This is a genomic window from Streptosporangium sp. NPDC002544 (genome assembly GCF_040295965.1).
Lineage (GTDB): Bacteria > Actinomycetota > Actinomycetes > Streptosporangiales > Streptosporangiaceae > Streptosporangium.
Genome location: NZ_JBEOWJ010000006.1, coordinates 114,536 through 171,775, shown reverse-complemented (window position 1 = coordinate 171,775; position 57,240 = coordinate 114,536). Strand labels below are relative to the sequence as shown.

At 70.0% G+C, this 57,240-nt stretch carries 50 protein-coding genes and 1 CRISPR repeat array (2 of these 51 only partly in view); of the genes, 37 read left to right on the top strand and 13 right to left on the bottom strand.

The features are described from left to right. A CRISPR array of direct repeats spans positions 1-335; the repeat unit is 28 nt (it extends 1,218 nt beyond the left edge of the window). Between the two features lie 170 nt (positions 336-505). Beyond that, positions 506-1,888: an NsdA family TPR-like regulatory protein gene (locus tag ABT061_RS11175; RefSeq protein WP_350915204.1), complete on the top strand. Its 1,383-nt coding sequence runs from the start codon at positions 506-508 to the stop codon at positions 1,886-1,888. Between the two features lie 2 nt (positions 1,889-1,890). On the opposite strand, the gene ABT061_RS11170 is transcribed toward ABT061_RS11175, so the two are convergent. After that, complete coding sequence (locus tag ABT061_RS11170; protein ID WP_350915202.1) at positions 1,891-2,703, bottom strand: SDR family NAD(P)-dependent oxidoreductase; 813 nt, start codon at positions 2,701-2,703, stop codon at positions 1,891-1,893. A gap of 346 nt (positions 2,704-3,049) precedes the next feature. Here ABT061_RS11170 and ABT061_RS11165 point away from each other — a divergent pair, with 346 nt between their 5' ends. From ABT061_RS11165 to ABT061_RS11090, 16 genes are all read left to right on the top strand, one after another. Further along, the gene (locus tag ABT061_RS11165; protein WP_350915200.1) at positions 3,050-3,517 is read left to right on the top strand and encodes an ATP-binding protein; all 468 of its coding nucleotides are present in this window, start codon (positions 3,050-3,052) and stop codon (positions 3,515-3,517) included. A 44-nt stretch (positions 3,518-3,561) separates the two neighbouring features. After that, a complete protein-coding gene (locus tag ABT061_RS11160) occupies positions 3,562-4,266 on the top strand; it encodes an HAD family hydrolase (protein WP_350915198.1) in 705 nt (234 codons plus the stop codon). Continuing rightward, a complete protein-coding gene (locus tag ABT061_RS11155) occupies positions 4,263-6,011 on the top strand; it encodes a CDP-glycerol glycerophosphotransferase family protein (RefSeq protein WP_350915196.1) in 1,749 nt (582 codons plus the stop codon). Before ABT061_RS11160 ends, ABT061_RS11155 begins: the two co-directional genes overlap by 4 nt. A 66-nt stretch (positions 6,012-6,077) precedes the next feature. Beyond that, complete coding sequence (locus tag ABT061_RS11150; RefSeq protein WP_350915194.1) at positions 6,078-7,016, top strand: thymidylate synthase; 939 nt, start codon at positions 6,078-6,080, stop codon at positions 7,014-7,016. 5 nt (positions 7,017-7,021) lie between these two features. After that, the gene (locus tag ABT061_RS11145) at positions 7,022-8,746 is read left to right on the top strand and encodes a carbamoyltransferase family protein (RefSeq protein ID WP_350915192.1); all 1,725 of its coding nucleotides are present in this window, start codon (positions 7,022-7,024) and stop codon (positions 8,744-8,746) included. After that, the gene (locus tag ABT061_RS11140) at positions 8,731-9,813 is read left to right on the top strand and encodes a glycosyltransferase family protein (protein ID WP_350915190.1); all 1,083 of its coding nucleotides are present in this window, start codon (positions 8,731-8,733) and stop codon (positions 9,811-9,813) included. Before ABT061_RS11145 ends, ABT061_RS11140 begins: the two co-directional genes overlap by 16 nt. Before the next feature lie 96 nt (positions 9,814-9,909). Beyond that, complete coding sequence (locus tag ABT061_RS11135; protein ID WP_350915188.1) at positions 9,910-10,428, top strand: P-loop NTPase family protein; 519 nt, start codon at positions 9,910-9,912, stop codon at positions 10,426-10,428. A gap of 34 nt (positions 10,429-10,462) precedes the next feature. Next, positions 10,463-11,305, top strand: a complete 843-nt coding sequence (locus ABT061_RS11130) for a class I SAM-dependent methyltransferase (protein ID WP_350915186.1) — start codon at positions 10,463-10,465, stop codon at positions 11,303-11,305. After that, positions 11,302-12,072 carry a phosphotransferase gene (locus ABT061_RS11125; RefSeq protein WP_350915184.1) on the top strand — a complete coding sequence of 257 codons (771 nt, stop codon included), beginning with the start codon at positions 11,302-11,304 and terminating at the stop codon, positions 12,070-12,072. The genes ABT061_RS11130 and ABT061_RS11125 overlap by 4 nt, the downstream gene beginning before the upstream one ends. After that, on the top strand, positions 12,069-12,707 hold the full coding sequence (locus ABT061_RS11120; protein WP_350915182.1) for a histidine phosphatase family protein: 639 nt from the start codon (positions 12,069-12,071) through the stop codon (positions 12,705-12,707). Before ABT061_RS11125 ends, ABT061_RS11120 begins: the two co-directional genes overlap by 4 nt. Then, entirely contained in the window at positions 12,704-13,543 is an 840-nt protein-coding gene (locus ABT061_RS11115) for a phosphotransferase (RefSeq protein WP_350915180.1), read from the top strand. The genes ABT061_RS11120 and ABT061_RS11115 overlap by 4 nt, the downstream gene beginning before the upstream one ends. Positions 13,544-13,574: 31 nt before the next feature. Continuing rightward, complete coding sequence (locus ABT061_RS11110) at positions 13,575-14,603, top strand: NAD-dependent epimerase/dehydratase family protein (RefSeq protein WP_350915178.1); 1,029 nt, start codon at positions 13,575-13,577, stop codon at positions 14,601-14,603. 33 nt (positions 14,604-14,636) lie between these two features. Next, positions 14,637-15,758: an adenosylhomocysteinase gene (locus ABT061_RS11105; RefSeq protein WP_350915176.1), complete on the top strand. Its 1,122-nt coding sequence runs from the start codon at positions 14,637-14,639 to the stop codon at positions 15,756-15,758. A gap of 5 nt (positions 15,759-15,763) precedes the next feature. Continuing rightward, positions 15,764-16,327 (top strand): NUDIX hydrolase, encoded by a 564-nt coding sequence (locus tag ABT061_RS11100; RefSeq protein WP_350915174.1) that lies wholly within the window; start codon positions 15,764-15,766, stop codon positions 16,325-16,327. A 26-nt stretch (positions 16,328-16,353) separates the two neighbouring features. After that, entirely contained in the window at positions 16,354-17,163 is an 810-nt protein-coding gene (locus ABT061_RS11095) for a 3-deoxy-manno-octulosonate cytidylyltransferase (RefSeq protein ID WP_350915171.1), read from the top strand. A gap of 202 nt (positions 17,164-17,365) precedes the next feature. Further along, entirely contained in the window at positions 17,366-20,518 is a 3,153-nt protein-coding gene (locus ABT061_RS11090; RefSeq protein ID WP_350915168.1) for an ATP-binding protein, read from the top strand. Here ABT061_RS11090 and ABT061_RS11085 read toward each other — a convergent pair. Together ABT061_RS11085 and ABT061_RS11080 are read right to left on the bottom strand one after the other, a co-directional pair. Further along, positions 20,500-21,309 (bottom strand): ABC transporter permease, encoded by an 810-nt coding sequence (locus ABT061_RS11085; RefSeq protein WP_350915166.1) that lies wholly within the window; start codon positions 21,307-21,309, stop codon positions 20,500-20,502. The two genes, ABT061_RS11090 and ABT061_RS11085, sit on opposite strands and share 19 nt — an antisense overlap. Beyond that, the gene (locus ABT061_RS11080; RefSeq protein ID WP_350915164.1) at positions 21,306-22,256 is read right to left on the bottom strand and encodes an ATP-binding cassette domain-containing protein; all 951 of its coding nucleotides are present in this window, start codon (positions 22,254-22,256) and stop codon (positions 21,306-21,308) included. The genes ABT061_RS11085 and ABT061_RS11080 overlap by 4 nt, the downstream gene beginning before the upstream one ends. A 234-nt stretch (positions 22,257-22,490) precedes the next feature. Between ABT061_RS11080 and ABT061_RS11075 the strand changes: the two genes are divergently transcribed. Then, positions 22,491-23,708: an acyltransferase family protein gene (locus ABT061_RS11075; protein ID WP_350915162.1), complete on the top strand. Its 1,218-nt coding sequence runs from the start codon at positions 22,491-22,493 to the stop codon at positions 23,706-23,708. A 21-nt stretch (positions 23,709-23,729) separates the two neighbouring features. Here ABT061_RS11075 and ABT061_RS11070 read toward each other — a convergent pair whose 3' ends face one another. The 3 genes from ABT061_RS11070 to ABT061_RS11060 all read right to left on the bottom strand — a co-directional run bounded on the left by ABT061_RS11070 (position 23,730) and on the right by ABT061_RS11060 (position 26,320). Then, positions 23,730-24,329, bottom strand: coding sequence for a DUF1349 domain-containing protein (locus tag ABT061_RS11070; RefSeq protein WP_350915160.1), 600 nt, complete (start codon positions 24,327-24,329; stop codon positions 23,730-23,732). Positions 24,330-24,519: 190 nt separating this feature from the next. After that, on the bottom strand, positions 24,520-25,755 hold the full coding sequence (locus ABT061_RS11065; protein WP_350915158.1) for an RNA polymerase sigma factor: 1,236 nt from the start codon (positions 25,753-25,755) through the stop codon (positions 24,520-24,522). A 211-nt stretch (positions 25,756-25,966) separates the two neighbouring features. Beyond that, positions 25,967-26,320, bottom strand: a complete 354-nt coding sequence (locus ABT061_RS11060) for a YciI family protein (protein ID WP_350915156.1) — start codon at positions 26,318-26,320, stop codon at positions 25,967-25,969. Between the two features lie 186 nt (positions 26,321-26,506). Here ABT061_RS11060 and ABT061_RS11055 point away from each other — a divergent pair, with 186 nt between their 5' ends. From ABT061_RS11055 to ABT061_RS11035, 5 genes are all read left to right on the top strand, one after another. Next, positions 26,507-26,629, top strand: a complete 123-nt coding sequence (locus ABT061_RS11055) for a hypothetical protein (protein WP_350915154.1) — start codon at positions 26,507-26,509, stop codon at positions 26,627-26,629. Between the two features lie 74 nt (positions 26,630-26,703). Beyond that, positions 26,704-27,219 carry a cupin domain-containing protein gene (locus ABT061_RS11050; protein ID WP_350915152.1) on the top strand — a complete coding sequence of 172 codons (516 nt, stop codon included), beginning with the start codon at positions 26,704-26,706 and terminating at the stop codon, positions 27,217-27,219. Between the two features lie 5 nt (positions 27,220-27,224). After that, a complete protein-coding gene (locus tag ABT061_RS11045; protein WP_350915150.1) occupies positions 27,225-27,899 on the top strand; it encodes an ArsR/SmtB family transcription factor in 675 nt (224 codons plus the stop codon). A 147-nt stretch (positions 27,900-28,046) separates the two neighbouring features. Next, positions 28,047-30,620, top strand: a complete 2,574-nt coding sequence (locus ABT061_RS11040; protein ID WP_350915148.1) for a DUF7824 domain-containing protein — start codon at positions 28,047-28,049, stop codon at positions 30,618-30,620. Positions 30,621-30,623: 3 nt separating this feature from the next. Further along, positions 30,624-31,502 carry an Imm10 family immunity protein gene (locus ABT061_RS11035; protein ID WP_350915146.1) on the top strand — a complete coding sequence of 293 codons (879 nt, stop codon included), beginning with the start codon at positions 30,624-30,626 and terminating at the stop codon, positions 31,500-31,502. Here the strand turns inward: ABT061_RS11035 and ABT061_RS11030 are convergent. Both ABT061_RS11030 and ABT061_RS11025 read right to left on the bottom strand, forming a co-directional pair. Further along, positions 31,431-31,934 (bottom strand): hemerythrin domain-containing protein, encoded by a 504-nt coding sequence (locus ABT061_RS11030; RefSeq protein WP_350915144.1) that lies wholly within the window; start codon positions 31,932-31,934, stop codon positions 31,431-31,433. The genes ABT061_RS11035 and ABT061_RS11030 overlap by 72 nt on opposite strands. Continuing rightward, on the bottom strand, positions 31,867-32,601 hold the full coding sequence (locus ABT061_RS11025; protein WP_350915142.1) for an AraC family transcriptional regulator: 735 nt from the start codon (positions 32,599-32,601) through the stop codon (positions 31,867-31,869). The genes ABT061_RS11030 and ABT061_RS11025 overlap by 68 nt, the downstream gene beginning before the upstream one ends. A 67-nt stretch (positions 32,602-32,668) precedes the next feature. On the opposite strand from ABT061_RS11025, the gene ABT061_RS11020 reads away from it, so the two are divergent. The 4 genes from ABT061_RS11020 to ABT061_RS11005 all read left to right on the top strand — a co-directional run bounded on the left by ABT061_RS11020 (position 32,669) and on the right by ABT061_RS11005 (position 37,364). Next, positions 32,669-34,033: a DHA2 family efflux MFS transporter permease subunit gene (locus ABT061_RS11020; protein ID WP_350915563.1), complete on the top strand. Its 1,365-nt coding sequence runs from the start codon at positions 32,669-32,671 to the stop codon at positions 34,031-34,033. Between the two features lie 333 nt (positions 34,034-34,366). Next, positions 34,367-34,825: a hypothetical protein gene (locus ABT061_RS11015; protein WP_350915140.1), complete on the top strand. Its 459-nt coding sequence runs from the start codon at positions 34,367-34,369 to the stop codon at positions 34,823-34,825. Positions 34,826-35,083: 258 nt separating this feature from the next. Continuing rightward, entirely contained in the window at positions 35,084-36,601 is a 1,518-nt protein-coding gene (locus ABT061_RS11010) for a serine/threonine-protein kinase (protein WP_350915138.1), read from the top strand. A gap of 34 nt (positions 36,602-36,635) precedes the next feature. Beyond that, entirely contained in the window at positions 36,636-37,364 is a 729-nt protein-coding gene (locus ABT061_RS11005) for a maleylpyruvate isomerase family mycothiol-dependent enzyme (protein WP_350915136.1), read from the top strand. Positions 37,365-37,414: 50 nt separating this feature from the next. On the opposite strand, the gene ABT061_RS11000 is transcribed toward ABT061_RS11005, so the two are convergent. From ABT061_RS11000 to chvE, 4 genes are all read right to left on the bottom strand, one after another. After that, complete coding sequence (locus ABT061_RS11000) at positions 37,415-38,452, bottom strand: TerC/Alx family metal homeostasis membrane protein (protein ID WP_350915133.1); 1,038 nt, start codon at positions 38,450-38,452, stop codon at positions 37,415-37,417. A 121-nt stretch (positions 38,453-38,573) separates the two neighbouring features. Further along, on the bottom strand, positions 38,574-39,821 hold the full coding sequence (gene mmsB / locus ABT061_RS10995) for a multiple monosaccharide ABC transporter permease (RefSeq protein ID WP_350915131.1): 1,248 nt from the start codon (positions 39,819-39,821) through the stop codon (positions 38,574-38,576). Positions 39,822-39,828: 7 nt separating this feature from the next. Continuing rightward, entirely contained in the window at positions 39,829-41,358 is a 1,530-nt protein-coding gene (gene mmsA, locus ABT061_RS10990) for a multiple monosaccharide ABC transporter ATP-binding protein (RefSeq protein ID WP_350915561.1), read from the bottom strand. Between the two features lie 74 nt (positions 41,359-41,432). Next, the gene (gene chvE / locus ABT061_RS10985) at positions 41,433-42,569 is read right to left on the bottom strand and encodes a multiple monosaccharide ABC transporter substrate-binding protein (protein ID WP_350915129.1); all 1,137 of its coding nucleotides are present in this window, start codon (positions 42,567-42,569) and stop codon (positions 41,433-41,435) included. 537 nt (positions 42,570-43,106) lie between these two features. Between chvE and ABT061_RS10980 the strand changes: the two genes are divergently transcribed. From ABT061_RS10980 to ABT061_RS10945, 8 genes are all read left to right on the top strand, one after another. Further along, complete coding sequence (locus ABT061_RS10980) at positions 43,107-44,096, top strand: LacI family DNA-binding transcriptional regulator (protein WP_350915559.1); 990 nt, start codon at positions 43,107-43,109, stop codon at positions 44,094-44,096. 242 nt (positions 44,097-44,338) lie between these two features. Further along, positions 44,339-45,856, top strand: a complete 1,518-nt coding sequence (locus ABT061_RS10975; RefSeq protein WP_350915127.1) for a sugar ABC transporter ATP-binding protein — start codon at positions 44,339-44,341, stop codon at positions 45,854-45,856. Next, positions 45,853-46,902 carry an ABC transporter permease gene (locus ABT061_RS10970; protein ID WP_350915125.1) on the top strand — a complete coding sequence of 350 codons (1,050 nt, stop codon included), beginning with the start codon at positions 45,853-45,855 and terminating at the stop codon, positions 46,900-46,902. Before ABT061_RS10975 ends, ABT061_RS10970 begins: the two co-directional genes overlap by 4 nt. Then, entirely contained in the window at positions 46,899-47,885 is a 987-nt protein-coding gene (yjfF, locus tag ABT061_RS10965; RefSeq protein WP_350915123.1) for a galactofuranose ABC transporter, permease protein YjfF, read from the top strand. Before ABT061_RS10970 ends, yjfF begins: the two co-directional genes overlap by 4 nt. 51 nt (positions 47,886-47,936) lie before the next feature. Further along, positions 47,937-49,613: a ribulokinase gene (gene araB, locus ABT061_RS10960; protein ID WP_350915122.1), complete on the top strand. Its 1,677-nt coding sequence runs from the start codon at positions 47,937-47,939 to the stop codon at positions 49,611-49,613. A gap of 34 nt (positions 49,614-49,647) precedes the next feature. Next, positions 49,648-50,316, top strand: a complete 669-nt coding sequence (locus tag ABT061_RS10955) for an L-ribulose-5-phosphate 4-epimerase (RefSeq protein ID WP_350915121.1) — start codon at positions 49,648-49,650, stop codon at positions 50,314-50,316. After that, positions 50,313-51,809, top strand: coding sequence for an L-arabinose isomerase (araA, locus tag ABT061_RS10950; protein WP_350915119.1), 1,497 nt, complete (start codon positions 50,313-50,315; stop codon positions 51,807-51,809). The genes ABT061_RS10955 and araA overlap by 4 nt, the downstream gene beginning before the upstream one ends. A gap of 574 nt (positions 51,810-52,383) precedes the next feature. After that, positions 52,384-53,079, top strand: a complete 696-nt coding sequence (locus tag ABT061_RS10945) for a hypothetical protein (protein ID WP_350915117.1) — start codon at positions 52,384-52,386, stop codon at positions 53,077-53,079. On the opposite strand, the gene ABT061_RS10940 is transcribed toward ABT061_RS10945, so the two are convergent. Beyond that, positions 53,076-54,197, bottom strand: a complete 1,122-nt coding sequence (locus ABT061_RS10940; RefSeq protein ID WP_350915114.1) for a transposase domain-containing protein — start codon at positions 54,195-54,197, stop codon at positions 53,076-53,078. The genes ABT061_RS10945 and ABT061_RS10940 overlap by 4 nt on opposite strands. A gap of 797 nt (positions 54,198-54,994) precedes the next feature. On the opposite strand from ABT061_RS10940, the gene ABT061_RS10935 reads away from it, so the two are divergent. Further along, positions 54,995-56,671, top strand: a complete 1,677-nt coding sequence (locus tag ABT061_RS10935; protein WP_350915112.1) for an ABC transporter substrate-binding protein — start codon at positions 54,995-54,997, stop codon at positions 56,669-56,671. 3 nt (positions 56,672-56,674) lie between these two features. Continuing rightward, a protein-coding gene (locus tag ABT061_RS10930) for an ABC transporter permease (protein ID WP_350915110.1) crosses the window boundary here: on the top strand, positions 56,675-57,240 show its 5' portion. The gene runs 445 nt beyond the window's last position; only the first 566 of its 1,011 coding nucleotides appear in the window; the start codon lies at positions 56,675-56,677; its stop codon lies off the right edge, out of view.

The window sequence follows — 57,240 nt, the reverse complement described above, 5'->3', positions numbered from 1 at the left end:
ATATCGGCCCCGCGCTCGCGGGGATGGTCCCGGGCAGTCCACGACAAACACCTCGACACGGCGGTCGGCCCCGCGCCCGCGGGGATGGTCCCGGGCATACGGCGCATACTTCGGTGGGGAGTTCGTCGGTCCCGCGCCCGTGGGGATGGTCCGTCCTTGAGGAGTCGCCGCCAATGAGGATGCGAGTCGGCCTAGAGCCCGCGGGGGTGGTCCTGAAACGAGCCCCAGCGCATTCGCCGGGGCCCAGTCGGTCCCGCGCCCGCGGGGATGGTCCCGAGCCCTGGCCGGGCGGCGACATCGGCTAGCTGTCGGTCCCGCGCCCGCGGGGATGGTCCAGATTGACAGCCTGGCGCTATGTGTGTGAATCGGTAGACCTGCCCCTGGGGTGTACACGGCCTGACCGCTACTTGGACAAAGGTTGGCCGGTTGTACGAAGGGTTGTATTCGATAGCAAGGTCGGTCCGGATGCTGGGACAGGCACCCTTTCGGGAGGCATCATCAATGCATGGGCGGTGACAGAGCACTCCTGGGCGGCAACACGACGCTGGCTGCGATGCTCTCCGAGGCGGGGTGCTCCCACGGTGCGCTCGCGCGTCGGGTGAACGAGCTGGCGGGACACCAGGGAGTGGTGACGCGCTACGACAAGGCATCTGTCACTCGCTGGTTACAGGGGATGCATCCACGGGGCCATGTCCCGGAGTTCATAGCCGCTGCGCTGGCCGAACGCCTCGGACGCGCTCTCAGTCCGGTCGACATCGGTTTTCTGGCGGAGCCTCAGCGTCCCGTCGTGGCCCGTTCGCTCGCCTATGGTGAAGATGTGGGTGAAACTCTGCACACGCTTGCCGAACTCGGCTCCACCGATATCTCCCGCCGCGCGCTGCTGGGCAGTGTGCCCTTCATCGCCACGGCCTTGATGGACCCTCAGCGCCGCTGGCTGCTCTGGCTTCTCGAAGATGACCAGGCCACACATCTGGCCGCCGTCGCGAACAGTGGCCCCGCTGAGCGTGTCTACGCGATGATCGCGATGTTCGACGAGATGGACAACCGCTTCGGCGGCGGACAGGTGCGCTCCAGTGTCGTGCACTACCTCACCTCCGAGGTCGTCCCCATGCTCCAGCGGTCCGGGGCACCCGAGCGCCAGCGCGGCCGGCTGTTCACAGCGGCGGCGAAGCTGGCCGCGATGGCGGGCTGGAGCTCCTATGACTCGGCCGAGTACGGCCTGGCCGAGCGCTACATGATCCAGGCACTACGGCTCTGTGCCGAAGGCGGGGACCGGGTGCTGGGCGGACAGATCCTGGCCGGCCTGTCCCATCTGGCCACCAGCCTCGGCCGTCCCGACGAGGGAGTCGCCCTCGCGCGTAGCGGACTGGCCACAGCCAAGAATGCGGGAAGCCCACTCGGGCTGATGCGGCTGCACGCCATGGTGGCTCGCGGGCACGCCGCCCTCAAGCACTCGGCGCAGGCCGCTGCCTCGTTGAAGGCCGCCGACGCCGCCCTGGACGCCAGCGACGGTCCTTCGGAGGAGTCGCCCTGGGTCCGCTACCTCGACCACCACTACCTGGAGGCCGAGGCCGCGCACTGCTTCCGTGACCTGGGCGATGCCCGCCGCGCCGAACACCTCGCCGACGACTCGGTACGCGCCAATGCCGACCGGCGTCGACGCCAGGCCATCAGCCAGTCCGTCCTGGCCACCGCGCATCTACAGCAGCGGCGCCTGGACGAGGCCATCGATGCGGCCAGCACCGCCTTGAACCTACTGGGCACGGTCCACTCCGAACGGTCGGTGCAGGCCCTGCGCGACTTCCGCACCAGGCTGGAGCCGCACCACGCGGAGCCGCTGGTACGCCGGTTCGAACGGCAGGCCCGGCCCGTGCTCGGTGCGGCCTGAGGTCAGTAACCGTCCGGGGTCGGCGCGTTCTGCGCCCGGTCCACCGGGATGTTCGCCCCTGATATGCCGCTCGCCGCGTCGGAGAGCAGGAAGGCGATCACCGCCGCGACCTCGGCCGGATCCACCAGTTGCCCGGAGGGAAACTCGCGGGTGAACGCGGCGAACCGTTCGGGATGCTGGGTGCGCATCCGATCCCACCGCTTGCCCGGGATGAGCATGGAGCCTGGAGAGACGGCGTTGACCCGGATTCCATCCGCTCCGAGCTCCCGGGCCAACGAGGTGGCCAGGTGGATCTGCGCGGCCTTGGCCGCGCCGTACTGGGACTGAGGTCCGGGTTTCCAGCCGGAGATCGACGAGACGATCACGACGGATCCACCACCCGCCGCACGGAGATGCGGGGCGGCGGCCGAGATGAGCCGGGCCGCGTGCCCGACGTTCAGCTCCCACGTCGCCGTCCAGTCCTGTGACGTCGCCGAGCCCAGCGCTCCGCCTCTCGCCCCACCGGCACACGCCACGACACCGTCCAGCCTGCCGAATCGAGAAGCCGCTTCGGCAACGAACTCCTCCAGCAGTTCCGGGGCGGTCACGTCCAGGGACTTGGTGAACAACGCGTTCTCACCGTGACCCCCCAGGGATTCAGCCATCTGACGGAGGTGCTCCTCGCTGCGGGCGCATGCCGCCACTGAGCAGCCTTCGAGCACGAGACGCCGCACGATCTGCTCGCCCAGCCCGCGTGATCCGCCCGTGACGACAACACGCTTCCCGGTCAATGTGAATCCGGCGATTCCGGCCGGGCTGGCATGACTGCCGTCCATGTCGTGTCCCCTTCCTGCGCCAACACTCCACGATCTTGCCGAATGGTTCCTGGTGAGCATGCAGCAGCACCTCGCGCGAGGCGTACAACCTGCGTGCATCCCGGCGTGCCCGCAAACACCATCGATGCATCCTTCCGGAACGGCCGCCAGAGGGGTTGCCTGAGCACGGCGCCCTACCGCTTCGAACGGTGACGGTCGCTGAGCACAGAGTGTCCCCCGTCTGGTCTCCAGAAAGGAATCCGACTATGGCCGTCGATGGCATCTCCAGCACCTCGCGCCCGCAGCGCTCTTGCTACGCGAAAAGACGGAACGACGCATCCGGAGCGGTCGGCTGGAAGCAGCCGTGATGAGCGCCGCCGACGTGGAACTTCCAGTCGTGACACTTCACGCCCAGCTGAAGATGGCCGTCGATCCGCTCGCCCCGAAGAGGGCGCGTGTCTTCACCGCCAACATCCTGCGCGCGTGGGGAGAGCAGGATCTCATCGATGACGCCGTCCTGATTGTCAGCGAACTGGTCACCAATTCCTTCCGTCACGGTCGAAGCCAGAGGCTGGAAGATCTCACCGTTCTCATGGGTCAGAGCACTGAGAGCGTCACCTTGCTCCTGGAACTGCGGCCGGACGCCGTGGGCATCCATCTCCAGGACGGCTCGCCGAGCCTGCCCGTGCCCCGAATCGCTCTTGACGATCAGGAGAACGGCCGTGGGCTGCAGATCATCACGGCTCTCGCTCAGTCATGGACCGTCGCTCCCGTTGTCGCAAACGGAAAGCAGATCACCACCTTCCTGCGCCGCGGCAGTACGTCCTCCGCGTGACCTGTGACATCCCCTGATCCACCTCAGCAAGGAGAACCGCGACCGTGATCTCCCCATCTGCTGGCTCCCACGATGAATCGCCTGCCCCCGAGCCCCGCAGAGCGCTGCTGCTCGATCTGGATGGCGTCCTGTTCGACACCCGCGTCGTGATGTGCAGGGCCTGGCAGCTCGTTCAGGAACGTCACAACGTGGACGTCCCCTTCGAGGATTACCTGCGCCACATCGGCCGTCCCTTCCCCGACATCATGCGGCAGCTTGGCCTGCGGGAGGCCGAGCTGTTGCACACCACCTACGACGAGGCGTCCGTCACGTGGGCCGACCTCGCCCCGCCGTTTCCCGGGATCGAGGCGGCGCTGCGTGCCTTCGCCGGGGACGGCTGGTCGCTTGGGGTGGTGACCGCCAAGCCGCTCAACCGGGCGGCACCGCTCCTGGAACGCCTGGGCTGTCCGTTCGGCACAGTGCGTACTCCCGGCAGCGAGCGCGGTAAACCCGCCCCCGATGCCCTGCTGCTGGCCCTGGTCGAGCTCGGGGTGGATCCGGCACAAGCCGTCTACGTCGGGGACATGGCGGTAGACCAGGAGGCCGCCTTGCGCGCAGGCGTGCGGTATATCCACGCCGGATGGGGATACGGGGCTCCCACCACACCGTCTCCCGTGGTCGTGGAGACTCCCGCCCGCCTCGTCCAGATCGGGCGGAACCTACAGGCTCCCGCGGCGTCCTCACCGGTTCCCTTGAGGAGCCCCAGATGACCACTGCCAGCGACCTCACGCTGATCTTCTCAGGGCGGCCGTCAGCCACGCCGAGCTGGGACCTGATGCGCACCGCGAGCCTCACGCCCTCAGCGGGACCGCGCATCCGCGTGGAGGAACTCGACGTGGACGAGATTGATCCCGACGAGATCAAGCGGCATGTCGAGCACGTGATGGACGAGCTCGGATCGTTCGCCTCGGAACTCGCCGCGACACCGGGCGGCGCCTCGTGGCTGCACGTCCACCAGGTGCCGGTACGGCGGCTGGTCTCCCAGGTCGTGCGTAAACTGCTCGCCCTGTCGGCCTGGCCGCCGTTCGCGGGCGCCCCCGGTCCCATCGCCGTCCCGCCCGGACAGACGCTGATCGGCGAACGCGACAGCAGCTCGCAGGAGTACCGCTCCTACACGGTCACCTGGCCGGGAATCGCCTACCTCCTCGGTGCAGAGGTCTCCGCCACGCCGACGCCGCCACCCCGCTCCTTCGCCAGTGCAGAGATCCGGGACATCCACGTCTCCCCGACGGCGGCGGTGGTGGCCGTGTCGTGGTCGTCGCGCCACGCCGGGACGCTGCTCCCGGTCCTGGCGGAGGTAAGCCGCCATGGACAGCGGAGCCTGCTGCTGGATCTGGCCACCGACCCTGCACAACGGTGCCCGAAGGTCGATGATCCGCTGATCACGGTCCACCGGATTCCCCGCGGCCGACTGCTCGCCCCCGGAGGGCTTCTTGCAACCACCCTCCATGCCATGCGGCAGCCGGGCGACGGCCAATCCGTGCTGATCGGAGCGCATCGGATCCTCCTCGGCCGGCTGGCTGGCCTCGCGGCCCGGCTGCTGGAATACAGCGCGGGATGCACTCAGCTGTCTTGGTGCGCCACCGTGAACACCGAAGCATGGCTGGACGGTGTTCTCGCCGCCACCCGGCCCGCGACGATGCTGGTCAGCAATGACACGAGCCCTCTCGGCGCGCTCGCCGTACATACCGCCGACCGGATCGGCATGCGGACCGTCTACGTGCAGCACGGAGCGTGGATTCCCGGATCGGTGGCCTGGCCCGTCCTGCACTGCCGTCACATCGTCGTCATGGGTGAGCGGGACGCCACGTCGGCCGCCGGGTGGGTACGGCGTGACGACGCCGAGATCCACGTACTGGGCCAGCCACGTTTTGACGCACTCGCCTCGGTGGAGCGCCCACGTCAGCGCCGCTACCTGGAGAGCCTGCTCACTTCGGAAGGCGGCCGGCCACCGGAACGGATCGTGGTCTGGGCCTGCCAGCCGTTCTCCCGCAGCAGTCTGCGAGCCCAGGCGGAGATCCTCCTACGTGGAATGCAGGCAGCGGAGGGAAGCTGGGAACTGGTCATCGCTCCTCATCCTGCGCAGGACCCGCACGTGTTCGAGGCTCTTTCCGGGGTGAAAGTGGCCGTCGCCGATCCGGCGACAGGGGCACGCGGCTGCCTGGCCGGTTCCGACGCCATCGTGACGGTCTCCTCCACCTGCGGCATCGAAGCGATGCTGCTGGACGTGCCGGTGCTCGAACTCCGCCTGCCCGGCGAGCAGACCCTCGGTCTGGCCGAACATCAGGCGGCGCGTGCCTGCGCGGATGCGGCCGATATCGCCGCGGCCCTGTCTCACCTGGCCGCATCCCCTCATCAGACACCTGTCCCCGGCAGGGCGAAGAACGCCGTGTGCCGCTGGGACGGTGCGACCGCTGCCGCCGTCGCGAAACTCGTCCTCGGCCCGTCGAGCTGACCTCGTACGGCCCGCATTTCTCGACAACAATGCCCCGCTGATGGCGGGCCAGGAAGGAAAACCCTGATGATGACCTTGACGGCCGACAGCGTCGCCGGGCTGTTCGGCGGGACGGTAGCTCTGGCCATGAACAGCGGGCGGACCGTCAGCCCGCGAGGCATGGCCACGCGAGAGGTTCTGGACGTGAACCTCAGGCTGACCCGGCCACGGGCCAGGCTGCTGTTCGCCCCGCCGGCCCGCATCCTCAACCCGGCCTTCGCCATCGCCGAGACCGTGTGGATCCTGTCCGGCTCCGACGACCCATGGATCTTCGATTTCAATGGACGGCTCCGCCAGTTCGCCGACGGGGGAGTCCTGCGCGGCGCCTATGGCCCGCGGATGCGCCGCTGGGGCGGGCGGATCGACCAGTTGGCACGGGTCATCGAGATCCTCAAAGCCGATCCGGACTCCCGCCGCGCGGTGGTGCAGCTGTACGACCCCGCTCAGGACACCGCAGGGCATCGGGACGTCCCGTGCACCCTCGGCTTCCGCTTCCACCTGCGGCAGGGACGGCTGCACATGTCCACCACCATGCGCGGCCAGGACGTGTGGGTGGGCCTGCCGTATGACCTGTTCTTCACTACCACCCTGCACGAGCTGATGGCCGGATGGGTGGAGGCAGAGCTCGGCGACTACCACCACCACGTCGACTCCCTGCACATCTACGAACGCGACATCGACCAGGCCGCCACGCTGAGGGCGATCCCCGAGACGCCGGAACTCCCCGCGATGACCACGCCGTGGCACGGCTTCGACGCGCTCCTGGCGCGGACCCGGGCGGGCGAGCTGACCGGCCATCCCGGCTGGGACACCGCGGCTGAGGTGCTCCACAGCTACCGGCTATGGAAGAGCGGCGACCGCGTCGGCGCCCAGCATCTCGCCGACCAGGCGCGCGGGCCGCTGGGGGAGGCGTTGCGTGCCTGGTACGAGGAACTGAGGTTGCGTACGACGGCGGAGACCCGGTGAGCCCGATGACGACACCCCCCTTCCCGGTCGTGCTGGGCCTGTGCTCCTACACCCACGACTCCGCCGCGGCGCTGCTGGTGAACGGCGAGCTGGTCGGGTTCGTCGAGGAGGAACGCCTGTCGCAGATCAAGCACACCAGGGACTACCCCCACCATGCCGTCCGGTGGCTGTTGCGGGAGGCCGGCATCACCGCCGCCGACGTGGACGCGATCGCCTACAACTTCTGCGGTCCCCGCTACCTGGACGCCGTCCCCGACGCGGCTCGCCTGTTGCGCTCGGCCGAGACGTGGGGACGGGCGCTGCCCCGGGCGGCCGGATTTGCCAAGGTCGCCCTACGTACGGCCCGCCGTGTCCAAGTCTTGGGCCGGATGTTCCCAGGCGCGCGAGTACGGCCGGTCCTGCACCATCGGACCCACCAGATGTACGCCTTCGCCGCCTCCGGCTGGGAGGCGGCCGCCGTGCTTGTCGTGGACAGCCTGGGCGAGACGCAGACAACCACAGTCGCCGTCGCCCGCCAGCGCACCCCCGGCCAGCCCGAGATCCGCACTCTGCATGCCCTGCACGATCCCGCCTCGCTCGGCTACGCCTACGGCGCGGTCACCGAACACCTGGGCTGGCGGCGTGGAGACGAGGAGGGCACCGTGATGGCGCTGGCCGCCCTCGGTGATCCGGCGCGTTTCCGCGAACTGTTCACCCGGGCCATCTGCCTTACCTCGGACGGTTTCACCCTGGACCCGAGGCTCTTCCCGATCCGGGTTCTGTCCTCCGGTTACCCTCGTCTGTCGCCCCGTTTCGTCGCCGAGACCTGTCCTTCCCGTCACCCGCACGCCCCCGTTGAGCAGGTTCACCGGGACCTGGCCGCCGCGCTGCAGGAACGCACTGATGTGGTCATGCTGCACCTGGCCCGCCGCGCCCGGGCTCTGACCAGATCACGCCGCCTGTGTGTCGGCGGAGGAGTGGCGGCCAACTGCGTCAGTATCGGCCGGATCATCGATGCCGGGATCTTCGAGGAGGTTTTCGTTCCGCCGGCTCCGGGGGATGCGGGAACCGCCATCGGAGCGGCTGCGGCCGTCCATCTCGATGCGGGTGGCCGACCGCTGTCCGGCATCGCCGGAGCTTGCTACCTGGGCCCGGCCTTCGCCGAACCGGAACTCGACCTGTCGCCATGGCCCACCCTCGCGCTGAAACACGTGCAGGGTGACCCGGCCGAACATCTGGCCGAGCAGCTTGCGAGCGGACGCATCGTCGGGCTGTTCCAGGGGCGGATCGAAGCGGGCCCTCGGGCACTGGGCAACCGCTCCATCCTGGCCTCCCCTCTGAGCGAAGGCGTGGTCGAGCGGCTGAACGCCACGGTGAAGTTCCGCGAGCCGTTCCGGCCGTTCGCCCCGATGATCCTCGCCGACCATGCGGCCGACTACTTCACCCTCGGCCAGGACGCCCCGTTCATGTCCATGGCCTCCGGCGTCACCGATCTCGCCCGTACCCGGATCCCGGCGATCGTCCATGCCAACGGGACCGCACGGCTCCAGACCGTCACCAAAGATCAGAACCCCTTCATGCACGCCGTACTGGAGGCGTTTGCCCGCCGGACCGGCGTCCCCGTCCTGATCAACACTTCCCTCAACGTCAAGGGCAAGCCCATCTGCGGAACGCCGCGGATGGCTCTGGACTGCCTGGCCGTCTCCGGGCTGGACGCGCTGCTCCTGGAAGGCAGGTGGGTGACGAAGTGATCATCGGATACAGCTTCTGGGGCTTCCTCGGCCCCGGGATCACCGACACTCCCGACGGAGGACGCAGCCACCGCCGTCCCCTGGTCGACGCGCTGATCGGGCGGGGCCACCGGCTGATCTTCCTCCAGGCCGACCGCGACCGGCTGGAGGCCGGTGACGACCTCGGCGGTCGCTACGCCTTCGAGCGAGGTCTCCCCGAGATCGACGTGCTGTTCCTGGAATGGCGTTGGATCATCCCCGGCCGCAACACCACTTCGTGCGGGACTCCCGAACATACCTGCGACCTGCACCGGCAGCACGAACTCCTGGATCACTACACCGTTGTCCGGAGCACCCCGACGGTGATCTGGGACAAGGACCGGCAGCTGCCCACCGGTAGCCCGTGGCGCCACCGGCCCGGCGTGATCGTGTGCGAGGCCGCTCTCGCGCCGACCGCCGGGGCGCACAGCCTGCTGTTCCCTGTCGATGACGCGTTGTTGGACAGCGCCGATCCGCGTGCCCTGGCGGCTGCTTCTCGGCCGATCACCCTGGGCTACGTGGGCAACCAGTACGACAGGGACGAGGAGTTCGACACCTACCTGGCGTCCGCCGCCGAACGCTTCCCGCACCGGGTCGCCGGCAAGTGGCCCGACACCGGCCGCTGGCCGTACATGACCTTCCTCGGGAGGATTCCCTTTCCTCAGGTGCACGAGCTGTACGGCGGCGCGCTGGCGACCGTGCTGCTCCTGCCCCAGAGATACGCGGCGGCCGGTCAGGTGACCCAGCGCATCTTCGAGGCGGTCTTGGCCGGATGCCTGCCACTCGCCCCTGCGGACATCCGGCACGTCGAACGGTTCGTCCCTCCCTGGCTGATCGTCCGCGACGGGACCGATGTCATCGGCAAGCTGGCCCGCCTACGTGCCATCGCGGGCAGCCGAGAGCACATGCGGCTGATCGCCGAATGCCTGCACCACCTGGAACTGTTCCGGCTGAGCACCCAGATCCGGGCCCTCGAAGCGGTGCTGGCCGACCTCGCCGGACCGCGGGCCCGTATCGAGGCGGTCAGTTCAGGAAGGGAAGTCAGATGATCCCTTCGCTTGCCTCGGGCAGTGGGTCCGCCGTACCCGAACGAGCCCGCGCCGATGTCCGGTCGCAGGTCACCGCCCTGACTATCGTGGAGCATCATGCAGATGCAGAGGGTCGCCATCGTGGGTTGCGGAGGCAGCGGCAAGTCCCACCTCGCCCGCGAGCTGGGCAAGGTCGTGAACGCGCCGGTGACTCATCTGGACGTCATCTACTACGACGACGCGTGGAATCCGCTGCCACCCGAGAAGTTCGAGGTGCTCCAGCGCGACCTGGTCCGCGGCGAGCGCTGGGTGATCGACGGCAACTACAACTCCACGCTCCAGGTGCGGCTGGAGGCCTGCGACACCGTGATCCTGATGGACGTGCCCACCGTCGTGGCGCTGTGGGGAGTCTTCTCCCGTCAGCTCAAGCACGGCCACGGCCAGGACCGGGACAGCGGGATCTACAACCGCATCCACTGGGGTGTGCTGCGCTACGTGGCGACCTATCGGCGCAGGATGCGGCCCCGCGTGCTGGCCAAGATCAAGGAGTACGGCGGGCACGCCGACGTGGTACTGCTGACCAGCCGCCGTCACACTCGCCGCTGGCTGAAGCAGATAGCCGCACACCAGGCATAACGCGCTCCATCCCCCGTATCGGGAAGTGGAGCCGATGACCGCCTCCACCAATCCCTTTCTCAACGCGACAGCGCAAGAGGAGCTGTACCGGCACGCCTCCCGACTGGCCGCTCGCACCTCGGCCCTGCACCGTGCCAAGACCCGGGGCCGGGCGGTCGCCGAGGTCATCGCCGACCTGGCTGCCGCGCATCTACCTGCCCCCGAGGTACCGCTGGTGATCGACGTCGGATGCGGGCGCGGGACCAGCAGCCGCGTCCTGGCCGAGCGCCTACGACCGAGACGGCTCATTGGTATCGACGCCTCAGCGGCGATGCTCGACGACGCCCGCGCCCGCCTCGGCGTCACGGACAGCGCGGTGTCCTTCGTCCAGGCGGACTTCCATCACCTGCCCGTACCGACGGGCGCGTGCACCGTGGCCGTCGCCGCGTTCTGCCTCTACCACGCACCCCGGCCGGAGGCGGTGATCGCGGAGATCGCCCGCGCTCTCACTTCGGGCGGCATCGCCATCCTGGTCACCAAGTCCGCTGACAGCTACCACGACCTGGACATCCTCGTCGCCGATGCCGGGCTCGATACAGACGCGTCGTACCGGGAAAGCCTGTACGCGGCGGTACACAGCGGCAACCTGGCCGACCTGACCGAACCGGTGCTGCCCATCGAGTACTTCGAACACGAAGAGCATGGCTTCACCTTCACCGACCTGGGGCACGTCGCCGAATACCTGGCCACCAGCCCGAAGTACCAACTTCCTGCAGAGTTGCGTGGCGACCCCACAGCCATCGCCTCCGCGCTGCGCACCCGCCTGCCGGACGAGCCGGTGAGCACCACCTCGGTCGTCACCTACCTGCTGGCCCGGAAGCCGAGAGGTGAGCGATGAACACGCCGGTCTTCACCAAGGTCTACAGCACCGAGGAGGAGCGCGCGCAGGCGGTACGGCACCATGCCTGGTTGGCCGAGCACGCCCTGCCGTTCCGGCAACCCGGTATCGAAGCGGTCGGAATGACGTCAATCGACTTCACCTATATTCACGGCCGTCACCCGGGTGTGCGGGACCTGCCGATGCTCGCAGCCCTTCTGGGAGACGCGCACGGGGCCGCCTGGGTGAGTGACCTGCATCGGGCACACCTGGGCGTTCCTCACCCGCTACCCGCAAATCACGCGATGGCGGACTTCCTCGCTCCCCGCCTCGCCGCACTCGACGCCCGGCGCCGTACTCATCATCTGGCTGACGACGAAGACCTGGCCGCCGCGAAAAGGCTCCTGCACGCCGTCGCCATCGGACCGGCGGCGTTCTACAAGGACACCAACCCGCGCAACATCCTCATCACCGAGCAGGGCATCCCGATCATCGTCGACGTCGACGACCTCACCCTCGCCCCGTTCGGCTACGACCTCGCCAAGCTCGTCGTCACCCTGGCCATGACGTACGGCCCGCTCCAGCTGACGGCCATCCAGCATGCGCTCGCCGGCTACAACCAGGCAGCAACCAGACACGACGCCCGGCTGGGAGGCACCAGCATGACGCAGCTCCTCGGCCACGCCGAGCTGCACCGCATCCTCACCGCTCCCTACCTGGGACGAGGTGGTTACCGGCACTCCTGGCCGCAGGTGCGTCTCGTCATCGAACAGGAAGGACACGCATGATCGTCACCGAGCTGGTTTTCACCCGGCACGGGCAGGCCCGTTGTAACGTCGCGGGTCTGGTCGGTGGCCCGCGCACCTGCACCGGTCTGACCGAGCTGGGGCGGCGCCAGGCGACTCTGGCCGTGCGGCGGATCGCCACCGAGCACATCGACGCGCCCATCACCGCGCTCTACGCCGGGACCCGGCTCCGGCTCCGTCAGACCGGAGAGATCTACGCCGCGGCCCTGAACCTGCCGCTGATCATCGAGCCCGGCCTGGACGGGCCGATCCACGGGGACGCAGATGGCCAGCCCTGGCACGAGGTGAAAACCGGCTTCGGCGGAGGTCCGCATGCCCATCCCGACCGGCCATGGGCCATCGGATCCGATACATGGAACGGCTACCTGCGGCGGGCCGGAGCGTTCCTGGCCAGCCTGGTCGAACGCCACGACGGTGAGCGCGTCCTGTTCGCCGCGCACGGTGAGACCGTACTTGCCGCACATACCCTCCTGCTCGGCCTCCCTCCCAGGGCCGAGGCCGGGTTCACCGTCGACCACGGATCGCTGACCTGTTGGCAGCTCCATCTCAACAGGCTGGGCCGGCGCCGTTGGATGCTCGACCGCCACAACGACACCGCACACCTGGTAGCGCTGTGATCGCTGTCGAGGACCCGCGCCTCACCTTCGCCCGCCAGGCCCTCGGCCCGATCAGTTCCGTGCCCATGCCCGGGCTGCCATCGCACCTGCTGGCGCTCGTCGACGCCCGTGACGTCCTCCATGTGGTCAAGCGGCACACTGACGCCGGTCGCTTCCGGCAGGAGGCACATGCCTATATCACTGTGGTCCCTCACCTGGGTGACCGTGCCCCGAAAATGGTCGCGGCGGATCCAGTCACCCGCTCTCTCTTATTGACCCTGCTCTCCGGGCAGAGCGCCGTCGACCTTCCTCCCTGCTCACAGGCGGAGCGGGACGCCTATCACTCCGCCGGGACCACCCTCCGTGCTCTTCATCAGGTCGTGCCAGCGGAGTCCGGAGATGCCATCCCCGCCTATCTGGCAGGGCGGACCCGCTGGTGGACCGGACGCGCACACACCGCCGGGCTGATCAGCGTGGGCGAGCGGCGTACGCTGCTCGCCCACGCCGATGCCTTGGCCATCGCGGTTATGGACGGCGCGATCTGTCACCTGGACTATCAGCCCAGGAACTGGCTCGTCGGCTCGGATGGGGTCGTGCGCGTGCTCGACTTCGAGCATGCGCGGCTCGATGCCCGCGTCCGGGACTTCGCCCGGCTGGAACACCGCCACTGGCGGTTGAACCCCCACCTCCGCGAGACGTTCTTCGATGGCTACGGTCGGCCACCGGACGAGACCGAGCGCGATCTACTCATCCGGTTCGGCGTCATCGAGGCGCTCACCGCGCTGGTCCGCGGACATGAGAGCGGCGATCCCCAACTCGCCGTACACGGCCGCACGCTGCTCGACCAGCTCATCTGACCACGTCATCCATCCAGCAGGAGACCTCCTCATGTCCGAGGCCCTATCCCCACTTTCCGACGAACACCTGGGAACACCGCTTTCCGGCGCATCCCTGGGAAGGCCGCGCCGAGCCGTCGTCACCGGCACCGCCGGATTCATCGGCTCCCATCTGGCACTGGCCCTGCTCCAGTACGGCGTGACTGTGATCGGGGTGGATCGCCGAGATGCCGGAGCCGACCACATCGCCGCCGCGAACCTGGCCGTCCTGCATGACCAGCCGGGATTCATCTCCATCACCGCGGACCTGCTCACCTGCGCCGTCGAACCCCTCCTACTCGACGCGGACGCGGTGTTCCACCTCGCCGGCATCCCCGGCGTGCGGCCTTCCTGGGGGCCACAGTTCGGCGACTACGTCGCCTGCAACATCCTCGCCACCCAGCGGATCATGGAAGCCGCCACCCGGCTCCGTGTCCCGCGGCTCGTCGTCGCCTCCTCCTCCAGCGTCTACGGAGCCACCGGCGGAACTCCGAGCAGGGAGACCGACCATCCACGGCCCGCCTCGCCGTACGCGGTCACCAAACTCGCCGAGGAACAGCTCTGCCTTGCACACGCCGCCCGTCCCGACTGCGCCACCAGCGTCGTGGCGCTGCGCTACTTCACCGTCTTCGGGCCGCGCCAGCGCGAGGACATGTTCATCCACCGCGTCCTCACCGCGGCCCTGGAGGGCCGGGTCGTACGGCTATTCGGCGACGGCAACCAGCGCCGTGACTTCACCTACGTCACCGACGTCGTCGCCGCGACCATCGCCGCCGCAACGGCCCCTGCCGGCAACAGTGTGATCAACGTTGGCGGAGGCACCACCACCTCCCTGAACGAGGTCATCGACATCGCTCGTCGGCTCACCGGGGAGCCGGTTCTGGTCGAGACGGCCAGCACCCGCAACGGCGACGTCCCCGCCACGCACGCCGACCCCCGCACCGCGCGACGCCTGCTGAGCTGGCACCCCCACATCGACCTGATCACCGGCATGGCCGCGCAACTGGACTGGCTCGCCTCCCACCAGCACGCCGCCGCCTGAGCACATGCCGCCCGACTACCAAGGGAATTCCTTGTGGAGAGCTTCGAGAAAGCACGGTTGGATGCCTTCTTCCGGCGCGTCACCGAGCGCTTCCCCGACCCCGAGCCGGTCTCCTCCGTGATCATTACGCACCTGCTCGCTGAACGTCCGGCCTTCCTTCACGCGATGGCCCGGTTGACCCGCGTGGCGGCCGTTCTGCCCAAGCCCAGGTCCATCTTCGAGTCGGCCGCAGCCGAGGCCCGCAAGCACTTCACGCTCGATCCGCTCAGCCGGACCCGATTCGCCGATCCCGCCACCGCGCTGAACTACCTGGAGGAGACCGCCGCCGGTCAGGACCTGCTGCTGCTCGACATCGGCGGCTACTTCGCCGCCAGTCTGGAGGTGGCCTGCGCGCAGTTCTCCGGCCGGATCCGTGGTGTCGTCGAGGACACGGAGAACGGTCTGCAGCGCTATCTAGCGCTCGAAAAGCTGCCCTGCCCCGTCTACTCCGTGGCCCGTTCTCCGCTCAAGGAACCTGAAGACCATCTGGTCGGCCACTCGATCGTGTTCTCCACCGAGGCCCTGATTCGCTCCCGCGGCGACATCCTCGGCAGCCTCGACGCCTGCGTCATCGGGTACGGCAAGCTGGGTGGCTCCATCGCCCGGATGCTCCATGCCAAGAACGTCCGGGTCACCGTCTACGACGACGACCCGGTCAAGCGGGTCCAGGCTCGCTCCCACGGCTTCCACGTGCCGGTCACCCGTGCCGAGGCCATCCGCGGGTGCGGGCTCATCGTGTGCGCCACCGGAAACCTCGCCCTGAGGCACGAGGACTTCACCGCGCTTCCGAACGGCGCCTACATCGCCTCGGTCACCTCTTCCGAGGACGAACTCGAACTGACCGCCCTCACGCCCCTCTACCGTCGCGCCGAGGTCGGCCCCCATGTCACCCGGTACTCCACCACCGGCCACTACTTCTACGTCCTGGCCGACGGCAACGCCGTCAACTTCCTGCACGGCGCGACGGTCGGCCCCTACATTCACCTCGTGCAGGCCGAGATACTCGCCGTCACCGCCCTCCTGACCAGTGACGACCATGCCCCCGGCCTGCATGAACTCACCATCGACGCGCGTCAGGTCATCGCGGAGATCTGGCTCGACTACTTCAAGAGGTGACCCACATGTCCATCAGCCATGACCACATCCGCGCCGCTCTCGACGCCTATCTCGCACGCCACCCGGACGAGCGCGGAGCTCTCATCCCACTGACCGAAGCTCTGATCGCGCCCGGTCACCTTGCCAGCCGAGGTACCTTCACCGGCCACGTGACCTGCAGCGCTGTACTCATCGACCGGTGCGGGCAGGTCCTGCACATCCACCACAACGCCCTGGATCGGCTCCTCCTGCCCGGCGGCCACCTGGAGAGCACCGATGCCGACCTCCCGGCCGCGGCGCTCCGTGAACTCACCGAAGAGACCGGCATCCCCGTAGACGCGATCAGCCGTGACCTCACCATGGACGGGATGCCGCTGGACATCGACATCCACACCATCCCCGCCAACCCTGCCAAAGCCGAACCTGAGCATCCGCACTTCGACTTCCGCTTCGCGTTCCGGACTACCGGCCGACGCGATGTCGACATCACTCTGCAATCCGAGGAGGTTGGCGGCTACCGCTGGGTGGAGTCCGTCGACTGCTCCTCACCCGGCGTCGCGGCGAAGCTCGCGATGCTCCTGCTCTCGTAGACCCTCTTCGTTCAGGAGTCGTACTCATGTCCTTATCGGGAGGCACCGTCCCGCACCACGTCGCCGTGATCCCCTGCCGGTACGGCTCAACCCGGTTCCCCGGCAAGCCGCTCGCACTCTTGGGAGACAAGCCCCTGATGTGGCACGTCTACCAGCGCTGCCAGCAGGCCGAACGCATCGTGGAAACCTTCATCGCCACCGATGATCCGCGCATTCAAGAAGAATGCCGCCGGCTCGACATGGCCTGCCTGCTGACCGGAGACCATCCCACCGGCACCGATCGGGTCGCCGAATGCCTCCGCTATGTGAAGGCCGATGGCTACATCAACGTCCAAGGCGACGAGCCGTTCGTCTCTCCGGCCGCGATCGACGCGGTTTCTCACGCTCTCGCGCTTTCTGATCCGCCGGTCGCCGCAGTCAACGCCTGTGCCCCGCTGCGGGAGGCCGCCGCCGTACTCGACCACAACGTGGTCAAGGTCGTCACCCGTGCTGACGGCGGTGCTCTGATGTTCTCCCGGCAGCCCATTCCGTACCCTCGCGACTCGCGTCCCGTTTACGTCCGGCAACTGGGCCTGTACGGGTTCACTGTCGCGGCCCTGGAGAGATTTCGCGCACTGCCCCAGGGCGTGCTCGAACAGGCCGAGGGTGTCGAGATGCTCCGCTTCCTCGAACACTCCATGGAGGTCAGGGTCCTGTTCGTTGAGGACGACGGCATGGCCGTGGACACTCCGGAAGATCTCAGACGGGCCCGCCTGTCCTTGGACGCGGCTCCTCCAGCTGGCGGTAGTGGCTGGCCCAAGGATGTGACTCCATCCGTAGGGATACCGAGGCTGTAATGGCCGACCGTATTGGTGGACGAGGTCATCGAGGGCGCCCGAGTGTGGTCCTACAACCTCGGGATCCGGCAGGGCGAGCACAGGTGGTCAGCCCAACCGGCCGCCGCAGGACCGGTCCCACCGCCGTCGCGCGACGCGGTCAGGGGTGACGTGTTCCCAGCCGGGCGGGGCCGCGCCCCCGTGGCGTGGGACAGTTGGCTTCATGCGTGTGGGCATTCTGGGCCCGCTGGAGGTGACGGCGGGCGGTGAGAGCGTCGAGATCGGGGGCGTCCGGCTCCGCGTGCTGCTGATCCGGCTGGCCGTGGGGGCGGGGAGGGTCGTCACGGCCGACGAGTTGTCGGACGCGCTCTGGCCGGAGGGACAGCCGGCCGACCGCGCCAACGCGGTGCGGTCGCTGATCGCCAGGCTGCGCCGTGCCCTGCCGGACGCGTCGGTGCTGCGGTCGGCTCCCGGCGGCTACCGGCTCGACCTGCCGCCGGACGCGGTCGACGCGCACCGGTTCGAGCGGCTGGCACGAGCGGGAAGGCGCGCGCTGAACGGCGGGGATCCGGCCGCCGCCGCCCCCCTGCTCTTTGAGGCGCTCGCGCTCTGGCGAGGTCCCGCCCTGGCGGACGCCGCCGGAGCCTCCTTCGCCACGGCGTACGCGGCCGGGCTGGACGAGGCGCGCCTGGCCGCGCTCGAGGATCGCGCCGAGGCGGAACTGGCGTCCGGGCGCCATGCCCACCTGGTGACCGAGCTCTCCGAGCCCGCGGCCCGTCACCCGCTGAGGGAGCGGCTGCAGGGACTGCTGCTGCGGGCGTTGCACGCCCAGGGGCGTCAGGCCGAGGCGCTGGTCGGCTACGAGAGGATCCGGCTCCATCTGGCGGACGAGCTGGGGGCCGACCCGGGACCTGAGCTGCGGGAGATTCACCTGGCGCTGCTTCAGGAGAGCCCGGCGGAGCCCGTTCGCCCGCCGAACGGCAACCTGCGGACCGCGCTGACCAGCTTCGTCGGCCGGGCGGCCGAGGTGCGGCGGGTCGGCGCGTTGCTGGAGGAAGGACGGCTGGTCACGCTGGTCGGTCCCGGCGGGGCGGGCAAGACCCGGCTCGCGACCACCGTCGCCGGAAGGATCGCCGAGCGGCGGCCGGGTGGTGTCTGGCTGGTGGAGCTCGCGGCGGTGACCGATCCGGCCGACCTACCCCAGGCGGTGTTCGGCGTGCTGGGTGTCAGGGAGACGGGCTCCTTCGACGCCCAGAGCACGCCCAGGGACACGATGAGCCGCCTGGTCGAGGCGCTCTCGCGCGCCGAGACGGTGATCGTGCTGGACAACTGCGAGCACCTGGTCGAGGCCGCGGCCCACCTGGTCGAGGACCTCCTGGGGAGGTGCCCGAGGCTGCGGGTGCTCGCCACCAGCAGGGAGCCCCTCGGGATACTCGGCGAGGTCCTGTCTCCGGTCGCCCCGCTCGGACTGCCCGAGCCGGACGCCTCGGCACAGGAGGCCGTGACCAGCCCGGCGGTACGGCTGCTCGCCGACCGGGCCGCCGCGGTACGGCCCGGCTTCGCGGTCACCGGGGAGAACGTCGCGGCGGTGGTGGAGATCTGCCGTCGGCTGGACGGGCTACCGCTGGCGATCGAGCTGGCCGCCGCGCGGATGCGTTCCCTGACCGCGCCGCAGGTGGCCGGGCGCCTTGGCGACCGGTTCCGGCTGCTGACCGGCGGCAGCCGCACCGCGTTGCCCCGCCATCGGACGTTGCGCGCGGTCGTCGCCTGGAGCTGGGACCTGCTCGACGACGACGAGCGCCGGTTCGCGGAGCGGCTCGCGGTGTTTCCCGGCGGGATCTCGGTGGAGGCGGCCGAGCGGGTGTGCGCGGAGCCGGGTACGGCCCTGGACCTGCTCGGCGCGCTGGTGGACAGGTCGCTGCTGCAGGTGGTCGAGGCGCCGCAGCCGCGCTACCGCATGCTGGAGACGATCCGCGAGTACGGGCTGGAGCGGCTGGCGGAGAGCGGAGAGGTCGCCCAGGTCAGGGCCGCGCACGCAGCCTACTTCCTGGACCTCGCCGAGACGGCCGAACCCTGTCTGCGCGAGGAACGGCAGCTGGTCTGGCTGGCCGTGCTGGATGCCGAGCGCGACAACCTGCTCGCGGCCCTGCACTTCGCCGTCGACGCGGGCGACGCCGACACGGCGGTACGGCTGGCCGCCGCGCTGAGCGTCTTCTGGATGATCCGCGACAACTACGCCGAGGCCGCGGGCTGGCTCCGTCTCGCCCTCGACGTTCCCGGCGAGGTGTCCCCGGAGCACCGGTCGGTCGCCACCGCCCTCCACATGATCAACAAGATGCTCTCCGGTGAGCATGAGGACCTGCGGGACACCGTCGAGCGGCTCCGGTCGCTGGCCGCCACCGTCGGTCCCGACACCGAGAACCCGTTCCTCGCCCTGCTCGAACCAGTCCTCGCGATCTTCACCGACGACGCCGTCCTGGGCGTGTCCGCCGTCGGGCGGCGGCTGTCGCACCCCAACCCGTGGACCCGGGCGATGCTCTTCAGGATCAGGGCGGCCCTCCTGGAGAACGAGGGCGACCAGGTGGGAGCGCGCCGCGACCTGCTCGCCGCCGCCGCCGGGTTCCGCGACCTGGGGGACCGCTGGGGGCTCGCCCAGGTGCTGAGCTCGCTGGCGGAGGCCCACCTGGTCTTCGGCGACTTCGACGAGGCCGTCGAGGCGCTGGAGGAGTCCATCCGGCTGCTGGGCGAGCTCAACCCCGACGACGACGCCGCGCATCAGCGGATCACGCTCGCCGGCGCGCGGGCGCAGCAGGGCGACGTGGACAGGGCACGCGCCGAGCTCCTGGCGATGACGGAACCCACCGAGAGGCTGTGGTCACAGCGGAACATCGCGTTCGCCTGGCTCGCACTGGGGGACCTCGACCGTCGCGCGGGCGATCTGGACGGGGCGGAGCGGCACTACGAGGCGGCGGCGACCGGCATAGCGGGCATCGTGCTCGTCGCCCCGCAGTTCCACGCGCTGATCCTGCAGGCGATGGTCCATCTGGCGGTGGACCGTCGTGACCTGGTGACCGCGGAACGGCGGCTCGCGGAGGCGATCGACCGGGCGGTCGAGGGGAGGGACATGCCGATCCTGGCCCGCGTCGGCGTCGCCGCGGCGGCCCTGCGCGCCCACCGGGGCGACCTGGCAGGGGCGGCGGAGACCCTCGGCGCCGCCGAGCGGCTCCGCGGCGCCCCCGACCGGTTCAACCTCGAGATCGCCGGGCTGACCCGGCGGCTCAGAGACGAGCTGGGTGGCGCCGCCTACGACGCCGCCCACGCGCGGGGCATGGCACTCGACCGCGCCGCCGCGCTCGATCAGGTACGGCGGCGGTAGGCGCGGACCGCCAGCGGCGCGAACACCGCCAGGAAGAGCGCCGAGGACAGCAGCGTCCACATCACCGGACCCGTCGCCGGCCCGCCCAGCATCAGGGCGCGCGAGGCGTCCATCGCGTGCGCGACCGGATTGATCTCCACCCAGGTCTGCAGCCAGCCGGGGAGGGTCTCCTTCGGCGTGATCATGCTGGTGCCGAAGGTCAGCGGGAACAGCACTATGAAGGCCGTCCCCTGCACCCCGCCCGGGTTGCGCATGAGCATCCCGATCAGGACGAACGCCCAGCTCAGACTGAACGCGAAGAAGATGGTGAGCAGGCAGGCGGCCAGCACCGACAGCGGGTCGGTCTGGATCCGGAACCCCAGCAGGAAGCCGCAGCCGAACAGGGAGACGACGGCCACCAGATAGCGGATCAGGTCGCCGAGCACCGAGCCGATCAGCGGCGCGGATCGGCCGATCGGCAGGCTGCGGAACCGGTCGAAGACCCCCTTGCCGATGTCGGTGTTGAGGTTCACCCCGGTGGCCATCCCGCCGAACATCAGCGTCTGCACCATGATGGCGGGAAGCAGGAACTGCAGGTACTCGTGGGTGGAACCGGCCACCGCCCCGCCGAGCAGATAGACGTACACCAGTACGAAGACGATCGGCTGCAGCGTCACGTCGAGCAGTTGCTCGGGGGTGCGCAGGGTCTTGACGAGGCTTCTTCTGCCGAGCGCGAGACTGTGCCGTACCAGCCCGAAGGGCCGGGTCTGGACGGGGGCCGGTGCCTGCGCGCGTTCCACGGTGAGGGTCATGCCGCGTCCTTCTCCTCGGCGTGGCGTCCGGTGAGCGTGAAGAAGACCTCGTCCAGGCTGGGCAGCCGGAGGCTGAGCTCGGTGACCGAGATCCGCTCCTGGTCGAGCCGCCGTACGATCTCGGTGAACGCGGTGTCGCTCTCGACGGGAACGGTGATCACGCCCTGGCCGGGTGATTCGGGGGTGCGGCCGACCACCGCGCCGACGAGCGCGGCGGCGTCCGCCAGCCGGGCCGGGTCCGCGGGCCGGACGAGGATCGTCTGCCCGCCCACGACGTGCTTGAGCTCGGCCGGGGTGCCGTGCGCGATGACCCGTCCGTGGTCGATGACCGAGATGTCGTCGGCCAGGGCGTCGGCCTCCTCCAGGTACTGGGTGGTCAGCAGCACGGTGACCCCGTCGCCGGCCAGCGAGCGGATGATGTTCCACACGTCGTCCCGCTTGGCCGGGTCCAGACCGGTCGTCGGCTCGTCGAGATAGAGGACGGCGGGACGGCCGACGAGACCGGCGGCCAGGTCGAGGCGGCGCCGCATGCCGCCCGAGTACGTCTTGGCCGCCCGCCCGCCGGCCTCGGCGAGCCCGAAACTCGCCAGCAGCTCCGTCGCCCTGGCCTTCGCCTCGCTTCGGCGCAGGTCGAGCAGCTCCCCGATCAGCACGAGGTTCTCCATACCGGTGAGGTCGTCGTCGACCGACGCGTACTGCCCGGTCAGCCCGATCAGGCGGCGTACCCGGGCGGCGTGCCGTACGACGTCGAGCCCGCCGACCGTGGCGTGTCCTTCGTCGGGTCTCAGCAGCGTGGCCAGGATGCGAACGGCCGTGGTTTTGCCCGCGCCGTTCGGCCCGAGCACCCCGAGAACCGTGCCCTGCCGGGCGGCCAGGTCGATCCCGGCGAGCGCGGTCGTCTTCCGGTAGCGCTTGACCAGTCCCTCCGCCTCGAAGGCAAGGGTCATGATGTCCTCCACAGTGGTGGTCCTGAGTGGTGGTCTTGAGTGGTGGTCTTGACCCCACGCACCCTGACCGGCACGCATGTCAGCCGTGGCACAGATTCATGTCAGCGGGCCGTCCGGTCTGACACGCCCTGGGAGGACCGGGTGGATTTGTTCGCTCTCCGGCCCGCATCCCGGTAGCGCGGGAAGGAGTGCAGGCACGAGACTGATCCGGGTACGCGGAGCCGCGGAGGTGGGATGGCGACGACACACATCGAACCATTCGAGGCCGCGCGACCGGGGCGGCGGCCGGAGTTGGACGCGATCCGCACCCTGGTGGTGGTCGGGCTGGTGTTCTTCCACTCGGCGCTGGTGTTCGACACCCGCGACGACTACTACGTGAAGAACGCAGAGACCACCGACGCGACCACGATCGCCGCCGGTCTCGGCGTGGTGTGGGCGATGCCGATGCTCTTCCTCATCGCCGGTCTCGGCTCGTGGCACTCGCTGCGCCGGCGCGATCCCGCCGGATTCGCCGTGGAACGGCTGCTGCGGCTCGGCGTGCCGCTGGTGTTCGCGACGCTCACCATCATCCCGGTGCCGCAGTGGCTGCGGCTGCGGGCCGACCCTGACTATCACGAGTCGTACCTGCGGTTCCTGCCGCGCTTCTTCGACGTACGCCTGGACCTGGCGGAGTTTCCCTTCGTCGTACAGGGCGAGCACTTCGAGTCCGGACACCTGTGGTTCGTGGTGATGCTGCTCGCGTTCGCGCTGCTGCTGGCGCCGCTGGTCCGCTGGTTCCCCCGCGACCTCGGCCGCCGGATCCGCGACCGGCTGGCCACGGCGGTGCGGCGGCGCGGAGCGGTGCTACTGGCCGGTGTCCCGATCGCGATGATCAGCGCGCTGCTGGGCCTGGAGGAGGCGTACGCCGGCTGGAACCGCTGGGCCTACCTGCTGTTCTTCCTGTACGGGTTCGTGCTCGCCGCCGACGAGCGGTTCCGGGCGGCGATGCGCCGGGACGCGGTGCCGGCCGGAGTGCTCGGCCTGACCCTGTTCCTGATCGGCATGCCGGGTTTCCTGATCGCGGGCAACACTCCCGGAGGCGACCCCTTCACGGACCTGACCGCCCTCTCGATCGGTGTCCGCACCCTGTACGGCATGGCGGGGTGGTGCTGGCTGGTCGCGATCCTGGGACTTCTCGACCGTCGTCGCGGGGCATCGGCCGCCGCGCGGGACACGCCGGCCGGCCGGGGCCGGCGGCTGTACGGCTATCTGGCCACCGCCGCGTTGCCGCTGTACGTCCTGCACCAGCCGATCGTCGTCGCGGTCGCGTACGGCGTGGTCGGCTGGCACGCGCCGATCGTGGTCAAGTACCTCGTGATCGTCACGGCCTCGCTGGTGCTGACCGTGGCCGCCTACGACCTGCTGGTGCGCCGCACGCGGGTGACCCGGTTCCTGTTCGGGATGCGGGGATAGGCGCCGTTCACCCGGCCGGGCTCACTCGCCGTCGCGCAGGTCGGAGAGGCGTGTCGCCGAGTAGCGGATGTCCTCGAAACGGACGGTGCAGCCCTGGCCGGTCGGTGACTGGGCGAGGAAGCCGACCTCGGGGTCTCCGTCGAGCGCGAAGTATCTGGTGAGATGCCAGAAGTCGGTGCCGGTGGAGACATGGAAGGCGAAGGCGGAGCCGATCCGGGAGATCCGCAGCCGCAGGTCGTCGCCCTCGGCGGTGAAGGAGTTGCAGTCGTCGGACACCCCGCGGGTCACCACCGAGACGATCGTGGGCCTGCCCTGCGGGGACATCTCCAGGCAGAACTTCGCCCAGGTGCGCTCGTCGGCGTGCAGCACCAGGACCCCGGCGTCGTAGGTGGTCAGCAGGTCGACCCTGACCCGGGCGCTCAGCGTGAAGTCCCCGTCCAGCCGCCCGACCAGGGCGGGGGCGTTGGCGAAGCGGTCGGGGCCGCCGGGGTCGGTGAACAGGTCGGTGTTCGGGCCCGCCTCGATGGCCAGCGCGTCGTCCCCGTCGACGCTCCATCCGACCGGCTGGTTCAACCAGCGCAGCGGAGCGGGGAAGGCGGGCAGAACGACCGGCCGGCTCATGGGATTCTCCTTCTCGTACGGGACGGACTCGTCACCAGACGTCGAGTGCGATCCGCGTCCAGCAGGTGACGCCGGTCAGGCTGACTTCCGAGCAGCTTGTGGATCATCCTTGGCGTGCCTGATGGTACCGCTCCCACAAAGGCGGATAAAAGCACTTTGTCCGCATGTGGAATCCAGTAGCAGCCATCCGTCATCCGGCTCCGGTGAGCGCCCGATGGCTGCGCCGCAGGAAGTCGCGTACGGCCGTGTTCTCGGTGCGGGCGATCGCCGCCTGGTAGGCCGACGCCGCCTCGGCGGTGCGCCCCAGGCGGCGGAGCAGGTCGGCGCGGACGGCGTGGAGTAGATGGTAGCCGTCCAGGTCGAGGCCGTCGACGAGGATGAGCGCCGCGTCGGGACCCTCGACCTCGGCCACCGCGACCGCGCGGTTGAGCGCCACGACCGGGCTCGGGGTGAGCGCCAGCAACTGGTCGTACAGCCGCAGGATCTGCCACCAGTCCGTGGCGGCCGGGACCGGCGCGTCGCTGTGGACCGCGTTGATCGCCGCCTGGATCTGGTAGGGACCCGGCCGGTCGCGCCGCAGGCAGCGCCGGACGATGGCCTGGCCTTCGGCGATGAGGTCGCGATCCCACCGGCCGCGGTCCTGGTCGGCCAGGAGCACCGGCTCGCCGCCGGGGCCGGTGCGGCTGCACCGGCGCGACTCGACGAGCAGCATGAGCGCGAGCAGTCCCATGACCTCCGGTTCGTCGGGCATCAGGTCGGCCAGCAGCCGGCCGAGCCGGATGGCCTCGGTGCAGAGGTCCTCGCGGACCAGACGCTCGCCCGTACTCGCCGTGTAGCCCTCGTTGAAGATGAGGTAGACGACCGCCAGTACGGCCCGGAGCCGGTCGGGGAGGTCGGCGTCGCGAGGGACCCGGTAGGGGATCCGCGCGTCGCGGATCTTGCCCTTGGCCCGGACCAGCCGCTGGGCCATGGTCGTCTCGGGCACCAGGAAGGCACGCGCGATCTCCGCAGTGCCGAGCCCGCCCAGGAGTCGCAGCGTCAGCGCGACCCGGGCGGCGGGGGCGAGCGCGGGGTGGCAGCAGGTGAAGATCAGGCGTAGCCGGTCGTCGCGCACGGGTCCCTCCTCTTGTCGGCCGTCGCGGGCGTGCAGCAGGGCGGCCTGGGCCTGCCGGTCCTCGCGGGAGGCCTCGCGGCGCAGCCGGTCGACGGCTCGGTTCCGTGCGGTGGTGATGATCCATCCCGCCGGGCTCGGTGGCGGTCCGGCCGACGGCCAGCGTTGCACCGCGATGGTGAAGGCGTCCTGGACCGCCTCCTCGGCGATGTCGATGTCACCGAAGACGCGGACCAGGACCGCCACCGCGCGGCCGTACTCCTCGGCGAACACGCGTGCGATCTCCGAGGGAGGAAGGGCCGGCCTGCCGGGCATCGGTGCGAGGCTCCCCATCTCACCGGCCCGGGACGCCGAGGCCGGCCTCAGGCGGCCTCGGCGTCCCGGACTTCGCGATCTCCGCCGGGTGACGTGGCATCAGACCGTCACCTCGCCCTGCGCGGCTTTCCGCGGGAAGCACGGATCCGCGCCGGCCGGGGAGAACGGGGCCGGCCCCAGGCGGCCTCGGGCTCTCGGCCGGGGCATGGCATCAGCCTGTCACCTCACCCTGGAACGGCCGTACCTCGACCGGGAGGGTGGTCGCGCGGGCGAGTTTCCGGCCCCATTCGAGCGCGGAGTCGAGGTCGGGCGCCCTGACGACGGTGAACCCGCCGAGGTGCTCCTTGCCCTCCGCGAAGGGCCCGTCGGTCATCAGCACCTCGTTGTCCTTGACCCGCAGCACGGTCGCCGTGCTCGCCGGGTGCAGACCGGCGGAGAAGACCCAGACGCCGGCGGCCCTCATCTCCCGGTCCAGGGCGTCGACGTCCCGCATGATCGGCTCCAGCGTCTCGGGCGGGGGAGCCTCTCCGTCGGGCTGGTAGACGCTGAGCAGGTACTGCTTCATCGGGTCCTCCTGGGCGAGTGCGACGCCACCGTCGGCGTCCTACCCATTACACGAACGGCGCCGGGCCGAATCGACATCGAGCACCCCCGTTCCGGGAGAATGTCTCCGGCCTCGCGTGCGCCGGCGAGCATCGGCTGCGAGGCGAGGGACCGGGTTTCCCCGGTCGTCGCCGGGTAGCACGAGGGCATGCGCATCGGGAAGACGGAGATCAGGATCCTGGGCGGCTGGGCCGGGTGCCTGACCATGATCCTCGTCTCCGTGCTGCTCTCCGTCCTTTTGACGGTCCTGCTCAACCTGCTCCTTCGCTGACCGTTCACCGGGACCGTCGCGGCGGGGTCTTTGCACCTTCCCATACTCTATAGTTCTTTAGAATATAAGCTGCAATGGATCAACTGGAGGACGCGATGTCGTACCCGGAGCCTCGTTACCTGGGCGAGGCGGGCGAGAGCAGTGGGTTCTTCCGGCCGGCGAGCGCGGGGCCGGACCTGGTGATAGGCGAAGGCGGGACGGAGGTGCGCTATCTGGGCACCGGCGCCTCGACGAACGGGCAGTTCGGTCTGTACCGCTGGGACATGGGAGCGAAGCCGTCCGGCCCGGACCCGCACTTCCACCGGACGATCTCCGAGTCCTTCTTCGTGCTCTCCGGGACCGTGCGGCTGTTCAACGGGAAGACCTGGACCGACGCGACGGCGGGAGACTTCCTGTACGTCCCGGAGGGCGGGGTGCATGCTTTCCGCAACGAGTCCGGCGAACCGGCCTCGATGCTGCTGCTCTTCGCGCCGGGGGCACCCCGCGAGGGTTACTTCGAGGAGCTCGCCGAGATCGCGACCAGTGGGCGCCGGCTCAGCGACGCGGAGTGGACGGACGTGTACCTCCGCCACGACCAGTACATGGTCTGACGGTCATGGCGGAGTTTCCCGAGGAACCGATCTACCGGCAGCTGGCCCGGATCGGCAGGACACTGGCCAGTCCGGTGCGGCTGAGGCTGCTCGACGTGCTCGACCAGGGAGAGCGCACCGTCGAGCAGCTGTCCGAGGAGGCGGACATCCCGCTGAAGAACACCTCGGCCCAGCTGCAGCAACTCCGCGCGGCTCACCTGGTGACGAGCCGCAAGGCGGGTACCCGGGTCTACTACCGGCTGGCCGACGAGCGGGTCTCGCGCTTCCTGGGCGAGCTGCAGGACTTCGCCGCGGAAAGGCTCGCCGATCTGCGGGAGGCGGTGTCCGAGCATCTCGGCGAGGTCGCGGTCCTGGAGGCGGTGACCGCCGACGAGCTCGCCGGACGTCTCGACGACCCCGGCATCGTGATCGTCGACGTCCGCTCGGCCGCCGAGCACGCCCGCGGCCATGTGCCGGGGTCGGTGTCGATTCCCCTGGCCGAGCTGCGGGACCGTCTCGACGAGCTGCCCAGGGGCATGGAGATCGTGGCCTACTGCGGCGGCCCCTACTGCGTGGTCTCCCCGGAGGCCGTGCGCCTGCTCCGCGACCACGGCTTTCCGGCGCGCCCGCTGGACGGCGGGCTCACCCGCTGGCGACGCACGGGGAGACGACTGCAGACCGGTTCCGCCACGGCCCGGTAACGGACCCGCGGCCGAATTGTCGGAGTAGATCACTACCGTTCCCGGCATGTTCAGTTCGCAGCAGCAGGCTGCTCTGTCGACTGCCGGGACGAAGGTCCCCGCGCCCGGCGAACTCCCTCGGATCACCAGCCGCGAAGAGGCCGGCGCATGACCGCCTGGGAGGAGATCCGCGGACTCATCGACCGCCGGGACGCCCACGCCGTCGCGGTCCGGATCGTCGAGTTGGACGAGGCGGCGCGTAAGGAGGTCGCCGGCCTTCTTCCGGGATACCTGAAGACGCTGCGCGGCCGACGCGAATCCTGGGAGGGGCTCGACGACTACGCCGAGGTGCTCCGCGCCGCCGGGGCCGGGGTGCTCACCGGGGCGGCCGCCGTGGCGACCTGGCTGAACCGCCGGGATTTCACCTCCCGCTGGGGCTCGCCGTACGGGGACACCGAGCGGATCATGGCGATTCTCGCGGCCCGGCCGGCGGAGTGGCGGGCCGACCTGGCCGGACGGCTCGTGCTGAGGCTCCGGACGGGGGAGGACCGTGGGCTGCCGCTGGCACTCGCCCTGCTGCGTGCGACCGGGATCGAGGTGCCGGCCCACGATCCGCTGGTCGTCGGATGGGCGAGCACCGTCGGCGGTCTGCCCGCTCTGCGAAAGGATCCGCTCTTCGACGCCATGCTTCCCCGCGTCTTCGAGGTTCAGGGGGTGGGGCGGGCCCTGCAGTGGGAGAGCGATCCGGCCCGGTCGTTGCTGGGCGCCCTGCGTACCCTGGCCGCCAAGGACGGGGCGAGACGGCCGATGCTGCTCCAGGGGTGCGTCAGGCGGTTCCTGCTGGGGGGTTCGGCGGCAGAGCTGCGGTTCTTCGTCCGCCTGCACGAGGCCCTGGATCCGGCGCCGCACGAGATCGAGCCGCACGCCCGCGACTACCTGCGGCTGCTGCCCGCGGCGCCGGGGCCGGTCGCCGAGCTGGCGCTGCGGCATCTGCGCGGGCTGGACGGGCTCGACCCCTTCGACCTGGTGGAGGGGTGGGAGTCGGTGCTCTTCAGGCCCGAGCGCAAGCTCGTCCGCGCCGGGCTCACCTGGCTGGACCAGCGGGTACGGCTCTCGCCCGAGCTGGCGACCTCGATCGCCGGACCGCTGGCGCTGGTGTTCGCCGCGGACTCCACCGAACTGCAGGACAGGGCGGTGACGCTCGCGATCAAGCACGCGAGCCGGATGGACGACGAGGGCCGGGACGTCATCCGCGACGCGCTCGGCACGCTCCCGCCCGACCTCGGGCGGCGTGCCTTCGCGGTCTTCGGCGGCGAGGAGCCGGCCGAGTCCGACCCACGGGACGGGCTCGCCCCGTCCCCGCTCCCGCAGCCCGACGCTCCGCGGCGGATGCCTGATCCGATCGGTTCCGTGGCGGAGATGGTGCCCCTGCTGAACGGTTCCGATGACTGGCAGGAGTGGGAGCGGCTGCTGGCCGGCTTCGTCGCCCTCGTGTACCGGGATCGCGAGGGTACGGCCGCCGAGCTCAAGCCCCACCTGGTCGGCAGGTATGAGCACCTGTACGGAGAAGGATATCCCTGGAACCGGGTCGATCGTTGGAACCAGGTCGACCACTGGCTGATCGGCGCCATGTGCTCCCTCAGCGGCATCGCACCGATGCGGGGTGCCTGGAAGCGGAAACTCCCCGACACCCGCCCTCTCTGCCCGCCGCACCTGCTTCTGCTGCACCGGGCGGCCGAGATCCAGATGGCCGTCGAGGAGGACGTCGTCCCGCCGTTGCTGCTGTCCACCCCCACCCTCACGACCGGGCACGTGGCGGCGGCCGAGCTGGTGACGAGGCTGGAGGTCATCGAGGCCGCCGGGGTGAAGCCGCTGGCCGCGGACCTGCAGCAGGCACTCCTCCGGCTGCCCAGAGAGCGGGATCCGAACGCGGCCGAACGCGCCGGTCGGCTCTCCTCGCCGGCCGGTCGCCTGGTCGCCCGCCGGCTGTCCGGGGCCCGGCTCGCGGATCCGGTGGTGGAGGTGCGCTGGTCCCGCAGCGCGCCGGCCTACTCCACCGAGGTGAAGCTCGTCCCGTCGCTGCACGCGCCGGCCACCGGGCTGCCGCTCGTCGACCGGGTGTTCGCCGCCTCTCCGCGGCACGGTGACGGGGTTCATCTGTCCTGGTGGCCGTCGATGTTCCCGTCCCACCGAGAGGTGGCCGCCGCCCACCTGTCAGGTCAGCTCCTGCGCGATCAGTGGCGCGGCCCGGCGGTAGGACCGGACCATCTCCGCAGGCTCGCCGGGCTCGACGGGCCGCCGGGGGTCGCCGTCTCGCTCGTCCTTGCCCATGTGCTGGGAAACCCGGACATGCCGGAAGCCGTCGACGTCCTGCTGGCGATGGCGGGCCGCGGCGACCTGCCGGCCGCCGAACTCGGCAGGCAGGCGGCGGCGCTGGTCGGATACGACCAGGTGAAGCTCCTCCACTTGACGGCGGCCCTGGAGTCGGCGTCCCGCCAGGGTGCCCATGAGGAGGTGTGGACGGCCGTCGCCGCGGCGTTGCCGTCGCTCGTGCCCCAAGCCGGTCGCCGACCGCGCCACGGGCTCACCGAGTTCGTGGCGCTGGCCGCCACCACGGCGGCGTGGTGCCGCGCTCGCGGGGCGATTCCCGAGATCGAGGCCATGGCGGCGCGCAAGGGATCGAGTGGCCTGCTCCGTGAGGCGCGCCGCCTGCACGGGTTGTTGACGGCGAAGGAAGGATGACCCATGCGCTCGAAGTATGACGAGGAGTGCCGCCTGCGGCTGGCGATCGGCGACCTGGTCCGTGCCGCCGCGCCCCCTGGCTGGAACGGCGCCACGGTCCGCTGCGCCCAGGTCGGCGGATTCTCCCGGGTCACCGTGGAATGTGACGGGGTGGAGCTCGGCGTCCAGGGGCTGGAGGAGCCGTTCCGGCGGCTCCGCGAACTGTCCCGTCGCGACGGCGAGGGCACCTGGTTCTGCTGCGAGCTGCGCTTCACGCCGGAGAGCAGGTCGTACCGGGGACAGGTGGACGCCGACGGGTTCCCCTTCCCCGAAGGTACGGACATCCCCGACGTCGCGCTGCTGGAAGAGCTGACGCTGTTTCCCCGCGACACCGTTCCCGGCTGGCTGCTGGACGCACTCCCGACGGCGGTCCCGGTGGGGATCCGCGAGCCCGAGGAGCACCGGCGGCGTTTCCACGGGTCACCGAGGCCCAGGCCGGTCATCTCCGGAGAGCTGGTCTACACACCGGCCGGGCACCTGGCCGTCCACAGGCTCGAAGTCGACGAGAGGGCCGCAGGCCCCATCGCCGTCCTGCACGAGGAGGCCGAGGGCGGCGGCGACCACCTTCTTTTCCTCGCCACGAAGGAGGCGGGAGAGCGGTCCTACTGGGTGGCTCGCAAGGACATGCGGGGCACCGGGGGTGGCATCACCGCATGCGTGCTCGACGATCGGCGTCTCGTCCTGCACCTCACCCCCAAGGCGGCGGACGACATGGAGACCGAGACCGTCCTGACCGTCGAGCTGAACCTGGGCCCCGTCGAGACGGAGCGGCTACGGGCCGTTCTCGGCAGGGTCTTCCGTGCCGGGGTGTCCGATCCGATGCCCGCGCTCACCGGGTTCTGACCCGCGGCCGGGCAGAAAGCCGCACACTCCCAGCACGGGACGCTCCTCGTAGGCGAGGTACTCCTCCAGATCGCGGGCCGGCCGCTCCAGCTCCGCCCGGAGCCGGTCCGCGGCCGTACCGGTGCCGGAGGTGAGGCCGGCGAGCAGTGCCTGGAGATCCGTCAGGGCCCGCGCCACCGGGTGGTGTTCCCGGCGGGGCCGGTCGAGCACCGGGGCGAGCTCGGGAAACTCCTTTTCGAAGACGGTGAACGCGCCGTTCTCGTTGGTGTGGTGCGCGTGGAGCGCGCCGCAGAAGGTCAGGCAGTGCCGGGCCGGTTCCTCGCCCAGCCGGGGTGCCGGCGTCCCGGGGGTGTCCGGCTCCGCGTCAACGACTGAGCAGGTAGCGCCGGGGTGTGGTGCCGACCGTGCGGCGGAAGGCCGCCAGGAACGCACTCGCCGTGGCGTACCCCACATCGTGCGCCACCCGCGACACCGGTTGCCCCTCGGCCAGCAGCGGCAGGGCGGCGCGCAGCCGTACCTGCGTACGCCAATGGTCGAAGCTCATGCCCGTGTCGCGTACGAACAGCCGCGTCAACGTCCGTCTGCTCACGCCTACCGCGCGGGCGTGCGCCTCCAGGCTGCGCGGGTCGGCCGGGTCCGCCAGCAGGGCGGCCGCCACCACCTGGACCCGCTCGTCGGTGGGCTGCGGCACGTCGATGGGCCGGGTGGGCAGCGGGCGCAGCAGGTCGGGCATCACGGCCTCGGCGCGCAGCCGCGCGTCGTCGGTGAGGTCGGTGCGGGCCAGGTAGCCGATCAGCTCGGCCAGCAGGCCGTCGACGCCGACCGCCGTGGGCTCGGGCCAGTCCAGCGGACAGCGCTCCGGCGCCAGGTACAGGCTGCACAGCACCGCGTCGCGGGTCGCGCCGGTCGCGTGGGTGACGCCCGCGGGCAGCCACAGCGCCCTGGTGGGCGGCAGGACCCAGTACACCTCGCCCACGCCGACGCTCAGGACGCCGCGCCGGGTCCAGGCAAGCTGGTGGCGGGTGTGGCTGTGCGGGGGGATCCATTCCCCCGAGGCCAGCGGGAAGTGGCCGACGACGATCGCGCCCATGTCCTCCATGCGACATAGTCTGGCCTCATCGCGGATTGTGGCCAAATGCGGCGGATCATAGCGTCGTCGGGTGCCGATGATTGTGTTGTGTCTTGTCCAGTTCATGCTCGTGCTCGATGACACCGTCGTGAACGTGGCCCTGCCCAGCATCCGCGATGAGCTGGGCTTCAGCGCGTCCGGGTTGCCCTGGGTCGTCAACGCCTACTTCCTGGCCTTCGGCGGGCTGCTGCTGCTGTGCGGCCGGATGGCGGATCTGCTGGGCCGCCGCCGCGTCTTCCTCATCGGCGTGGCGTTGTTCGGGATGGCCAGCCTGGCCTGCGGGCTCGCGCAGGAGCCATGGCAGCTCGTGATCGGGCGGTTCGTGCAGGGCGCGGGTTCTGCGATGGCCAGCCCGGCGGCGATGTCGATGATCACATTGCTGTATCCGGGACCGGAGGAGCGGGCCAGGGCGCTGGGCATCTGGGGCGGCATCGCGGCCCTGGGCGGAACCTCGGGCCTGGTGCTGTCCGGGGCGCTGACCGACCTGGTGTCCTGGCGCGGGATCTTCCTGATCAACCTGCCCGTCGTCGCCGTGGCCCTGGCGTCGCTCCCCCGCCTGGTCCCCGAGTCCCGCGCCTCTGGCCGACGCCGCCTCGACGTCCCCGGCGCGGTCCTGGTCACCGGTGCCGCGGTATCGCTGGTGTACGGGCTGCTGCGCGCCGGAGAGACCGGCTGGAACGATCCGGTCGTCATCGGCGCAGCCGGGCTCTCCGCCGCCTTGGCGGTGGCGTTCCTGGTGGTCGAGTCGCGGGCGGCGGCGCCGCTGGTGCCCGGGTCGTTCCTGGCCTCGCGCACGCGGGCGGTCGCCAACGGCGCGACCCTGCTGTTCTCGATGGCGATGTACGCGATGTCGTTCCTGCTGATGATCCAGATTCAGACCGTTCTGGGGTACAGCCCGCTCCTGGCGGGCGTCGCCTACCTGCCCTACGGCGCCGGCATCCTGGCGGGCATGTGGCTGTCCTCCCGCATCTCGCTCAGGATCGGGACGCGCTGGGCGCTCTTGCTGGCGTTCCTGGTCAACATCGCCGGCCTGCTGCTGCTGTCCGGCGTGGCGGCGGGCGACTCCTACGCCGCCCACGTCCTGCCCGGCATGCTCATCCTGAGCATGGGCAACGGCCTGAGCCTGCCCGTCATGGCCACGGCCGCGGTCGACGGCACCACCGAGGAGGACGCCGGTCTCGGCTCGGCCCTGTTCACCTCCGTCCAGCAGGTCGGCGGTGCCGTCGGGGTGGCCGCGCTGGCCGTCATGGGCTACTCGGGCGGGCTCACGGCAGGCGCGGTCTGCGTGGCGCTCGGCGCCGTACTCATCGCCGTGCTGCTGCCGTCACGCGCCGGCGGCCCGCGGCAGCTCGCAGGGCATGGCGCCGACGTCCCCAGCACGCCGACAGCCGCTACCCGCTGAGGATCCGGGCCACCGGCGCACTGCGCCAGGACGCTGCCGTCGCGGACCAGCAAGGCGTGGTGACTTCGACACCGCCCTGGCCCGCTGCACGCCTAGCCGTACCCGCACTTGTAAGGGCCGTTGCAGCGAGCACTCTTCCGCATTTCGACCGAAAAATTCGCCTTCCGAGATTACGAACATGATCGACTAGTGGCCGGTTTTCCCCGGATCTCGGCCGGACCTGTCGGCCAGGCCTCATCCCGGTGCCCATTGCCGGAAAGTAGAGGAGTAAGCCAAGATCGACGGGTTGATCCGCTGCGGTATGGGCCGCAGTCCCCGTCGAAGGGTAGACAAGTGATCAGATCTGTTACGAAGGTCGTCGCCGTGGCGGCCCTGGCCGCCGGCGTTCTCGCGGCCAACCCGGCATACACGGCGTACGCGGCCTCCGCCCCCTACACTCCCGAGGGTGTCTGCGGGGCGGGGTTCACCCGGGTGAAGGACGGCACCCGCCCCCTCAAGTCCGGACGTGACACCTTCGGCTACGTCTACCTCATGTACAACCGCAGCACCGGTTACAACTGCGTGGTCAGCATCAAGACCGCCTTCTACCGGACCGCCACCTACACCACCGCCACCCTGACGGTGCAGGGCAGCAAGCCGAAGACCGACGCGGGCAAGTTCAAGTACTACGCCGGGCCGGTCAAGCTGAAGGCCCGTGGCAAGTGCGTCTCGTACTGGGGCAGCACCCGAGACACCCGGCTGGACTACGCCGAGGCGACCGGCGGCCGCAAGGCCTTCGGCAACTGCGGATAGCGAGACCTCAGGGGGCGCCTGCGAAGTCACCGGCCGTGATGCGGGCGGCGACGGTGCGCCGGACGAGACGGCCGGCCAGGGCGGGGGCGTGCCTGCCCACCACCATCTCGACACGTCCCCGGCGGGCATGGGGAAGTCGGAGAACTTCGTGTGCGGCTTGCCCGTGTTGAGGCGGAGGTCCTCGTAGGACGCGGCCTCGGCGAGGTACCCCTACAGTGGTGTGCCAATTGCCGGGTTCGGAGTTGATGGCGGGAGATCATGGGGGTTTGGGAGGAGGCGGCCGTGGTGCTCGCCGGGCGGTACCGGCTGGACGAGCTGATCGGCCGCGGCGGCACGGGCGAGGTCTGGCGCGGTTACGACCTGCGCCCCGGCTGGCCGGTGGCGGTCAAGATCCTGGCACCGCAGGTGGCCGACGCCGCGGTGCGCGAGAGGTTCGCCAGGGAGGCCAGGACCGCCGCGCGCATCGTCCACCCCAATGTGGTGACCGTGCTCGACATGGGCGAGCACGAGGGCCGCCCGTACCTGGTGATGGAGTTGCTGACCGGCCGGGATCTCGCCGCCGAGCTGGCCGAGCGCGGACCGCTGAGCGTGGCCGAGACGTGCCGCCTGGCGGGGCAGATCGCGCTCGGGCTGGACGCCGCGCACCAGGCCGGGGTCGTGCACCGCGACGTCAAACCGGCGAACCTGCACCTGGGCGCGGGCGGTGCGCTCAAGGTCGTCGACTTCGGTACGGCCAGGGTCGCGACCGAGGCCGCGATGCGGCTGACCTCGGTGGGCACCGTCATCGGCACGGCCGCCTACCTGTCGCCCGAGCAGATCCGCGGCGAGGCCGGAGCCGCGGCCGCCGATCTGTACGCGCTCGGCTGCGTCTGCTACGAACTGCTCTGCGGGCGGCCCCCGTTCGTCGGCACGGCGACGGAGGTGATCTCCCAGCACGTCGGCGCCCGGCCGGACCCGCCCGGCCGCTACCGGCCCGGCATCCCGGCGGAGCTGGAGAGGCTCATCCTGGCCCTGCTGGAGAAGGATCCCGCCGCGCGGCCCACCGGGGGAGAGGTCGTCCGCGGGCTCCTGGCCGCGGCGCCCCGCAGGACGCCGCACGCGTCCGGGCCCCCGGCGCCGACCTCCGTCCTGCCCTCGGTGCCTCCCGTCCCCGCGGGGAAGGACGGCTCGCCGGTGCAGGCGTGGGCGGGGCGTGCCACGAGGTTCCTGCGGGAGAGCCCACCCGGCATGTTCGTCGCGATCCTGCTGGGCGTGGTGGCCCTGCCGGTGCTGGTGGCCCTGTGGGCGTCGGCCTCGCCGGATCCGGCGGGACAGGGCACCGCGGCGGTGCCACCCGCGATCACGTCGGCGGCGCCCCCGGAGCGGTCCGCGCCCGCGTCGCCCACACCGGCCGTCTCGCGGAGCGCGTCCGCGGCGCCGTCCCCCGCGCCCAGCCTGACCGCGCCGGCGGCGGGCGGATGGCAGGCGCGCCTGGCGGCCCTGGGGCAGGCGGTCACCGCGCAGGAGCTTCAGGGGAAAATCGACCCCAAGACGGCCCGCAAGGTCCGCGAGAGGATCGTCAAACTCGCCGGGAAACTCCAGGAGGGCGACAACAGGAAGGCCCGCGACGAACTGCGCAAGCTCGGCCGTGAGCTGAGCGAGGCGCAGCGGAAGGGCAGGATCGCCTCGGAGGGGCCGCTCGTCGACTTCCTTCGAACCTCGGGGCTCACCTTCCAGGTGGAGGGTCAGAACTCCGGACCACGTCATCGCAGCAGCGACGACGATGACGACGACTAGTGCGACGTCCCGGCGCCCCGGGTAGTGCTGGGGTATGACCGCAGAATCGAAGGATCCGCTGGCGGATCTCAACCCGTTCGACATATTCGACACCGAGGCCCTCCGCCTCGACCGCTTCTTCTCCGGGCTCGACGCGGAGGGCTGGCGGCGTCCCTCGCGGGCGGCGGGCTGGTCGGTCCGCGACGTGCTCGGGCACCTGGCGGGGGAGGAGCTGTACAACCACGCCTGTCTGGACGACGACATCGACGGGTTCGTCACGATGCTCAGGAGCGAGGGCGTGGCGGGCGGTTTCAACGTCTTCAACGCCTGGTGCGTGGAGCGCCGCCGTGACGTTCCGGTCGAGGAGGTGCTCCAGGAGTGGCGGCGCGAGAACGGGGAGACGCGCGAGCGGATGCGCGGGCTCGGCCGCGACGCCTTGCTGCCGACCCTCGCGGGACCGTACCCGGTGGGGTTGCAGACCTTCCACTACGACTCGGAGTACGCCACCCACGCCGACGACGTCGGCGCGCCCGTCGCGGAGGACGAGGAGGACGAGCGGGTCTGGTGGCGGGCGAGGGTGGGCGCGTTCGCGCTCGCGGAGCAGGGGTCGAAGGTCCAGGTCGAGCTGACCGCCGACGGGATCTGGGTGCACGCCTACGACATGAGCGAGCAGCTGGGGCCCCCGGCGTTCGTGGCGGCGACCGTCGGCCGCCTGCCGGACGACCACCCCGTCGACCATCCCCTCGACCGCAGGCTCAGGGCCGCCCTGCGCTGCCTGGCCTGAGCTTTCGGCGCTCCCCCCGGCACGTTCGTCCGTGTGTTCCCGCCGGGGCCTCAGCGGTCGTCCTGCCCCTGTCGCCCCTTGCCCTGGCCACCGTTCCCGTCCTTGCGGCGCATCCGGTGCAGGGTGCCCGCCCGCGCGCGCTCCTCGGGGTGGGCGCGCACCCTGCGCAGGCTGAAGACGACGGTGACCAGCAGCACCAGGAAGATCACTATCAGTGAGAGCGGGGTCGGGATCTCGGGGAAGGACGTGGAGACGTCCTCGTGCAGGAAGGCCAGGATGAGCTTCAGGCCGATGAAGCCGAGGATGACCGCCAGGCCGATCGACAGGTAGACCAGACGCTCCAGCAGGCCCTCGATCAGGAAGTACAGGGCGCGCAGCCCCAGCAGCGCGAAGGCGTTGGCGGCGAAGACGATGAGCGGGTGCGTGGTGACGCCGAAGACCGCCGGAATGGAGTCGAGGGCGAACAGCAGGTCGGTGCTTCCGATGGCGAGGAAGACCACGAACAGCGGGGTGACCATCCGCTTTCCGTCCTCGCGGACGACGAGCTTGCCGTCATGCAGGTTCTCGGTGACCGGGAGCGCCTTCGAGACGAAGCGGATCAGGGGGTTGCTCTCGATGTCGGGCTCCTCGTTCCGGTGCCGGACCAGCTGGATCGCCGTCCAGATCAGCAGCAGGCCGAAGAGCAGGAATGTGAAGGAGAAGAGGCTGATGGCCGCCGCGCCGATCGCGATGAGGACGGCGCGTAGCACGAGGGCGGTGGCGATCCCGAAGAGCAGCACCTTCTGCTGGTTCTCCGGGGGCACGGAGAAGCGCGCCATGATGATGACGAAGACGAAGAGGTTGTCGACGGAGAGGCTCTTCTCCACCAGCCACCCGGCGAAGTACTCGGCCGCGAGCGCCGACCCGGCCAGCCACCACAGGACCAGGCCGAAGGCGATGGCCACGCCGATGTAGAAGACGCTCCAGGCGGTGGCCTCGCGCATGCCCACGGCGTGCGGCCGGCGCGCCGCCACCATGAAGTCGAGGACGAGCAGCGCCATCACCAGAACGACGACCGCGATCCACATGCCTATCGAATCGATCGCCATCCGTGTCCCCTCCAGCCGGTGAGAATCCTCGCTTACCCTCAGGTAAGGGGGTCCACACCCGGGAGCCACCGGGCGGCTCGCCGTCCCGCGCGACGGACGCGGGCGCGTGAGGGGAGCGGGGTCAGCGGGCCGAGCCGGCCCGGCGCTTGGTCCAGACGTCCAGGGCCACGGCGGCGAGCAGGACCAGGCCCTTGAAGAGCATGACCCGCTCGCTGGGCGCGCCGATCAGGGACATGCCGTTGTTGATCACGGCCATGATGAGGCCGCCGGTCAGGGCGCCGACCACCTTGCCCACCCCGCCCTGGACCGCGGCGCCGCCGATGAAGGCGGCCGCGATGGCGTCCAGCTCGAAGCCGTTGCCCGCCGTCGGGCCGGCCTGGTTCAGCCGCCCGGCGAAGATGATCCCGGCGAGCGCGGCGAGCACCCCCATGTTGACGAAGATCCAGAACGTGACGGACTTCACCTTGATGCCGGACAGGCTCGCGGCGTTCAGGTTGCCGCCGATGGCGTAGATGTGGCGGCCGAAGACCGCGCGGTTGGTCAGCAGCGTGTAGCCCAGCACCAGGATCGCCAGCAGCACCAGCACCCAGGGCAGGTTCTTGAACCTGGCGAGCTGCACGATGACCACCATCACCACCGCGGCGGCGGCGCCGATCTTCAGCAGGAACAGGGGCAGCGCGTCGACCTTCTGCCGGTAGCCGAGCCGTGCCTGGCGGGCCCGCCACTGGGTGCCGGCGATCCCGGCCACCGCGGCCAGGCCGACGAGCAGCGTCAGCAGGTCGGCGCCGCCGAGCAGGCCGAGGGGGACGTTGCCGAAGAAACCGGGCACGAAGCCGTTGGCGAGGGTCCGCACCTCGTCGGGGAAGGGGCCGATGCCCTGGTTGCCGAGCACGGTCAGGGTCAGCGCCCTGAAGACCAGCATGCCGGCCAGGGTCACGATGAACGCCGGTATGCCGAAGTAGGCGATCCAGTAGCCCTGCCAGGCCCCGATCAGCGCACCCGCGACCAGCGTGATCAGGATCGCCAGCGGCCAGGCCACGTCCATGTCGACCATCAGCACCGCCGCGATCGCGCCGGTGAGTCCCACCACCGAGCCCACGGAGAGGTCGATGTGACCGGCGATGATGATCAGGATCATGCCGATGGCCAGGATCAGAACGTAGGAGTTCTGCACCATGATGTTGGAGATGTTCTGCGGGCTGAGCAGCTCTCCGCCGGTCAGGATGGAGAACAGCACGATGATCAGCGCGAAGGCGATGTAGATGCCGCTCTGCCGCAGGTTGACGGAGAGGCGGCCGGCGGGCGTCTTCGCGGGGACCACCGGAAGGCCGCCGCTCGGTGGCGCTGTCTCACGGGTCGGGACCTCCATCGTGCCCTTACTCCTTTTCCTTGGTCATGAGCTGCATGAGCCGTTCCGGGGTGGCCTCGGCCCGGGGGACCTCACCGGTGATGCGGCCGGCGGACATGGCGTAGATGCGGTCGCAGACGCCGAGCAACTCGGGGAGCTCCGAGGAGATGACCAGGATGGCCTTGCCCTGGTCGGCGAGCCGGTTGATGATCGAGTAGATCTCGTACTTGGCGCCCACGTCGATGCCGCGGGTGGGCTCGTCGAGGATCAGCACGTCGGCGTCGGTGAAGATCCACTTCGACAGCACCACCTTCTGCTGGTTGCCGCCGCTGAGCTTCCCGGTGACCGACAGCACGCTGGGAGCCTTGATGTTCATGCTCTCCCGGAAGCCGTCGGCGACCTGGTACTCCCTGTTGTCGTCGACCCAGCCGCGCCTGGCCAGTTTCCCCAGCGCGGCGGCCGACACGTTCCGCTTGATGTCGTCGATCAGGTTGAGGCCGTACCGCTTGCGGTCCTCGGTGGCGTACGCGAGCCCGTGGCCGATCGCCTCGCCGACCGTGCGGAGCTGGATCTCCCGGCCGTTCTTGTAGACGCGGCCGGAGATGCCGACCCCGTAACTCCGGCCGAACACGCTCATCGCCAGCTCGGTGCGGCCGGCGCCCATCAGGCCGGCCAGGCCGACGATCTCGCCGCGGCGCAGCGTCAGGTTGGCGCCGGAGACGACGACGCGGTCGTGCTGGCTGGGGCTGTGCACCGTCCAGTCCTCGATCCGCAGCGCCTCCTCACCGATCTTCGGCTCGTGCGGCGGGAAGCGGTGTTCGAGGTCGCGGCCCACCATGCCGGCGATGATGCGCTCCTCGGTGACCTGGTCGCCCCGCATGTCCAGGGTCTCGATCGTCCGGCCGTCACGCAGGATCGTGGTGGAGTCGGCGATGGCCTGGATCTCGTTCAGCTTGTGCGAGATGATCACCGAGGTGATGCCCTCCTCGCGCAGCCCGCGCAGCAGGTCGAGCAGGTGCGCCGAGTCCTCGTCGTTGAGCGAGGCGGTCGGCTCGTCGAGGATGAGCAGCCTGACCTGCTTGGACAGCGCTTTGGCGATCTCCACCAGCTGCTGCTTGCCGACCCCGATGTCCATCGAGCGCGTCACCGGGTTCTCGCGCAGCCCGACCCGCTCCAGCAGCTCGGCGGCCTCGGCGTTGGTCCGGTTCCAGTCGATCAGGCCGCGGCTGGTCCGCTCGTTGCCGAGGAAGATGTTCTCGGCGATCGACAGGTACGGGCTGAGCGCCAGCTCCTGGTGAATGATCACGATGCCGTGTTTCTCGCTGTCCCTGATGTCGGAGAAGCGGCACGGCTCGCCGTCGAAGAAGATCTCGCCGTCGTACGAACCGTGTGGGTACACGCCGGACAGGACCTTCATCAGCGTCGACTTCCCGGCGCCGTTCTCCCCGCAGATCGCGTGTATCTCGCCCCTGCGTACCGCCAGGTTGACGTCCTGCAGGGCCTTGACGCCCGGGAACGTCTTGGTGATCCCGCGCATCCGGAGTATGTCGTCGGTCATGCCGCCCGCCTCCTCGGCGTCCTCCGGGAGCCCCGCCACCCCCGCGGACGCCCGCGGGGGTGGCACCGGTGCTCCTACTTGAGCTGGTCTTCGGTGTAGTAGCCGGAGTCGACGAGGACCTTCTTGTAGTTGTCCTTGTAGACGATCACGGGCTCCAGCAGGTTGGACGGGACGACCTTGTTGCCGTTGTCGTAGTCCTCGGTGTTGTTCACCTCGGGCTTGCCGCCCTTGAGCACCGCGTCGGCCATCTCGACGGTGACGGCGGCCAGCTCGCGGGTGTCCTTGTAGATCGTCGCGTACTGCTCACCCGCGATGATCGACTTGACCGAGGCGACCTCGCCGTCCTGGCCGGTCACGATCGGGTACGGCTGGCCGGCGGTGCCGTAGCCGCTGCTCTTCAGCGCCGACAGGATGCCGATGGACAGACCGTCGTACGGGGAGAGCACGCCGTCGACCAAGGTGTCGCCGGAGTAGGACTTGGTGATCAGGTCCTCCATCCGCTTCTGCGCGGTGGCCGGGTCCCAGCGCAGGATCGCGACGGTCTTGAAGTCGGTCTGGCCGCTCTTGACGACCAGGGTGCCGGAGTCGATGTACGGCTTCAGGGTCTCCATCGCGCCGTTGTAGAAGAAGGTGGCGTTGTTGTCGTCCGGCGAGCCGGCGAAGATCTCGATGTTGAACGGGCCCTTGGCGTCGCCGTCGGAGCCGTCCTCCTTCTTCAGCTTCAGGCCGACCAGGAGCGAGGTCGCCTGCTGCACGCCCACCTTGAAGTTGTCGAAGGTGGCGTAGTAGTCGACGTTCGGCGAGTTGCGGATGAGCCGGTCGTAGGCGATCACCGGGATCTTCTTGTCGGCCGCCTGCTGGAGCTGCGTGGTGATGGCGGTGCCGTCGATCGAGGCGATGATCAGCAGCTTGGCGCCCTTGGTGATCTGGTTCTCGATCTGGTTGACCTGCGTGGGGATGTCGTTCTCCGCGTACTGCAGGTCGACCTGGTAGCCCAGCTTCTCCAGGGCGCTCTTGACGTTGTCACCGTCGTGGATCCAGCGCTCGGAGGACTTGGTCGGCATCGTGACGCCGACCAGGGTGTCGGCGGGCGCCGCGGAGGCGGCCTCCGACGCGCCCTGGTCGACGGTCTTGACGCTTGAGCCACAGGCCGTCACTCCCATGGCGAGAGCCAGGCTCACCGAGAAGGTGACCAGCTTCGCGAACTTCATCGAATACCTCCAGTGTGGGGGTCCGGGGTCCTGGCCGGGGGAGGGCCGCGGGAGAGGTGGGAGGCGGCGCGTCCCGGGAGCGGGCGGCGCGTGCCGCCACCGGGGCGCGTTCCTTCGGGGCCGTGCCCGCGGCGGTGCGGGAGCGAGCCGTGACCCGGCTCGCTCCACCGTCCATGAGCAGGTCCGCGGGCGTTTTGTGAGCGTTCACAACGACGGCGCGGGACTCCGCGGAGATCCGGCCGGCTGTGTGACGAGACATGAAATGCCTGAGTCGGCCGGCTGTCAACCTCCGGGCGGTCAGGAGTCCTCGCGTCATGAAGACCTTCCCGGCGGAGATGTGAGCGCTAACAAAGGGGTATGGGACAGTTAAGGGCGTGATGACGGTGCCGTCAAGTAGGCGTTAACGAATGGTTCCCGTGTAACCGGACTGCAATGTGGCGGGTGCTTGACGCGAGGTGTTGTTAGCGCTCACAGTCTGTGCCAAGCCACCAGAAGGAGCCGACCGTGAGCCCGAGCCACGAGCGCCGCCCGCCGGTGATGGCGGATGTCGCCACGAAGGCCGGCGTGTCGCACCAGACGGTCTCGCGCGTGCTCAACGATCACCCCAACGTCCGTGCCGAGACCCGCGCCCGGGTGCTGGCGGCGATCCACGAGCTCGGTTACCGGCGCAACATGGTGGCCCGCGCCCTGGTCACGAGGCATACCCGCACCCTCGGCGTGGTCAGCTTCGACACGACCCTGTACGGGCCGGCGAGCACCGTGTACGGCATCGAGCAGGCCGCCAGGTCGGCGGGTTACTTCGTCAGCATGGTCAGCCTCAAGACCATCGACACCGCTGGGGTGCGCGACGCGCTCGGCTACCTGGCCGAGCAGGGCGTCGACGGCATCGTGGTGGTCGCGCCGCAGCGCTCGGCCGCCCCCGCGCTGGCCGACGTGCCCACCGACATCCCCGTGGTGGCCGTCGAGGGCGGCCACTCCGGCGACGTGTCGGTGGTCAGCGTCGACCAGGTCCACGGTGCCCGGCTGGCCACCAGGCACCTGCTCGACCTCGGCCACGAGACCGTCTGGCACATCGGCGGCCCGCCGGACTGGCTGGAGGTCGAGGGGCGGATCGAGGGCTGGCGTGACGTGCTGGTCTCCGCGGGCCGTCCGATCCCCGAACCGCTGCCCGGTGACTGGAGCCCGCGCTCCGGCTACCAGGCGGGTCTGCGCCTGGCGGCGGTGCCGGGTGTCACCGCGGTGTTCGTCGCCAACGACCAGATGGCGCTCGGTGCGCTGCGCGCCTTCGCCGAGCGGGGAGTGCGGGTGCCCGAGCAGATCAGCGTCGTGGGGTTCGACGACATCCCGGAGTCGGAGTTCTTCACCCCGCCGCTCACCACGGTCAGGCAGGACTTCGGGGCGGTCGGGAGATGGAGCATCGAACTGCTGCTCAGGCAGATGGAGGCGGGCGCGGAATGGTCCCACGAGCGGCACGTCGTTCCGCCGAGGTTCGTGGCCAGGGCCAGCAGCGCACCGGTCCACGCGTGACGCGAACAAGCCCGCCCGTTGATGTTAGCGTTAACGGCCAGGCGAGTCCCAGCGAACCCGACCGACACCGGGCGCCAGGCCGGCGGACCCGGTCGAGCAGGTCGCGGCGGGACGGCGGATGCCGGCCCGTACGAAGACGATCCTCACGCGGGAGCGGGCCGGAACGGCGCCGCCCACCCGCCGCAACTGACCCGGCGGACCGCCTCGCGGGCGGCCCGTCTCCTGGGAGGAAAGGGAGTCGCATGGCCGCACCCGACCCGATCCTGCGGATGATCGGGATCAGCAAGGAGTTCCCCGGCGTCAAGGCGCTGACCGGCGTGGACTTCAGACTCCTGCCGGGGGAGGTGCACGCGCTGATGGGAGAGAACGGCGCGGGGAAGTCGACGCTCATCAAGGTGCTCACCGGCGTGTACGACGTCGACGCGGGCGAGATCGAGCTGGCCGGCGCGCCGGTCGCCTTCGCCGGGCCCCTGGCGGCGCAGCGGGCCGGGATCAGCACGGTCTACCAGGAGCTCAACCTCTGCGCGAACCTCTCGGTGGCCGAGAATATCTTCATCGGGCGCGAGCCGCGCCGCTTCGGCCGCATCCGGTGGGGTGAGACGCGCCGGCGCGCGGCCGAGCTGCTCGCCAGGCTCGACCTCGACCTGGACGTCTCGGCGCCGCTGTCCTCGTACTCGCCGGCCGTGCAGCAGATGGTGGCGATCGCGCGGGCCGTCGACATCTCCGCGAACGTGCTCATCCTCGACGAGCCGACCTCCAGCCTGGACGCGGGGGAGGTCGCGCAGCTGTTCGAGGTGATGCGGCGGCTCAAGGACGAGGGGATCGCCATCATGTTCGTCTCGCACTTCCTCGACCAGGTCTACGAGATCGCCGACCGGATGACGGTCCTGCGCAACGGCCGGCTGGTCGGCGAGTACCTCACCGCCGAGCTGAGCCAGGTCGAGCTGGTCGGCAAGATGATCGGCAATGAGCTCGCCGACCTGGAACGGCTCGACGAGAAGCCCAAGGACCTGGCGCGGACCGGCGACGTGGTCATCGAGGCGAGGGAGCTCGGCAGGGCGGGGGCCGTGCGGCCGTTCACGCTCTCCATCCACCAGGGCGAGGTGGTGGGCCTGGCCGGGCTGCTCGGCTCCGGCCGCACCGAGATCGCCCGCCTGCTCTTCGGCGCGGACCACGCGGGAACCGGGGAGGTGGCGATCGACGGTACGCCGGTTTCGCTGCGCACCCCGCGCGCCGCGACCGCCAGGGGCATCGCCTTCTGCCCGGAGAACCGGCGGACCGAGGGCCTGATCGCCGACCTCACCGTACGGGAGAACATCGTGCTGGCCCTGGCGGCGGCGCGCGGCTGGGCCAGGCCCATACCGCGCCGCCGCCAGGACGAGCTGGTGGAGAAGTACATCGGCGCGCTGCGGATCAACCCTCCCAACCCCGAACAGCTCGTGCGCAACCTCAGCGGCGGCAACCAGCAGAAGGTGCTGCTGGCCCGCTGGCTCATCGTCGAGCCGCGGCTGCTCATCCTGGACGAGCCGACCCGCGGCATCGACGTCGGGGCCAAGGCCGAGATCCAGCGCCTGGTCGTCTCCCTGTCCGACGGGGGCATGGCCGTGCTGTTCATCTCCGCCGAGCTGGAGGAGGTGCTCCGTCTCAGCCACCGGGTCGGCGTGCTGCGCGACCGGCACCTGGTGGCGCAGCTGCCCAACGACGACGACCTCACGGTCGACGTCCTGATGGAGACGATCGCCAGCGGAGCCCGCCCATGAACCGTCTTGCCGGGCACCGCCTGCTGTGGCCGGTGCTCGTTCTCGTCCTGCTGCTGGCGACCAACGTCGCGTTCACCGACGGCTTCCTGTCGGTGCAGATGAAGGACGGCCACCTCTACGGCAGCCTCATCGACATCATCCGCTTCGGCGCGCCGCTGATCCTGGTGGCGGTCGGCATGACGCTCGTCATCGCCACCGGCGGCATCGACCTGTCCGTGGGATCGATGGTGGCCATCTCCGGGGCGCTCGCCTGCCTGCGGATCAGCGAGCTGGACGACCAGAACGCGGTGGGCGGCGTCCTCGCGGCGATCGGCCTGGCGCTGGCGCTCTCCCTGGTGCTGGGGGTGTGGAACGGGTTCCTGGTCGCCGGGATCGGCATCCAGCCGATCATCGCGACGCTGATCCTGATGGTCGCCGGGCGGGGGCTGGCCCAGCTGGTCACCGACGGCCAGATCATCACCGTCAACAGCGTGCCGTACAAGCTGGTGGGCGGCGGCTACTGGCTCACCGTGCCCTTCTGCATCCTGCTCGTGCTGGTCGTGCTCGCGGTGACCGCCTTCCTCACCCGGCGCCTCGCCCTCGGCCTGCTCATCGAGTCGGTCGGCGGGAACGCCGAGGCCAGCCGCCTGGCGGGGATCCGCTCCCGGGGCCTGATCATCGTGGTCTACGCGTTCTGCGGCCTGTGCGCCGGCATCGCGGGGCTGATGATCAGCTCCAACGTGTCCAGCGCCGACGGCAACAACGCCGGGCTCTGGATCGAGCTCGACGCGATCCTCGCGGTCGTGATCGGCGGCACCTCGCTCGCGGGCGGCCGGTTCTCGCTCGGCGGCACCGTGCTCGGCGCGCTCATCATCCAGACGCTGACCACCACGATCTACTCGATCGGCGTGCCGCCGGAGACGACACTGCTCTTCAAGGCGCTCGTCGTCACCCTGGTCTGCCTGCTGCAGTCACCGACCTTCAGGGAGAAGGTGTTCCACCGCCCACGACGCGGCGCTCCACCCGCCTCCTCGGGCGCCGACACGAAGGTGAGGGTCACCGCATGACCAGCCTGGGCCTGCTCTCGTCGAACCGGTCGATCCCCCGCAAGTACCTGCCGGTCCTGGTGACCGGCGGGCTGTTCCTCGCGATGTTCGTGGCCGGCGGTATCCGCTACGAGGGCTTCGCGTCCGGGCAGGTGGTGCTCAACGTCTTCATAGACAACGCGTTCCTGCTGGTCGTGGCGGTCGGCATGACGTTCGTGATTCTCACCGGCGGCATCGACCTGTCGGTGGGAGCGGTGGTCGCGCTCGCCACGATGATCTCGGCGAGCCTGGTGACGGACGGGGGCTGGCCGCCCGCGCTGGTGATCCCGCTGGTGCTGGCGGTCGGCGCGGTGCTCGGCCTCGCCATGGGCTGCGTGATCCACTACTTCGACATCCAGCCCTTCATCGTGACGCTGGCCGGCATGTTCCTGGCCAGGGGGCTCTGCTACACCATCGGCACCGACTCGATCTCGATCACCGACCCGACGTACACCGGCCTCGCCCAGGCCAGGATCGACCTGCCGGGCGGCGCGTTCGTCTCGCCGAGCGTGCTCGTCGCCGTCGTGGTGATCCTCGCCGGGGCGTACGTGCTGCACTACACCCGGCTGGGCCGCAACGTCTACGCGACCGGCGGCAGCGAGCAGTCGGCGCTGCTCATGGGCCTGCCGGTGGCCAGGACGAAGATCGCGGTCTACACGATCAGCGGATTCTGCTCCGCGCTGGGCGGCGTGCTGCTCTCCTTCTACATGCTGTCGGGCTACGGGCTGCACGCGGTCGGCATGGAGCTGGACGCGATCGCCGCGGTCGTGATCGGCGGCACGCTGCTGACCGGGGGGTACGGCTACCTGCTCGGCACCGTGCTCGGCGTGCTCGTCCTCGGGCTGATCCAGACGATCATCAGCTTCGAGGGGACCCTCAGCTCCTGGTGGACCAAGATTTTCATCGGCCTGCTGCTCTTCGCCTTCATCCTGCTGCAACGCCTCGGTGCGGCACGACGCACCTGAACCCCCGGCTCCCGCGCGGGAGCCCTACCCCGTCGAGGTCCTGGAGATTGTGTGAACGCTAACAATGACCGCTACGTGGTCGGTGTCGACTTCGGCACGCTGTCCGGCCGCGCCGTGGTGGTGCGGGTGAGCGACGGCGCCGAGGTCGGCACGGCCGTGCACGAGTACGCACACCGGGTGATCGAGGAACGGCTGCCCGGCAGTGCCGTGCGGCTGGGTCCCGACTGGGCGTTGCAGTCGCCCGAGGACTGGCGGCAGGTGCTGCGCGTGGCGGTGCCCGGGGCGGTGGCGGCGGCCGGGATCTCCCCGTCACGGGTCATCGGCCTGGGCACCGACTTCACCGCCTGCACCGTACTGCCCGCCACCGCGGACGGCACCCCGCTCTGCGAGGTCGACGGGCTCGCGGAGCGCCCGCACGCGTGGCCGAAGCTGTGGAAGCACCACGCCGCGCAGCCGCACGCCGACCGGATCAACGCCGTCGCCGCCCGCAGGAAGGAGTCGTGGCTGCCCCGCTACGGCGGGAAGATCTCCGCGGAGTGGGCGTTCGCCAAGGGCCTGCAGGTCCTGGAGGAGGACCCGGAGGTCTACGGCCGCGCCGAGCGCTGGATCGAGGCCGCCGACTGGATCGTCTGGCAGCTCACCGGCGTGGAGACCCGCAACGTGTGCACCGCCGGGTACAAGGCCATCCACACCGGCGACGGCTATCCCTCGGCGGAGTTCCTGGCCGAGCTCAACCCGGCCTTCGCCGGTTTCACCGCCAAGCTCGGTCAGGAGCTGTCGCCCCTCGGCGGTCTCGCGGGCCGGCTGGACGCCCGCGCCGCGGCCTGGACCGGGCTGCCCGAGGGGGTGGCGATCTCGGTCGGCAACGTGGACGCCCACGTCACGGCCGCCGCCGCCGACGCCGTGCGGCCCGGCCAGATGGTCGCCATCATGGGCACCTCCACCTGCCACATCATGCCTTCCGACACGCTGGCGGAGGTGCCCGGCATGTGCGGTGTGGTGCGCGACGGGATCGTGCCAGGACTGTGGGGATACGAGGCGGGCCAGTCGGGTGTCGGCGACATCTTCGGCTGGTTCGTGGAGACCTCGGTGCCCGGCTCCTACGAGCGGGAGGCCGAACGGCGCGGGCTCACCGCGCACGAGTACCTCACCGAGCTCGCCGCCGCGCAGAGCGTCGGGCAGCACGGCCTGGTGGCACTCGACTGGCACAACGGCAACCGCTCGGTGCTGGTCGACCACGACCTCTCGGCCGTACTCGTCGGCCAGACCCTCGCGACGAGACCCGAGGACACCTACCGGGCGCTGATCGAGGCCACCGCGTTCGGCGCCCGCGTGATCGTGGAGACCTTCGAGGACTCCGGGGTGCCGGTGACCGAGTTCGTCGCCGCGGGCGGCCTGATCAAGAACCGGTTCCTGATGCAGGTCTACGCCGACGTGCTGCGCCGCCCGATCTCGGTGATCGGCTCGGAGCAGGGATGCGCCCTGGGGGCGGCCATCCACGCCGCGGTCGCCGCCGGGGCCTACCCGGACATCACCGCGGCCGCGGCCGCGATGGGCAGGCGCGCCGAGGCCGTCCACCTGCCCGACGCGGGGCGCGCCGACGCCTACGACCGGCTGTACGCCGACTACCGCCGCCTGCACGACCACTTCGCCGACGGGGAGATGCTGCACGGCCTGCGGGCCCTGCGTAACGAGGCGAGCACATCAGAGGAGAAGGAGGACGCGTGACCCAGCGAGAGGACCATACGACCGGGGGAGCCGGATGAGCGCCGTCGTCAGGAAGCTGCGCGAGACGGTCTGCCGGCTCCACGACGAGCTGGTCCGCTACAACCTCGTCGCCTGGACCGCGGGCAACATCTCGGGGCGGGTGCCGGGCGAGGACCTGTTCGTCATCAAGCCGTCCGGGGTCTCGTACGACGACCTGGCCCCGGAGTCGATGGTGGTCTGCGACCTGGACGGGGAGCCGGTCGAGGGCGAGCTGTCGCCGTCCAGCGACACCGCCGCGCACGCGTACGTCTACCAGGCGATGCCGCGGGTCGGCGGGGTGGTGCACACCCACTCCACGTACGCCTCCGCCTGGGCGGCGCGGGGCGAGGCGATCCCGTGCGTGCTGACGGCCATGGCGGACGAGTTCGGCGGGGAGATCCCGGTGGGGCCGTTCGCGCTGATCGGCGGGGACGACATCGGCAGGGGAATCGTCGCCACCCTGGAGGGACACCGCTCCCCGGCGATCCTGATGCGCAACCACGGTGTCTTCACCATCGGCGCGGACGCCCGCGCCGCGGTCAAGGCCGCGGTGATGTGCGAGGACGTCGCGCGCACCGTGCACATGGCCCGCCAGCTGGGCGACCCGCTGCCGATCCCGCGACCCGCCGTCGACAGTTTGTACGACCGCTACCAGAACGTCTACGGGCAAAGGAGTCCGCGTTGATCCTCCACGAGCGTGAGATCTGGTTCCTCACCGGAAGCCAGGGCCTGTACGGAGAGGAGACGCTGGCCCAGGTGGCCGGGCAGTCCCGGCGGATCGCCGAGCGACTCGGCGAGTCGCTGGCGTTCCGGCTGGTGTGGAAGCCGGTGCTCACCGACGCCGCGTCGATCCGCAGGGTCTGCCTGGAGGCGAACGCCTCGGACGCCTGCATCGGGGTGATCGCCTGGATGCACACCTTCTCCCCGGCCAAGATGTGGATCGCCGGGCTGGACGCGCTGCGCACGCCGCTGCTGCACCTGCACACCCAGGCCAACGTGGCGCTGCCGTGGAGCTCCATCGACATGGACTTCATGAACCTCAACCAGGCGGCCCACGGCGACCGTGAGTTCGGCTACATCCAGTCCCGGCTGGGCGTGGCGCGCAAGACCGTCGCCGGGCACGTGAGCGACCCGGCGGTGGCCGCGCGCATCGGCGCGTGGGCGCGGGCCGCGGCCGGGCGCGCGGAGGTCGGCTCGCTGCGGCTGGCCCGCTTCGGCGACAACATGCGCGACGTGGCGGTCACCGAGGGCGACAAGGTGGAGGCGCAGCTGCGCTTCGGCGTCTCGGTCAACACCTACGGCGTCAACGACCTGGTCGCCGTGGTCGACGCGGCGGCGGACTCCGAGGTGGACACCCTGGTCGCCGAGTACGAGGACACCTACAAGGTCGCCCCCGAGCTGCGGGCCGGGGGCGAGCGCCACGAGTCCCTGCGGTATGCCGCCCGCATCGAGCTGGGCCTGCGCTACTTCCTCACCGAGGGGGGCTTCGGCGCGTTCACCACCAACTTCGAGGACCTCGGGGGCCTGCGGCAGTTGCCGGGGCTGGCGGTGCAGCGGCTGATGGGCGACGGCTACGGCTTCGGCGGGGAGGGCGACTGGAAGACCTCGGTGCTGTTGCGCACCCTGAAGACGATGGCGGCCGGTCTTACGGGCGGCACCTCCTTCATGGAGGACTACACCTACCACCTGGCCCCGGGCCAGGAGGTCATCCTGGGCGCGCACATGCTGGAGGTCTGCCCGACGATCGCCGCCGGGGTGCCCTCGTGCGAGATCCACCCGCTGGGCATCGGCGGGCGCGAGGACCCCGTCCGGCTGGTCTTCGACGCCGAACCCGGACCGGCGGTGGTGATCGGTCTGTCGGACATGGGGGAGCGGTTCCGGCTGGTGGCCAACGAGATCGACGTGGTCACCCCGGCCGAGCCGCTGCCCAACCTGCCCGTCGCCCGCGCGGTGTGGCGGCCCCGCCCGAACCTGAGCACCTCCGCCGAGGCGTGGCTCACCGCCGGAGGACCGCACCACACGGTCCTGTCGTCCGCGCTGACCAGTGAGGAGCTCACCGACCTCGCCGACATGCTCGGCGTCGAGCTGCTGGTCATCGACGCCGACACCACCCCCCGCCAGTTCGCCAAGGAGATCCGCTGGAACCAGGCCTACTACCGCCTGGCCCAGGGCTTCTGACCCGACGGGCCCCGCCGATCGGCGGGGCCCTTGTACCGCCGTGCGGAGACACGCCCCGCGACGCTTGTCATCCGAACACACAAAACGCTCGACGGAACTGTAGGCGACTGCGCATTTCCAGACGCGGGGCCGTCGCGTTTGTTTTCGGATGGCGACAATGGCGGGGAACGGGAAACGGGGCGTCCGATTCAAGCGCGGCCGGCGGGGTGGGTCGTTTTCCCCGGTATTTCGTCTCCGGCCGTCGCGGCACGCTTGATCGGGAGAACGGTTGAGAGAAGCGCTTGGGCGTCCGAATTCCCGCCGACTCCGCTGTCCGGGGGCTCATGCGCTGCTCAGGTAGGGGGCGGGCGTCGGTGCGGGAGTCCGGCGGCCGATCGGACTGCTTTCCTCCGCGGGAATCCCGGCCGACTCGCCGGTCGATTCATTCAATGGCGAAGCGCTTATGTCAACAATGCGTCAATTGACTTAGGAGGTGATATCGAAGTCCGATTGCGGTGTTTAGGTGATTGATATTGACGGTGAATATGCGGCTATCTACCCTCACGATGTCCAGCACATTACAAGGGAGTGGCCGATGAAACGTATCCGAAACCTCGCCGCCGCCGCCGTCGCCATGACGGCACTCGTTCTCGCCCCGCTTCCCGCCTCGGCGGCCGGCACCACGATCCACCGGGACACCGCTCTGGGCGCCGCCTATTCGGGCAAGATCCGGGCCACGCTCATCGCGCCGGTGTCGGTCTCGACCACACTCGCCACCGCCACCTGCAACACGGGCGCCATCGACGGGACGGTCCAGTCGGACGGCACCGCGCTGAACGTCTCGGTCTTCAACTTCAGCAACAGTCCCGGCCCGGCGTGCCCGAACAGTGCCGGGGGCTCCTCCACCGTGTCCCCGGTAGGGCTCCCCTGGAACGGCGGCAGCGTCGTCTACAACAAGGTGACCCCCGGGCGCGACGGCATCGTGACCCTGCAGGGCCTCAAGGTCTCCTCGGTGTCCACCGGCTGGTTCGGCACCATCAGCTGCGTCTACCGGGGCTCCGGCGCCGGTAACAGCATCGCTCTGGACACCTACAACCCCGACAACGCCGGCCGTCCGAACACGGCGATCGCCCAGGCCCAGGCCAAGGCCACCAACTACGCCCTCACCAAGGACAGCGGCAGCATCCTGTGCCCCGGCACGGCCAACTACACCGCCACCTTCCAGCTCATGGGAGAGACCGTCGCCGACTCCGGTGTCTTCGACCAGAAGCTGTACCTCACCACCCCCTAGGCGATCCCGAGCGATCCCGCTCCCGACACACCCTCGGTCCGCCTTCCGGTACGCACCCGGGAGGCGGGCCACCCCCGCGCGCGATCGGTTCCCCGGCAGGTCAGGGCCCGTACCGCCTGGTAGACGCAGAGCAGCGCCCAGATCTCCTGGGCCACCGTCTCGGGGGTCCGGGAGCGCAGCGCGAGCACCGCGCCGCTCCGGTCGGATCGCAGCCAGGCCAGCGCGCGGTCCATGACCCAGCGCTCCGCGTACCACGCCACCAGCTCCGGCGCCGGGGCCCTTCCCGGGTCGAGCAGCGTGGTGATCAGTCGTTCCGTACCGGGCAGCGGGATGACCCGCAGCAAGGTGTCCGCCCAGCCGGGAGGCCTGGACAGGAACGACCCGTCGCCGAGGCGGCGCGCCACGGGGAACCCGCCCGCTCCGCCGGTCCGCCACAGCAGGTGCGTGCCGGTCCCCGCCGCCTGCCGCCACAGCTCGGCCCCTCTGGCCCCCGGGCCGGCGAGCAGCAGCACGCCGGGCTCCAGACGGCGCAGCAGCCTCGGCGCGAGCGCCTGCCGGTCCGCCCCCGAACCGCCGATGGTCGCGTCGATCAGCGCGTGCGTCCCGCCGTCGACCACGGCCACCACCCGTACGCACGGCAGGCGGGCACTCTCGTCCGGGTAGCCGAACGCCGCGTTGTCGCGGGTCTCGGGGATGGTCAGCGCGGTGCCGTCCAGCGACACCGGCCGCAGTCCGGCCAGCCGCGACCCGGCGGTCCCGGGCTCCGGCAGCGGCCCGGCCACCCGGCGGAACAGCACCCGCAGCGGCTCCGCGCCGAGCCGCGTGCGGGCCCGGCTGATCGCCGACACACTGGGCGGCTCCCAGCTCCTGGCCCAGTGCGAACGCCACGACAGGCCGTTCAGCAGCAGGCGCATGATCTCGTCGTAGTTCCGGTCCGGGAACATGCACAGGGCCAGCACGTAGTAGATCGTCAGGCGGGCGGGCAGTGCCCGCCGCCGCTGGTCGGCGCAGCCGCTGGCCAGCACGACCTCGTCGAGGAGCGGTACGGGGAAGGCGGAGGTGAGGATCCCGATCGACAGATGATCGGCCAGCCGCCCATGGACCGGCTCAGTCTTCACCCACGTAGTCATGCCCGTGGGGACTAACTGTCAAGCCATAGGCGGTCAAATGCTTTATTTCCATACAAATGCGCTTAAATTCGCCCAAAAAATGCGCACCGGGTGAGTGCCGGGAGGGTGGCCGAGGCCGCCGGGCAGACCTGGGGGCTTTGGTGTCGCAGGAGAGCGACAGGGCTGTCCGTCAGGAGGCTCGTGTCCGGAAGGTGGGGCCGGTCACCGGTCGCGCTCGCCCTGGCTCTCGACATGGGCCATCATGCGGGCCACGCGATCGGGGTCGGCGTCAGCGGCCTTCGTGTTCCAGAGTGCGCGGCGCCGGCGCTCCCGCCGGACTTCCAGGGTGAGGGCCTCGTCGACCTAGGCGGACGGTGAGCCGGTGCCGACCCGCCGCCTGGCGTGATCGAGCAGATCGTGATCGACGGTCACGCCGATGGTTTCCTTCGCGGCCATGGTGACACGGTGGTACCGCACTAAGATCTTTTCCGCTGGTCGAGGTGTCAGGCGGAAAGTGGTCCTGTCGTCGCTTCGGGGCGGGTCGGTCTGCCGGGCGGAGACGATTCTGCCGATACGGTACGGGGTGCCGGTCACATATGGGCGACAGTCTTGTGAAATTCAGTGAACATGACTGTTGGGCATGATCTTTATGCTGTCCTGGTGCTTCTCTGGGCATTGGCCTCGTTCGTGAACAGACATTGGTCACTTGTTCACCAAACTCAGGTCTGATAGAACAAATGCCACATGTAGGTCGGGTGGACCGTCTCCCTCGCGGCCTATCCCCTGTGGCCCCCTGGAGGACTGCCGTGCCCGGCTTCTCTCGTCCCAACGGTCCGGGATCCCCGGCGCTGTCCCGCCGCTCGGTCCTGCAGCTCGGCAGCGGGGTCGCCCTCCTCCTGGCGACCGGATGCGCCGCCGGCACCACGGGGGGCGGCGGATCCACCGCGCCCGCGGCGAGCACCGCCCCCGGCGGGGCCCCGGGCGCCTCGAAGCTGCGGATCGCGGTGAGCAGCTACCTGAGCAGCTGGGACCAGGACTTCGTCGGGTTCGACCTGACCGCCCTGATGCTCTACAAGAACGTCTTCCCCTACATGGTCGACTACGGGGTCACCTCGGTCGGCGACGGCCAGATCCTCGACACCGAGGCCATCGCCCCCACCTTCGCCGAGTCCTTCGAGCCCGACGCCGACAACAAGGTCTGGACCCTCAAGCTGCGCAAGGGCGTCAAGTTCGCCAGCGGCAACGAGATGACCGCCAAGGACGTCAAGTGGTCCAAGGACCGCGCGTTCGCCGCGAAGGCCAACGTGGCCGGCGTCTACCGGCTGATCGGGCTCACCAAGGCCGACCAGATCGAGGTGGTCGACGACTACACGGTGACGTTCACCCAGGCCTTCCCCAGTGCGCTGACCCGGCAGATCCAGGCCATCTCGCTGTACGTCTTCGACTCCGAGGAGGCGAAGAAGCACGCCACCGACGCCGACCCCTGGGCCAAGGAGTGGTTCGCCAAGAACCCCCCGACCGGCGGCTACTTCAACGTGGAGAAGGCGGTCCAGGGCCAGGAGATCGTGCTCACCGCCAACGCCGGCTACCCGGGCACCGACGGCGCCAAGAGCTCCGAGATCAGGCTGAGCGTGGTGCCCGCGGCCTCCAACCAGCGCCTGCAACTGCAGAACGGCGACATCGACGTCGCCTTCGGCATCGGCCAGCGCGACATCAAGGACCTCAAGTCCACGAAGGGCATCAAGGTCATCTCCGCGCCGAGCAACAACCAGCTCGCCATCCAGATGTCGGTGACCACCGCCCCCTTCGACGACCCCGCGGTGCGCAGGGCGCTCGCCCACGCGGTGCCGTACGAGCAGATCATCGCCAACGTCTACGGTGGCGACGCACGGGCGGCCAAGAGCGTCGTCCCGCTGGACATGCCCGGCTACTCCGAGACCGGCTACCCCTACGCCTACGACGTCGCCAAGGCCAAGGAGGCGCTGGCCGCGGCGGGCAAGACCTCGATCACCTCCGAGCTGGTCTTCCAGACCGACAGCGAGGAGCAGCAGCAGATCGCCGTGCTCGTGCAGAGCGAGGCCAGGAAGGCCGGCATCGAGCTGAAGCTCACCCCGCTCGACCCCGCCACGCTCGGCGAGCGCAGGGCGAAGAAGAACATCCCCCTGCAGATCACCCTGGGCCAGCTCTGGGTCAACGACGTGGAGTACATGCTCGGCACCAGCTTCACCAAGGGCGCCAGCCTCAACTACTCCAACTACGTCAACTCCGAGGTCGAGAAGATCTTCGAGGAGTCCCACACCGTCGTCGACGCGGCCGAGCGTGCCAAGCTCTGGCAGCGCGTGCAGGAGATCCTGGCCGAGGACGTGCCATGGGTCGTCATCTGCCAGCCCAACTTCAACCTCCCCGTCCGGGAAGAGGTGGCGGGATGGGTCCAGCCGATGGACGGCCTGGCCCGGCTGCGCTACCTGAGCACCTCCTCCTGATCCATGCGTATCCTCCGGTTCGTCCTCAGGCGGCTGTTCCAGCTCGTCCCGGTGCTCCTCGGGGTGGTCGTGCTGACCTTCCTGCTCGTCAGGGTCCTGCCGGGTGACCCGATCCGTACCATCCTCGGCCCCAACGCCACGGAGGCGGACGCCGCCGCGGCGCGGGCCAGGTTCGGGCTGGACCGGCCCCTGTGGCAGCAGTTCCTCGACTACGTCGGGGGACTGTTCACCGGTGACTTCGGCACCTCCATCCAGAGCGGTGCCCCGGTGGGCTCGGAGATGGCCCTGCGGGTGGGGCCGACCATGGAACTCGTGGTGATCGCGCTGGCCGTGGCGCTGGTGCTGGCGGTGGTGCTCGGCATCTGGTCGGCCAGGCACGCGGGCCGGTTCGGCGACCACACGGTCCGTGTCGCGGCGCTCATCGGCAACTCGGTACCGGAGTTCTGGCTCGGCCTGGTGCTGGTCCTGGTGGGCTACAGCGTGCTGGGCTGGTTCCCGGCACCCAGCGGCCGGGTGGATCCCGACACCGAGCTGAACCTGATCACCGGTGCCGACCTGCTCGACGCGGC

What these genes read in the sequence shown, in the direction of transcription:
- ABT061_RS11175 (WP_350915204.1), top strand. Translation starts at nt 506, where the DNA reads ATGGGCGGTGACAGAGCACTCCTGGGCGGCAACACGACGCTGGCTGCG.
- ABT061_RS11170 (WP_350915202.1), bottom strand. Translation starts at nt 2,703, where the DNA reads ATGGACGGCAGTCATGCCAGCCCGGCCGGAATCGCCGGATTCACATTG.
- ABT061_RS11165 (WP_350915200.1), top strand. Translation starts at nt 3,050, where the DNA reads ATGAGCGCCGCCGACGTGGAACTTCCAGTCGTGACACTTCACGCCCAG.
- ABT061_RS11155 (WP_350915196.1), top strand. Translation starts at nt 4,263, where the DNA reads ATGACCACTGCCAGCGACCTCACGCTGATCTTCTCAGGGCGGCCGTCA.
- ABT061_RS11150 (WP_350915194.1), top strand. Translation starts at nt 6,078, where the DNA reads ATGATGACCTTGACGGCCGACAGCGTCGCCGGGCTGTTCGGCGGGACG.
- ABT061_RS11145 (WP_350915192.1), top strand. Translation starts at nt 7,022, where the DNA reads ATGACGACACCCCCCTTCCCGGTCGTGCTGGGCCTGTGCTCCTACACC.
- ABT061_RS11135 (WP_350915188.1), top strand. Translation starts at nt 9,910, where the DNA reads ATGCAGATGCAGAGGGTCGCCATCGTGGGTTGCGGAGGCAGCGGCAAG.
- ABT061_RS11130 (WP_350915186.1), top strand. Translation starts at nt 10,463, where the DNA reads ATGACCGCCTCCACCAATCCCTTTCTCAACGCGACAGCGCAAGAGGAG.
- ABT061_RS11125 (WP_350915184.1), top strand. Translation starts at nt 11,302, where the DNA reads ATGAACACGCCGGTCTTCACCAAGGTCTACAGCACCGAGGAGGAGCGC.
- ABT061_RS11120 (WP_350915182.1), top strand. Translation starts at nt 12,069, where the DNA reads ATGATCGTCACCGAGCTGGTTTTCACCCGGCACGGGCAGGCCCGTTGT.
- ABT061_RS11110 (WP_350915178.1), top strand. Translation starts at nt 13,575, where the DNA reads ATGTCCGAGGCCCTATCCCCACTTTCCGACGAACACCTGGGAACACCG.
- ABT061_RS11100 (WP_350915174.1), top strand. Translation starts at nt 15,764, where the DNA reads ATGTCCATCAGCCATGACCACATCCGCGCCGCTCTCGACGCCTATCTC.
- ABT061_RS11095 (WP_350915171.1), top strand. Translation starts at nt 16,354, where the DNA reads ATGTCCTTATCGGGAGGCACCGTCCCGCACCACGTCGCCGTGATCCCC.
- ABT061_RS11090 (WP_350915168.1), top strand. Translation starts at nt 17,366, where the DNA reads ATGCGTGTGGGCATTCTGGGCCCGCTGGAGGTGACGGCGGGCGGTGAG.
- ABT061_RS11085 (WP_350915166.1), bottom strand. Translation starts at nt 21,309, where the DNA reads ATGACCCTCACCGTGGAACGCGCGCAGGCACCGGCCCCCGTCCAGACC.
- ABT061_RS11080 (WP_350915164.1), bottom strand. Translation starts at nt 22,256, where the DNA reads ATGACCCTTGCCTTCGAGGCGGAGGGACTGGTCAAGCGCTACCGGAAG.
- ABT061_RS11075 (WP_350915162.1), top strand. Translation starts at nt 22,491, where the DNA reads ATGGCGACGACACACATCGAACCATTCGAGGCCGCGCGACCGGGGCGG.
- ABT061_RS11070 (WP_350915160.1), bottom strand. Translation starts at nt 24,329, where the DNA reads ATGAGCCGGCCGGTCGTTCTGCCCGCCTTCCCCGCTCCGCTGCGCTGG.
- ABT061_RS11065 (WP_350915158.1), bottom strand. Translation starts at nt 25,755, where the DNA reads ATGCCCGGCAGGCCGGCCCTTCCTCCCTCGGAGATCGCACGCGTGTTC.
- ABT061_RS11060 (WP_350915156.1), bottom strand. Translation starts at nt 26,320, where the DNA reads ATGAAGCAGTACCTGCTCAGCGTCTACCAGCCCGACGGAGAGGCTCCC.
- ABT061_RS11055 (WP_350915154.1), top strand. Translation starts at nt 26,507, where the DNA reads ATGCGCATCGGGAAGACGGAGATCAGGATCCTGGGCGGCTGGGCCGGG.
- ABT061_RS11050 (WP_350915152.1), top strand. Translation starts at nt 26,704, where the DNA reads ATGGATCAACTGGAGGACGCGATGTCGTACCCGGAGCCTCGTTACCTG.
- ABT061_RS11045 (WP_350915150.1), top strand. Translation starts at nt 27,225, where the DNA reads ATGGCGGAGTTTCCCGAGGAACCGATCTACCGGCAGCTGGCCCGGATC.
- ABT061_RS11040 (WP_350915148.1), top strand. Translation starts at nt 28,047, where the DNA reads ATGACCGCCTGGGAGGAGATCCGCGGACTCATCGACCGCCGGGACGCC.
- ABT061_RS11035 (WP_350915146.1), top strand. Translation starts at nt 30,624, where the DNA reads ATGCGCTCGAAGTATGACGAGGAGTGCCGCCTGCGGCTGGCGATCGGC.
- ABT061_RS11025 (WP_350915142.1), bottom strand. Translation starts at nt 32,601, where the DNA reads ATGGAGGACATGGGCGCGATCGTCGTCGGCCACTTCCCGCTGGCCTCG.
- ABT061_RS11020 (WP_350915563.1), top strand. Translation starts at nt 32,669, where the DNA reads ATGATTGTGTTGTGTCTTGTCCAGTTCATGCTCGTGCTCGATGACACC.
- ABT061_RS11010 (WP_350915138.1), top strand. Translation starts at nt 35,084, where the DNA reads ATGGGGGTTTGGGAGGAGGCGGCCGTGGTGCTCGCCGGGCGGTACCGG.
- ABT061_RS11005 (WP_350915136.1), top strand. Translation starts at nt 36,636, where the DNA reads ATGACCGCAGAATCGAAGGATCCGCTGGCGGATCTCAACCCGTTCGAC.
- ABT061_RS11000 (WP_350915133.1), bottom strand. Translation starts at nt 38,452, where the DNA reads ATGGCGATCGATTCGATAGGCATGTGGATCGCGGTCGTCGTTCTGGTG.
- mmsB (WP_350915131.1), bottom strand. Translation starts at nt 39,821, where the DNA reads ATGGAGGTCCCGACCCGTGAGACAGCGCCACCGAGCGGCGGCCTTCCG.
- mmsA (WP_350915561.1), bottom strand. Translation starts at nt 41,358, where the DNA reads ATGACCGACGACATACTCCGGATGCGCGGGATCACCAAGACGTTCCCG.
- chvE (WP_350915129.1), bottom strand. Translation starts at nt 42,569, where the DNA reads ATGAAGTTCGCGAAGCTGGTCACCTTCTCGGTGAGCCTGGCTCTCGCC.
- ABT061_RS10980 (WP_350915559.1), top strand. Translation starts at nt 43,107, where the DNA reads ATGGCGGATGTCGCCACGAAGGCCGGCGTGTCGCACCAGACGGTCTCG.
- ABT061_RS10975 (WP_350915127.1), top strand. Translation starts at nt 44,339, where the DNA reads ATGGCCGCACCCGACCCGATCCTGCGGATGATCGGGATCAGCAAGGAG.
- ABT061_RS10970 (WP_350915125.1), top strand. Translation starts at nt 45,853, where the DNA reads ATGAACCGTCTTGCCGGGCACCGCCTGCTGTGGCCGGTGCTCGTTCTC.
- yjfF (WP_350915123.1), top strand. Translation starts at nt 46,899, where the DNA reads ATGACCAGCCTGGGCCTGCTCTCGTCGAACCGGTCGATCCCCCGCAAG.
- ABT061_RS10955 (WP_350915121.1), top strand. Translation starts at nt 49,648, where the DNA reads ATGAGCGCCGTCGTCAGGAAGCTGCGCGAGACGGTCTGCCGGCTCCAC.
- ABT061_RS10945 (WP_350915117.1), top strand. Translation starts at nt 52,384, where the DNA reads ATGAAACGTATCCGAAACCTCGCCGCCGCCGCCGTCGCCATGACGGCA.